At 73.0% G+C, this 56,342-nt stretch carries 52 protein-coding genes and 1 pseudogene (1 of these 53 running past the window's edge); 18 read left to right on the plus strand and 35 right to left on the minus strand.

The window, feature by feature from the left end; translation table 11 throughout:
- Positions 1 to 797 (minus strand): M23 family metallopeptidase (locus tag ACZ4XJ_RS25905; RefSeq protein ID WP_468497550.1); only part of this gene is annotated, 797 nt, incomplete at its 3' end.
- A gap of 279 nt (positions 798 to 1,076) precedes the next feature.
- Here ACZ4XJ_RS25905 and ACZ4XJ_RS25910 point away from each other — a divergent pair.
- The 6 genes from ACZ4XJ_RS25910 to ACZ4XJ_RS25935 all read left to right on the plus strand — a co-directional run bounded on the left by ACZ4XJ_RS25910 (position 1,077) and on the right by ACZ4XJ_RS25935 (position 7,050).
- Positions 1,077 to 1,670, plus strand: coding sequence for a TetR/AcrR family transcriptional regulator (locus ACZ4XJ_RS25910; protein ID WP_468497551.1), 594 nt, complete (start codon positions 1,077 to 1,079; stop codon positions 1,668 to 1,670).
- Positions 1,671 to 2,129: 459 nt separating this feature from the next.
- Positions 2,130 to 3,110, plus strand: coding sequence for an alpha/beta hydrolase (locus ACZ4XJ_RS25915; RefSeq protein ID WP_362881527.1), 981 nt, complete (start codon positions 2,130 to 2,132; stop codon positions 3,108 to 3,110).
- Positions 3,111 to 3,627: 517 nt separating this feature from the next.
- The gene (locus tag ACZ4XJ_RS25920; RefSeq protein WP_468497552.1) at positions 3,628 to 4,437 is read left to right on the plus strand and encodes a serine/threonine protein kinase; all 810 of its coding nucleotides are present in this window, start codon (positions 3,628 to 3,630) and stop codon (positions 4,435 to 4,437) included.
- On the plus strand, positions 4,434 to 5,873 hold the full coding sequence (locus ACZ4XJ_RS25925; protein WP_362881524.1) for a serine/threonine-protein kinase: 1,440 nt from the start codon (positions 4,434 to 4,436) through the stop codon (positions 5,871 to 5,873). The genes ACZ4XJ_RS25920 and ACZ4XJ_RS25925 overlap by 4 nt, the downstream gene beginning before the upstream one ends.
- Before the next feature lie 381 nt (positions 5,874 to 6,254).
- Positions 6,255 to 6,629, plus strand: coding sequence for a hypothetical protein (locus ACZ4XJ_RS25930; protein ID WP_362881522.1), 375 nt, complete (start codon positions 6,255 to 6,257; stop codon positions 6,627 to 6,629).
- An 85-nt stretch (positions 6,630 to 6,714) separates the two neighbouring features.
- A complete protein-coding gene (locus ACZ4XJ_RS25935; RefSeq protein ID WP_468497553.1) occupies positions 6,715 to 7,050 on the plus strand; it encodes a hypothetical protein in 336 nt (111 codons plus the stop codon).
- On the opposite strand, the gene ACZ4XJ_RS25940 is transcribed toward ACZ4XJ_RS25935, so the two are convergent.
- The 14 genes and pseudogenes from ACZ4XJ_RS25940 to ACZ4XJ_RS26005 form a co-directional block, all read right to left on the minus strand.
- Positions 7,044 to 11,429 (minus strand): molybdopterin-dependent oxidoreductase, encoded by a 4,386-nt coding sequence (locus ACZ4XJ_RS25940; protein ID WP_468497554.1) that lies wholly within the window; start codon positions 11,427 to 11,429, stop codon positions 7,044 to 7,046. The genes ACZ4XJ_RS25935 and ACZ4XJ_RS25940 overlap by 7 nt on opposite strands.
- Before the next feature lie 369 nt (positions 11,430 to 11,798).
- A pseudogene (locus tag ACZ4XJ_RS25945) lies at positions 11,799 to 12,538 on the minus strand (adenosylcobinamide amidohydrolase).
- 283 nt (positions 12,539 to 12,821) lie between these two features.
- Positions 12,822 to 13,535 carry a 2-phosphosulfolactate phosphatase gene (locus ACZ4XJ_RS25950; RefSeq protein ID WP_468497555.1) on the minus strand — a complete coding sequence of 238 codons (714 nt, stop codon included), beginning with the start codon at positions 13,533 to 13,535 and terminating at the stop codon, positions 12,822 to 12,824.
- A gap of 185 nt (positions 13,536 to 13,720) precedes the next feature.
- A complete protein-coding gene (locus ACZ4XJ_RS25955) occupies positions 13,721 to 14,239 on the minus strand; it encodes an NADPH-dependent FMN reductase (protein WP_362881516.1) in 519 nt (172 codons plus the stop codon).
- A 61-nt stretch (positions 14,240 to 14,300) separates the two neighbouring features.
- A complete protein-coding gene (locus tag ACZ4XJ_RS25960; protein ID WP_468497556.1) occupies positions 14,301 to 15,368 on the minus strand; it encodes an SDR family oxidoreductase in 1,068 nt (355 codons plus the stop codon).
- A gap of 17 nt (positions 15,369 to 15,385) precedes the next feature.
- Positions 15,386 to 16,651, minus strand: a complete 1,266-nt coding sequence (locus ACZ4XJ_RS25965; RefSeq protein ID WP_468497557.1) for a beta-ketoacyl-[acyl-carrier-protein] synthase family protein — start codon at positions 16,649 to 16,651, stop codon at positions 15,386 to 15,388.
- Complete coding sequence (locus tag ACZ4XJ_RS25970; protein WP_468497558.1) at positions 16,648 to 16,935, minus strand: acyl carrier protein; 288 nt, start codon at positions 16,933 to 16,935, stop codon at positions 16,648 to 16,650. The genes ACZ4XJ_RS25965 and ACZ4XJ_RS25970 overlap by 4 nt, the downstream gene beginning before the upstream one ends.
- A gap of 81 nt (positions 16,936 to 17,016) precedes the next feature.
- A complete protein-coding gene (locus ACZ4XJ_RS25975) occupies positions 17,017 to 18,291 on the minus strand; it encodes a class-III pyridoxal-phosphate-dependent aminotransferase (protein ID WP_468497559.1) in 1,275 nt (424 codons plus the stop codon).
- A 53-nt stretch (positions 18,292 to 18,344) separates the two neighbouring features.
- The gene (locus ACZ4XJ_RS25980; protein WP_362881507.1) at positions 18,345 to 18,797 is read right to left on the minus strand and encodes a type II toxin-antitoxin system RatA family toxin; all 453 of its coding nucleotides are present in this window, start codon (positions 18,795 to 18,797) and stop codon (positions 18,345 to 18,347) included.
- Positions 18,798 to 18,918: 121 nt separating this feature from the next.
- The gene (locus ACZ4XJ_RS25985; RefSeq protein WP_468497560.1) at positions 18,919 to 20,178 is read right to left on the minus strand and encodes a GNAT family N-acetyltransferase; all 1,260 of its coding nucleotides are present in this window, start codon (positions 20,176 to 20,178) and stop codon (positions 18,919 to 18,921) included.
- The gene (locus ACZ4XJ_RS25990) at positions 20,168 to 21,301 is read right to left on the minus strand and encodes an acyl-CoA dehydrogenase family protein (protein WP_468497561.1); all 1,134 of its coding nucleotides are present in this window, start codon (positions 21,299 to 21,301) and stop codon (positions 20,168 to 20,170) included. The genes ACZ4XJ_RS25985 and ACZ4XJ_RS25990 overlap by 11 nt, the downstream gene beginning before the upstream one ends.
- A 4-nt stretch (positions 21,302 to 21,305) precedes the next feature.
- The gene (locus ACZ4XJ_RS25995; protein WP_362881502.1) at positions 21,306 to 22,580 is read right to left on the minus strand and encodes a cytochrome P450; all 1,275 of its coding nucleotides are present in this window, start codon (positions 22,578 to 22,580) and stop codon (positions 21,306 to 21,308) included.
- 224 nt (positions 22,581 to 22,804) lie between these two features.
- The gene (locus ACZ4XJ_RS26000; protein ID WP_362881500.1) at positions 22,805 to 25,930 is read right to left on the minus strand and encodes an AfsR/SARP family transcriptional regulator; all 3,126 of its coding nucleotides are present in this window, start codon (positions 25,928 to 25,930) and stop codon (positions 22,805 to 22,807) included.
- A 306-nt stretch (positions 25,931 to 26,236) separates the two neighbouring features.
- Positions 26,237 to 28,375: an AfsR/SARP family transcriptional regulator gene (locus ACZ4XJ_RS26005; RefSeq protein ID WP_468497562.1), complete on the minus strand. Its 2,139-nt coding sequence runs from the start codon at positions 28,373 to 28,375 to the stop codon at positions 26,237 to 26,239.
- Between the two features lie 511 nt (positions 28,376 to 28,886).
- Between ACZ4XJ_RS26005 and ACZ4XJ_RS26010 the strand changes: the two genes are divergently transcribed.
- A complete protein-coding gene (locus tag ACZ4XJ_RS26010) occupies positions 28,887 to 29,246 on the plus strand; it encodes a hypothetical protein (protein ID WP_362881534.1) in 360 nt (119 codons plus the stop codon).
- A gap of 257 nt (positions 29,247 to 29,503) precedes the next feature.
- Here the strand turns inward: ACZ4XJ_RS26010 and ACZ4XJ_RS26015 are convergent, their stop codons facing one another.
- The 10 genes from ACZ4XJ_RS26015 to ectA form a co-directional block, all read right to left on the minus strand.
- A complete protein-coding gene (locus ACZ4XJ_RS26015) occupies positions 29,504 to 29,953 on the minus strand; it encodes an SRPBCC family protein (protein ID WP_362881497.1) in 450 nt (149 codons plus the stop codon).
- A 148-nt stretch (positions 29,954 to 30,101) separates the two neighbouring features.
- Positions 30,102 to 30,899 (minus strand): anti-sigma factor, encoded by a 798-nt coding sequence (locus ACZ4XJ_RS26020; RefSeq protein WP_468497563.1) that lies wholly within the window; start codon positions 30,897 to 30,899, stop codon positions 30,102 to 30,104.
- A complete protein-coding gene (sigK, locus tag ACZ4XJ_RS26025) occupies positions 30,896 to 31,495 on the minus strand; it encodes an ECF RNA polymerase sigma factor SigK (protein WP_362881494.1) in 600 nt (199 codons plus the stop codon). Before sigK ends, ACZ4XJ_RS26020 begins: the two co-directional genes overlap by 4 nt.
- A gap of 152 nt (positions 31,496 to 31,647) precedes the next feature.
- The gene (locus ACZ4XJ_RS26030; RefSeq protein WP_362881492.1) at positions 31,648 to 32,088 is read right to left on the minus strand and encodes a hypothetical protein; all 441 of its coding nucleotides are present in this window, start codon (positions 32,086 to 32,088) and stop codon (positions 31,648 to 31,650) included.
- Positions 32,089 to 32,256: 168 nt separating this feature from the next.
- Entirely contained in the window at positions 32,257 to 33,744 is a 1,488-nt protein-coding gene (locus ACZ4XJ_RS26035; protein ID WP_468497722.1) for a SulP family inorganic anion transporter, read from the minus strand.
- 248 nt (positions 33,745 to 33,992) lie between these two features.
- On the minus strand, positions 33,993 to 34,892 hold the full coding sequence (locus ACZ4XJ_RS26040; RefSeq protein ID WP_362881490.1) for an NAD-dependent protein deacetylase: 900 nt from the start codon (positions 34,890 to 34,892) through the stop codon (positions 33,993 to 33,995).
- 135 nt (positions 34,893 to 35,027) lie between these two features.
- Complete coding sequence (gene thpD / locus ACZ4XJ_RS26045) at positions 35,028 to 35,930, minus strand: ectoine hydroxylase (RefSeq protein ID WP_468497564.1); 903 nt, start codon at positions 35,928 to 35,930, stop codon at positions 35,028 to 35,030.
- 62 nt (positions 35,931 to 35,992) lie between these two features.
- The gene (locus tag ACZ4XJ_RS26050; protein WP_468497565.1) at positions 35,993 to 36,397 is read right to left on the minus strand and encodes an ectoine synthase; all 405 of its coding nucleotides are present in this window, start codon (positions 36,395 to 36,397) and stop codon (positions 35,993 to 35,995) included.
- A 72-nt stretch (positions 36,398 to 36,469) separates the two neighbouring features.
- Positions 36,470 to 37,738, minus strand: coding sequence for a diaminobutyrate--2-oxoglutarate transaminase (ectB, locus tag ACZ4XJ_RS26055; RefSeq protein ID WP_362881485.1), 1,269 nt, complete (start codon positions 37,736 to 37,738; stop codon positions 36,470 to 36,472).
- A 57-nt stretch (positions 37,739 to 37,795) separates the two neighbouring features.
- Positions 37,796 to 38,365, minus strand: coding sequence for a diaminobutyrate acetyltransferase (gene ectA / locus ACZ4XJ_RS26060; RefSeq protein WP_468497566.1), 570 nt, complete (start codon positions 38,363 to 38,365; stop codon positions 37,796 to 37,798).
- A gap of 366 nt (positions 38,366 to 38,731) precedes the next feature.
- Between ectA and ACZ4XJ_RS26065 the strand changes: the two genes are divergently transcribed.
- Together ACZ4XJ_RS26065 and ACZ4XJ_RS26070 are read left to right on the plus strand one after the other, a co-directional pair.
- Positions 38,732 to 39,331, plus strand: a complete 600-nt coding sequence (locus tag ACZ4XJ_RS26065) for a MarR family winged helix-turn-helix transcriptional regulator (protein WP_468497567.1) — start codon at positions 38,732 to 38,734, stop codon at positions 39,329 to 39,331.
- Positions 39,332 to 39,677: 346 nt separating this feature from the next.
- Positions 39,678 to 40,187, plus strand: coding sequence for a 2'-5' RNA ligase family protein (locus tag ACZ4XJ_RS26070; RefSeq protein WP_468497568.1), 510 nt, complete (start codon positions 39,678 to 39,680; stop codon positions 40,185 to 40,187).
- Positions 40,188 to 40,229: 42 nt separating this feature from the next.
- On the opposite strand, the gene ACZ4XJ_RS26075 is transcribed toward ACZ4XJ_RS26070, so the two are convergent.
- On the minus strand, positions 40,230 to 41,381 hold the full coding sequence (locus ACZ4XJ_RS26075) for an epoxide hydrolase family protein (RefSeq protein ID WP_468497569.1): 1,152 nt from the start codon (positions 41,379 to 41,381) through the stop codon (positions 40,230 to 40,232).
- A 63-nt stretch (positions 41,382 to 41,444) separates the two neighbouring features.
- On the opposite strand from ACZ4XJ_RS26075, the gene ACZ4XJ_RS26080 reads away from it, so the two are divergent.
- Complete coding sequence (locus ACZ4XJ_RS26080; protein ID WP_468497570.1) at positions 41,445 to 42,413, plus strand: helix-turn-helix transcriptional regulator; 969 nt, start codon at positions 41,445 to 41,447, stop codon at positions 42,411 to 42,413.
- 85 nt (positions 42,414 to 42,498) lie between these two features.
- On the opposite strand, the gene ACZ4XJ_RS26085 is transcribed toward ACZ4XJ_RS26080, so the two are convergent.
- The gene (locus tag ACZ4XJ_RS26085) at positions 42,499 to 43,047 is read right to left on the minus strand and encodes an MmcQ/YjbR family DNA-binding protein (protein ID WP_468497571.1); all 549 of its coding nucleotides are present in this window, start codon (positions 43,045 to 43,047) and stop codon (positions 42,499 to 42,501) included.
- Between the two features lie 259 nt (positions 43,048 to 43,306).
- Between ACZ4XJ_RS26085 and ACZ4XJ_RS26090 the strand changes: the two genes are divergently transcribed.
- Positions 43,307 to 44,050, plus strand: coding sequence for a carbonic anhydrase (locus tag ACZ4XJ_RS26090; protein ID WP_468497572.1), 744 nt, complete (start codon positions 43,307 to 43,309; stop codon positions 44,048 to 44,050).
- Between the two features lie 76 nt (positions 44,051 to 44,126).
- Positions 44,127 to 44,801, plus strand: a complete 675-nt coding sequence (locus ACZ4XJ_RS26095; protein ID WP_468497573.1) for a CatB-related O-acetyltransferase — start codon at positions 44,127 to 44,129, stop codon at positions 44,799 to 44,801.
- Positions 44,802 to 44,921: 120 nt separating this feature from the next.
- Here ACZ4XJ_RS26095 and ACZ4XJ_RS26100 read toward each other — a convergent pair whose 3' ends face one another.
- The 4 genes from ACZ4XJ_RS26100 to ACZ4XJ_RS26115 form a co-directional block, all read right to left on the minus strand.
- Entirely contained in the window at positions 44,922 to 45,479 is a 558-nt protein-coding gene (locus tag ACZ4XJ_RS26100) for a DinB family protein (protein WP_383987925.1), read from the minus strand.
- Positions 45,480 to 45,537: 58 nt separating this feature from the next.
- Positions 45,538 to 46,485 (minus strand): class A beta-lactamase, encoded by a 948-nt coding sequence (gene bla / locus ACZ4XJ_RS26105; protein ID WP_468497574.1) that lies wholly within the window; start codon positions 46,483 to 46,485, stop codon positions 45,538 to 45,540.
- A 309-nt stretch (positions 46,486 to 46,794) separates the two neighbouring features.
- Positions 46,795 to 47,496 carry a DUF4232 domain-containing protein gene (locus tag ACZ4XJ_RS26110; RefSeq protein ID WP_362881466.1) on the minus strand — a complete coding sequence of 234 codons (702 nt, stop codon included), beginning with the start codon at positions 47,494 to 47,496 and terminating at the stop codon, positions 46,795 to 46,797.
- 197 nt (positions 47,497 to 47,693) lie between these two features.
- Positions 47,694 to 48,425, minus strand: a complete 732-nt coding sequence (locus ACZ4XJ_RS26115; protein WP_362881464.1) for a hypothetical protein — start codon at positions 48,423 to 48,425, stop codon at positions 47,694 to 47,696.
- 365 nt (positions 48,426 to 48,790) lie between these two features.
- Here ACZ4XJ_RS26115 and ACZ4XJ_RS26120 point away from each other — a divergent pair, with 365 nt between their 5' ends.
- From ACZ4XJ_RS26120 to ACZ4XJ_RS26140, 5 genes are all read left to right on the plus strand, one after another.
- On the plus strand, positions 48,791 to 49,303 hold the full coding sequence (locus ACZ4XJ_RS26120; RefSeq protein ID WP_468497575.1) for an NUDIX hydrolase: 513 nt from the start codon (positions 48,791 to 48,793) through the stop codon (positions 49,301 to 49,303).
- Positions 49,304 to 49,417: 114 nt separating this feature from the next.
- Entirely contained in the window at positions 49,418 to 49,675 is a 258-nt protein-coding gene (locus ACZ4XJ_RS26125; RefSeq protein WP_362881460.1) for a hypothetical protein, read from the plus strand.
- Positions 49,672 to 50,415: a DUF6193 family natural product biosynthesis protein gene (locus ACZ4XJ_RS26130; RefSeq protein ID WP_362881458.1), complete on the plus strand. Its 744-nt coding sequence runs from the start codon at positions 49,672 to 49,674 to the stop codon at positions 50,413 to 50,415. The genes ACZ4XJ_RS26125 and ACZ4XJ_RS26130 overlap by 4 nt, the downstream gene beginning before the upstream one ends.
- Positions 50,416 to 50,497: 82 nt before the next feature.
- The gene (locus ACZ4XJ_RS26135; protein WP_362881456.1) at positions 50,498 to 50,866 is read left to right on the plus strand and encodes a VOC family protein; all 369 of its coding nucleotides are present in this window, start codon (positions 50,498 to 50,500) and stop codon (positions 50,864 to 50,866) included.
- A gap of 95 nt (positions 50,867 to 50,961) precedes the next feature.
- On the plus strand, positions 50,962 to 51,339 hold the full coding sequence (locus tag ACZ4XJ_RS26140; RefSeq protein WP_468497576.1) for a DUF4180 domain-containing protein: 378 nt from the start codon (positions 50,962 to 50,964) through the stop codon (positions 51,337 to 51,339).
- 51 nt (positions 51,340 to 51,390) lie between these two features.
- Here ACZ4XJ_RS26140 and ACZ4XJ_RS26145 read toward each other — a convergent pair whose 3' ends face one another.
- Entirely contained in the window at positions 51,391 to 52,212 is an 822-nt protein-coding gene (locus ACZ4XJ_RS26145) for a CAP domain-containing protein (RefSeq protein ID WP_468497577.1), read from the minus strand.
- A 443-nt stretch (positions 52,213 to 52,655) separates the two neighbouring features.
- On the minus strand, positions 52,656 to 53,069 hold the full coding sequence (locus ACZ4XJ_RS26150) for a hypothetical protein (RefSeq protein ID WP_362881451.1): 414 nt from the start codon (positions 53,067 to 53,069) through the stop codon (positions 52,656 to 52,658).
- A 170-nt stretch (positions 53,070 to 53,239) separates the two neighbouring features.
- Here ACZ4XJ_RS26150 and sigJ point away from each other — a divergent pair, with 170 nt between their 5' ends.
- Positions 53,240 to 54,193, plus strand: a complete 954-nt coding sequence (gene sigJ / locus ACZ4XJ_RS26155; RefSeq protein ID WP_468497578.1) for an RNA polymerase sigma factor SigJ — start codon at positions 53,240 to 53,242, stop codon at positions 54,191 to 54,193.
- A 198-nt stretch (positions 54,194 to 54,391) separates the two neighbouring features.
- Here the strand turns inward: sigJ and ACZ4XJ_RS26160 are convergent, their stop codons facing one another.
- Positions 54,392 to 55,954, minus strand: coding sequence for a mucoidy inhibitor MuiA family protein (locus ACZ4XJ_RS26160; RefSeq protein ID WP_468497579.1), 1,563 nt, complete (start codon positions 55,952 to 55,954; stop codon positions 54,392 to 54,394).
- Positions 55,955 to 55,962: 8 nt separating this feature from the next.
- Positions 55,963 to 56,342, minus strand: the final stretch of a protein-coding gene (locus ACZ4XJ_RS26165) for a DUF4139 domain-containing protein (protein WP_468497580.1). It continues 1,684 nt past the right edge of the window; the window shows 380 of its 2,064 coding nt (coding positions 1,685-2,064); its start codon lies beyond the right edge, outside the window; the stop codon is at positions 55,963 to 55,965.

Raw genomic sequence — 56,342 nt, forward strand, 5'->3', positions numbered from 1 at the left:
GTGACGGCGAAGGTTTTGGCGGGTCCGCCGATCTTGGCCCAGTTGTTGGGGCCGTTCATTTTGTAGAGGTCGCCGTTGGTGGGGTTGGTGGCGAAGAGGCCTGCTCCGCCGGCGAAGAGTGTTCCGGCTGCTCCGCCGACCTTGTTCCAGGTCGTCCCGTTGCCGGACCACTGGAACACGGCGGAACGGTCCGGGGACTGGGCGAACAGGCTACTGCCGGCGGACACACCGCAGTTCGTGCTCGTCATGGTGATCGGGCTGTCGGGGTTCAGGACCAGCGGCCCCTGTCCCTGAAGGACGGGGTTGACGATGTGCTGGTTGTCGGCGTCCTGGTCGCTGCTGGGGTTGTAGAGCTGCTCGTAGTGCAGGTGGGGCCTGCCTTCCGAACCGACGTCCCCCATGTAGCCGACCACGTCGCCGCGCTTGACCCACGTGCCTTCCCTCGCCACGCCGGTCATGTGCATGTACGTGGTGAACCATCCGCCGCCGTGCCGGATCTCCAGCCCGCCCGGCGAGAAGGTCTCGTGCACGTAGCCGTCGGCCGAGGCCAGGACGGGGCTGCCCTCTCGCATGCCCTGCCGGTACATGTCCATCTTCTTGTCGTCCGGGTTGTGACCTCGGTAGGTCTTCACTTCGATCACGCTGCTACAGGGGAACGGAAGTAAGAAGTCCGGCCGGTCCGCCGCCGCGTTCACCTGTCGAGCCGGGGCGGAGGCCGAGGCGGGCGTGGGCGCGATCGGTGCGAGCAGCAGCGCTGCCGCCGCCGCTGCCAGGAGGCCGACCCGTGTGATTCTCATGCGTCTCCTCGGAGTGGGATGGACCCTGAAGGCCGTACGACTCGGGGCCGCGGAACGGCGTCAGTATGGTTCCTCGGGGCCCGGATATGGAACAAGTTTCTAGAAAAGTATTTTAGTTTGGCGGGATGACGCTGCCGGAGCAACACGGCCCGACCCGTCCGAAGCGGCCGTCAGGCCGGGCGGTTCTCACTGGTCGGCCCGCCCCGGCGCGCGACCGCGGCGGGGCCCGAAATCCGTCACCCGGCGCACACTTCCGGTCGCGCACTAAACTCTCCGCCCATGGCAATGAAGCAGTCCCGTGGCGAGATCACCGTCGAACGCTTGCTGGCCGCGGCACTCCAGGTGTACGCAGCCGAGGGCCAGGCCGGCTTCACGGTCCACGCGATCACCTCGGCCAGCGGGGTCAGCCTGGGCAGCCTGTACCACCACTTCGGCAGCGTCGACGGCCTGGCCGCCGCGCTCTACTCGCGCTGTCTGGAGCGGCAGTACGGCGAGGTCCTCACCGCCTTCGGCCGGGCCAGGAGCGCCCGTACCGGAATCCGCGCACTGGTGACCGCGTACCTGCGGTTCACCAGGGAGAACCCGGAGATGGCCCGGTTCCTGCACGGCTCGGCCTACTCCAGCTACCTGGCCGTCCGCGCGGACCCGGCCCGCGGGGTCGAGCCGGACCACTTTCCGCGCGTCGCCGACCATTTGCGGCCGTGGGTCGAGGCGGGTGAGATCGCGGCGCTGCCCGATGCGCTGCTGGAGGTCCTGGTCGTCGGGCCGGTGGCGGTGGCCGCCCACCGCTGGCTGGCCACCCCGCAGGACATCGACCTCACCGAGGCCACCCGTGTCCTGTCCGACCGCATCTGGCGTTCGATCCAGCCGTAGTCCCGGGCCGGGCACGGAGAAGGATCTCGTCGCGGGTGATCGGGCCGCCCACGTCCGACGGGACGGGACGGGCGGCTCTGCGGGAGGGACGGTGTGCGCTCACAACGTGCTCCTGGTCGGTAGCGGTACGAGGCACTACGGAAAAGGGACCCGTCGCGGTCGCGCCGGGTCACAGTGTGATCGCGCTGAAAGCTACCGAGAGGGACACGGCCCGGGGATCCGGAGAATTACGGATGGTCACCCGCGGCCCCTCCCGCTAAGGCTCGCGCGCTTTGCCCGTCGGGTCCGTCGGGCAAGTTGCCCTCACGGCACCACGCAGGCCCTAGAGGACGCGAGCCGGTTCTGTCAGTCCGTAAGGTTCCGGATACTCCTCCCGGGTGGTGATCACTAGCCTCCAAACCGCCGGTGCCGCCGGGACGGCAACCGGATCCCCCGTCAGCTCGCCCACAGGAGGTCACCTTGACCACGCAGAACCCCACCCGCAGGAGCATCCTCACGTCCGCGGGCGGGCTCGCCGCCGCGGCGGCCCTGGGAGCCGGCGGCGTCCTCGCGTCGACGTCGGCGGCCTCGGCGGCCGACGACTTCCTGCGCGTCACGGAACGCAACGAGCAGGATCACCGGATGTGGTACTACCGGTTCCAAACCTCCGCCATCGGCGGCTGGACCCCGGCCGTCAACGTGCTGCTCCCCGACGGCTACCACACCAGCGGGCGCCGCTACCCCGTTCTCTACCTGCTCCACGGTGGCCTGGAGGACTTCATCACCTTCGACGCGCACCACGACATCCGGGGTCTGACGGCCTGGAAGGACCTCATCGTCGTGATGCCCGACGGCGGGCGCGCCGGCTGGTACTCCAACGCGGTGAGCTCCAACATCGGCGCCCGGAACTGGGAGTACTTCCACATCGGGCAGCTGATCCCGTGGATCGACGCGAACTTCCGCACCTACGCCGAGTACGACGGCCGCGCCGTCTCCGGGTTCTCCATGGGCGGCTTCGGCGCCCTGAAGTACGCGGCCAAGTACTACGGCCACTTCGCCTCGGTCAGCGCCCACTCCGGCCCGGCCAACCTGCGCGGGGGCAACGGTGACCTGGTGACCCACTGGGCCAACCTCTCCTCCGCCGCCGTGGAACTGAACGGCGGCAGCATCTATGGCGCGCCCTTCTGGGACCAGGCCCGGGTCAGCGCGGACAACCCGTGCGAGCGCGTCGAGAGCTACCGGCACAAGCGGGTCTTCCTGGTTGCCGGCACCAGCCCCCAGGACATCCAGGGTTACGCCAACGAGACCCTGGTGCTCGCCACCCAGCGGGAGTTCAAGTGGCACCTCGACCGCGCGGGCATCCCCTACGAGCAGCATGAGGTGGACGGCGGCCACTGGGTCCGCCGGCATCTGCTGGAGCGCGACATCAACGGCGTCATCGACCGCCTGCGCAAGGCGTGAAGGGGAGACCTCGCGTGATGTCCCCATCGACCGTCTGCGCAGGGCCCGGAGTGCGGATCGCGCCACGCTAAAGGGGTGGAAGGGCGGTTCCGCGGGGCCGTGCCCCCCTCCGGCACGGTGACCTTCCCCACCCCGGCACATCCCGTACGCGACGTCCGCGACCGGGGGCGCACGGGCCGATCCCGCACAGCCGCCCGCGGTGGCGGTATGCCGCGCCCGCTCGCCGCGGCGCGGCAACTTCCCCCGAACCGCTCGCCGGAGAGTCGAAAACGACCCCAAACCACCATCACCGCACGAGGGCCGGAGTGACCGGGGACACCGGGGGAGCCACCCGCGAGGAGAGGGCCGGCGAGCCTCCCGACAAGGGGCCCGGAGGGCCTCCCGGGGCAGCCGGTGCGGGCTGTCCGACCCGGCGGACCGCCCTGGCCGAAGTGGCTGAAGTGCGCCGATGAACTTCACTGAAAGATGAGTACTGTTCCACTCACGGTCCGGCACGACGCGTGGAACGGGGGGAGCGGTGAGCGGTGTAGTCGTCCATCTGCCGCAGGGGTGTAGTGGCGCCGACGGCGGTGAACCGTACGGCGATGCGGTGACGTTACGCCTCGGACCGGGCGAAGTCGCCCGCTTCGGACGCGGATCCGCGAAGATCCCCGTGGAGCTCCGCCTCGCCGACGCGGCGATCTCCCGGCTCGCCGGGGAGATCCGCGTGATCGACGACCACTGGCAGTTGACGAACCACAGCACCACCCACAGCTACCTCGTGGAGAACCCGGAGGGCGCCGGGGAGTACCTGAGGGTCCCGCCCCGCCGGGTCGGGGCACCCGTCCCGTTCGAGTTCTCGCGCGTCGTGCTGCCCACCCGCAGCGATGTCCCCGTCTCCTTCCAGGTGTTCGCTCCCGATCACGTCTACCTGGACCCGGAGGACATGGGCGCCCCCTGGGGCCGCCTGACCGTCACCGCCTACTCGCTGGACGAGACGGCCACCTACTTCCTGGTCCTCCTCGCGCTCTGCGAACCGCGCCTGCGCGACCAGTCCCGCATCGCGGTCCCCACCACGCCCCAGATCGTCGAACGGCTCAGGGGCCACGTCGCCTGCGCCACCCTGACCGCGCGAGCGGTCAGCTCGCACATCGACTACCTCGCCGAGGAGAAGCTGCGCATCGGCGCCTCGGACCCGCGCGAACCCGGCAAGGGCGACCGCCGCAACGGCAAGCGGGAGGAGATCGTCGGCCTCGCCCTGCGGTTCGGGCTCGTGCGCGAGGAGCACCTGCCGCTGCTGCCACCCCTGACGGGGGCCGGCGGGCGGGAGCGGCAGGCCGTGCGATGACGACGCCCGACGCCCTGCGCGACATCACGGAATGCGACGGCACGGACCTGCTCCCGCCCGGCCACCGGGTGCAGGACTGGACGATCACCGAGCTGATCGGGGCCGGAGGCTGGTCCACGGTCTACGCCGCACGGCCCGCCGACCGGTACCCGGACCGGACCGGCCGGGCCCCCGCGCACCCGTCCGCGGCACCCGCCGAGATCGCTCTCAAAATCATGCCGACCGCCGGGTATGCCCCGCGCCAGACGCGCAGGATCGTGGAGTCCGCCCGCCGGGAGGTCGAACTGGGACGCAGGGCCGGGCACGCGCGGCTGATCCGCCTCCTGGACTCCTTCGTCCTGGAGGCGCCGGACCGCCCCGCCCTGGACGGGGCGATCGTGCTGGTCATGGAGCGGGCCGCGGGCAGCCTGCGGGAACTCCTCGACGCCGGCGTGGCCGACGCCGACCGCGCCCGGCTGATCGTGGGGATCTGCGAGGGACTCGCCCACCTCCACCGGTCGGGTTGGGTCCACGCCGACCTCAAGCCGGAGAACGTCCTGCTGGACGGCAGCCGTTCCGTGAAGCTCTCGGACTTCGGGCTGGCCACCCGGATGACGGGAACGTTCGGGTACGCGCCCCCCATGGGCACCTTGGACTACCTTCCGCCCGAGCGCTGGCGGGCACCCCTCGGGGAGCTGGGCGTGAAGGTCCGGCCCAGTGCCGACATCTGGGCCCTGGGCATCATCATCCACGAGGTGTTCGGCTCCGGCGCCTCCCCGTTCTCCGGCGCCACGCCCATGGCACGGGGCGCCGCTGTCCAGGAGTACGGCGAAGGGCGCGCGCCGCTGCGTATGGACCAGGCCGTGCCGCCGTTCTGGCGCGAGCTCGCCGCCGACTGCCTCGCCCCGACCCACGCGGCGCGTGCCCCGCACACCGCCGGGAGCCTGCTCGCCCGCATCACCGCCGAACAGGAGGCGCGCGGGAGGGGCGCGGGGCGGCTGTGGGGTCGGGCCCGCGCCGCGATCCTCACCACCGCGCTCTGCGGGATCGCCGGTACGACCCTGTGGTCGGACGCGGCACGGCCGAGCTCCTCCGCACCGGACGGCCCGGAGGGCGCGGCGGCCGGCACGATCCGGGTGTTCAATGCGGAGAAGGGCTGCCAGGAGCGGGCCGACCGGGACCCGCAGTGCAGTCTGGGCCTGGCGATCGACCCGATGCGCCAGTACACCGCGGACAACGTCGTACCGTCCCGGGTGTGGCACGGCGACGTCCTCGCGGTCGACTGCCAGTTGCCCGACGGCCGGGTCGTCATCGACGAGGCGGACCTGCAGTCCACCCGCTGGTTCCACGTCCGCCTCCCGCCCGGCTCCACACCCCCGACAGCGTGGCTCCCCGCCGTCCGCACCAAGGACCGCCCGGCGCTGCAGGAGTGCGCGCACCCCGCGACCGGGCGCTGACGCTCCCGGCCGGTACGGCCGTAGCCCGACCAGCGGTGGGCGCAACGCTCTGCGCCGGGGAAGGCGTAGGTCTGAGCCCGCGTCGATGACGGACGCACCTGCCGCGCACCGTTCCAGCGCCGCCGCAGCGGCCATCCCGCGCGGGTCGACGAGGGTGCGGGAACCAGCACCTGGACACTCTCGCAGGCCATGAGCGACTGAGCGTGGCGGAGACGGATCCGAAGCGGCCGCTCCTCCCCCGGAAAGCCCGTCACCAGCGGGCTCGTGGCACGTGGCCGATCACCCCGCGGATCGTCGGGGACCCGTGTGATCAGGGCGTGAACCCACGTACATGTGATCGCAAGGGAAGGGCATCCGGTGCTGTACGGAGAGGAGTTGGGGATGAATGCGGAGTTGAAGGTGTCACTGGCTCGGGGCTCGGACGATCCGTCCGACTGGGCATGGATCGCAGCGATCTTCGCGCTCTACCTGCTGATCGGCTACGCGCTGGAGTACCGGTCGAAGAAACGCAGAGGCGACGCCCGGCCGGCGAGGGCGGCGGTGAACGGGCTGTTCTCCGAACGCGAGGGCGTGGACCCGGGCCAGCTCCTCGCCAGCCGCATGGTGATGCTGGGCGGCGCCCTGGCGGCGGGATTGGCCGGGTTCCTCACCCGGGACACACACGCAGCGGTGCAGTACCCGACCGTGGGCGTCGTGGCGCTGCTCGGGATCTTCGCGTGGGCGTACTTCGACCACCGCACGGAGCCGCGCGGCTGAACCGAGCTCGGGCAAGGACCGGCGTATCCCTCTGCGCCGCCTCGTCGAGAGACGGCGCAGGGGGACTGCGGCACGGTCGGAGCAGGTGCGGCAGCAGGGAAGGGCGGGGGAGCGGAGCCCCCGCGTCAGTGCGACCGAGGACTGGGGCAGGGCGCACGGTACGACCGTCACCGTACGGAACGTGCCGTTCGCGCCCACCCCCGCCGAAGCCGCCGACGCCACCCGGGCCCTCCTGGACGCGGCCCCCGGGACCGACGCCGCCGCGCCCGGCGTGCTCCACGCGGCCACCGCGGCCGGCCGCGCCCCGGGCCGGGAGCCCCTCGGCCGGGCGGGCCGGTCCGCCGTGCTCCACGCGGCCACCGCGGCCGGCCGCGCCCCGGGCCGGGAGCCCCTCGGCCGGGCGGGCCGGGCCGGTCAGTAGATGTCGCGGACGTAGCGCTTGTCGGTGGCCAGCCGGCGGACGTACGCGGCGGCCGATTCCTGGTCCATCGAGCCGTGGGCGGCGACGATCTCGTGCAGGGCCCGGTCCACGTCCTTGGCCATGCGACCGGCGTCCCCGCAGACGTAGAGGTGGGCGCCGTCCCGGAGCCACCGCCACAGGCGCGGGCCGTGCTCGCGCATCCGGTCCTGGACGTAGATCTTGTTGCGCTGGTCGCGGGAGAAGGCGACGTCGAGGCGGGCGAGGTGGCCGCCGGAGCGGAAGTCCTCCAGGTCCTGGCGGTAGTAGAAGTCGGTCGCCTCGTGCTGCTCGCCGAAGAACAGCCAGTTGGGGCCGGTGTGCCCCAGGGCCCGCCGCTCCTCCAGGAATCCGATGAACGGCGCGACACCGGTGCCCGGCCCGACCATGATCATCGGGGTGGTGGGGCCCGCGGGAGGGCGGAAGTGCGGCGCGCGTTGGACGAACACCTGGACCGGGCCGTCGTCGGCGGAATCCGCCAGGTAGGTGGAGCAGACACCCTTGCGGTCCCGTCCCGTGCCGTTGGTGTAGCGGACGACCGACACCGTCAGGCGGACCTCGCCCGGGTGCGCGAGCGGGCTGGAGGAGATGGAGTACAACCGGGGCCGGAGGGGCTTGAGGACTCCGGCCCATTCGGCGCCGGAGGCCCGTACGGGGAAGGCGCCTATGACGTCGGCGGCTTGCCGGCCCCAGCTCCACTTCGCCAACTCGTCCTTGTTGTCGGGCCGCAGGAGCCGTTGGAGACCGCGGTCACCGGTGCGCGCGACGACGAACTTGAGGAGGTCCGGGGTGATGCGGGCCAAGTCGAAGCGGGTCCGCAACGCCTCGACGAGGGGGGTGTCCCCGCTGTTCGGCAGGGTGATGACCTCGTCGGGGTCGAGACCGGTGAGGGCGAGCCACTCCGCCACGAGCGCGGAGCCGTTGACCGGCCACACCCCGAGGGCGTCACCGGCCTCGTAGGGGAGTTCGCCCCCGCGGGTGTCGAAGGCGAACTGCCGTACCTCCTTCTGGGCTCCGGGCAGGCTGAGCAGCCGGTTTCCGACGAGCAGGGTCGCGAAGGGAGACGCCTTCGAGTGGCCGGCGGGTGCGGGCGGTCGGACCGCCGCCGGACCGCCGGCGGACGTCACGGACGACGGATTCGCAGGGGCGGGAGGCGGGCTCGCGGACCCCGCCGTGGTGGCGGTCGGGCGAGCCCGGGGCGGCGCGGGCGGGAGGTCGGGCACGGCGGTGAGGGCGTCGGCGATCCGGTCGAGCCACTGGCCGGCGCTCTCGTCGTGGTCGGGCTCGCACTCGGTGCGCGGGTGCAGGCGGGTGGCGCCGAGTTCCGCGAGGCGTTCGTCCAAGCGGCGGCCGTGTCCGCAGAAGTCGGCGTAGCCGGAGTCGCCGAAGGCCAACACGGAGTACCGCAGCCCGTCGGGCAGGACGGTGCCGGGTGCGGCGAGGGCTTGCCAGAAGCTCGCCCCGTTGTCGGGGCTGTCACCGTCGCCGAAGGTACTGGTGACGAGGAGCAGATCGGTATCGGTCGTGAACTGTTCGGGTGCGGTTTCGGCCATGGCGAGCAGCGTCGGGCTGAGACCGGACTCGGTGAGCCGGGCGGCCGCGGCGGTCGCGAACTCCTCGGCGGTGCCGGTCTGCGATGCCCACAGCACGAGCAGTTTCCTGGGCGCGGCCGATCCGGACCCGGCGTCGCCGGACCGCGCCGGGACTGCGGGAGGCGGGGGAGCGTCGGGGCCGGCCGTACGGGAGAACATGCCGGCCAGCACACCGTCGACCCACAGCGCCGTACCGGCGGCGAAGGGCGCGCCCGCGGGCAGGACCGGGACGCCGGTGGGCGGCGCCGCGGAGAGCCCCGACAGGTAGCCGGCCAGGTAGGTGCGCTCCGTCTCCGCCAACGGTGGCCCAGTGAGTTCGGGCAGGCCGAACAGGGTGGCCAGTGCGGAGACGGCGGTGGTCGCCTCGCCGGCCCGCGCCGCGGCGGGCAGGTCGTGGGGTCGCGGCGTCGGCGTGCCGGGGCGCTGCGACGTCGGGCCGGGGTGGGTCTCCCGCGACTGCGGGGCGGCCACGACCCGCAGTGCCACGGCGCAGGCCTTGAACGCGGGCTGGAACGAGAGCGGGTCGACGGCGTCGCTGGTGACGGCGTTGATGCTGAGGTACTCCCCGAACAAGTCGTTCCAGTGGAACGGCGCGAAGCAGTTCCCGGGGCTGACCCGGTCGGTGACGACGGCGGGCAGCACCGCGCGACCGCGCCGGGAGGCGACCTCGATGTGGTCGCCCTCCTCGGCGCCCATGGCGGCGGCGTCCTCCGGGTGGAGTTCGACGAAGGGGCCGGGGTTCAGCTTGTTGAGCTTGGCGACCTTGCCGGTCTTGGTGAGGGTGTGCCACTGGTGCTGGAGGCGTCCGGTGTTCAGGACGAACGGGTGCTCACCGTCGGGGAGTTCGGCGGCCGGCAGGTGCGGGCGGGCGAAGAACCGGGCGCGGCCGGAGGGGGTGGGGAACGCGAGCCGGGGCCGGGTTCCGTCCTCGCGCACCAGGAGCGTTTGGCTGATGCCGTCGTTGAGGTAGCGGATGGGGTTGCGGTCGTCGGTACCGGTGTGGGCGACCAGGTCGGAACTGGCACCGGCGACCGTCTCGGTACCGGTACCGGCGACCGTCTCGGTACCGGTACCGCTGTCCACGGAGTGGGGAGGCGGCGGCGGGGCCGGCCACTGGACCGGGGTCTCGCGCAGACGTGGGTAGGTGACCCCCCGCAGGTCCCAACCCGTCGTCGGGTTCCAGGCGCGCTTGAGCTCCTCGAAGACGTCCTCGGCGCTCGCGTACGTGAAGGCGTCGGCGAAACCCAACGCGCACGCGACGCGGGCGATGAGTTCCCAGTCGGGCAGGGCCTGCCCGGGCGGATCGACGACGCCTCGGACCAGGGTGAGGTTCCGTTCAGAATTGATCATGACGCCATCCGATTCCGCCCACAGGGTGGCGGGGAGGGTGACGTCGGCGTAGGCGTTCGTCTCGGTCTCGGCGAACACGTCCTGCGTGATGACCAGTTCGGCGGCCTCCAGGGCGGCGATGACCGTCTTGCGGTTGGCGACGGAGGCGACCGGGTTGGTGCAGATGATCCAACAGGCCTTGATGTCCCCGGCGGCCATCCGCTCGAACATCTCCACCGTTCCGCGTCCCACGTCGGTGCGCAGGGTGCCTGCCTCGACACCCCACAACTCCTCGACGAACGCACGCTCCGCGTCCACCAGCACGGAGCGTTGGCCGGGCAGACCGGGGCCCATGTATCCCATCTCGCGACCGCCCATCGCGTTGGGCTGACCGGTCAGCGAGAACGGTCCGGAGCCGGGGCGGCAGATCGCGCCCGTCGCGAGGTGCAGGTTGACCAGGGCGTTGGTGTTCCAGGTGCCGTGGACGGACTGGTTGAGTCCCATCGTCCAGCAACTCATCCACTCACCCGCCTCGCCGATCCACTGCGCGGCCCGCCGGATGTCGGCCTCCGGAATTCCGGTGATCTCGGCGACCTTCGCGGGCGGGTACTCGGCCAGGAAGGAACGCGTCTCCTCCCAACCATCGGTGAATTCCGCGATGAACGCCTCATCGGTGTGCCCGTTCTCCACCAGGAGGTGGAGGAGGCCGTTCAACAGGGCCAGGTCCGTGCCCGGTTCGATCCGGAGGAACAGGTCGGCCTTGTCGGCCGTGGCGTTGCGCCGGGGGTCGACGACGATCAGCTTGGCGCCGGAGGTCTTGACCCGGTCCATCATGCGCAGGAACAGGATCGGGTGGCAGTCGGCCATGTTCGCGCCGATCACGAGGAACGTGTCGGCCCGGTCGAAGTCCTGGTAGGAGCCCGGGGGCCCGTCGGCGCCCAGCGAGAGCTTGTAGCCGGTGCCCGCACTGGCCATGCACAGGCGGGAGTTGGACTCGATCTGGTTCGTCCGGACGAAGCCCTTGGCGAGCTTGTTCGCCAAGTACTGTGCCTCCAGGGACATTTGCCCGGAGACGTAGAACGCGAGTGCGTCGGGACCGTACTCGTCCAGCAGCGACCGGAGTCGCCCGGCCACCGTCGTGATGGCCTCGTCGAGGTCCGCTTCGACGGCCGCGGCGCCGCGCTCGGGCCGGATCAGCGCCGTGGCCGCGCGCCCGGGGGCCGCCATCAGGTCCGCGCTCGTGGCTCCTTTGGTGCAGAGCCGTCCGAAGTTCGTCGGGTGCGACGTGTCGCCGACGACCTTCTCGACCGTACGCCGCCCGGTCGACGCGTCCCGGGTGACGTCGAGCACGACGCCGCAACCGACGCCGCAGTACGAGCAGACCGTCCGCACCCGCTCCGCCTTCGAATCCGACGTCGTCACGAAGGCTCCTCCCACCTGGGACACGGCCCTGTTCCGGTGTGCCGGTCGGCTGCGGCAGGGGTGGGACGGTTCCCACGTTCAGGACCGTAGGAAGAGCGCGTTTCCGGGCCGTCACGACCCGGGGGCACTAAGTGTAAACCGGGCCGCACAGTACGCCCGCGTCGGATGTGAGCGGCGCGCACGAGCAAGCAGAATGGGCGCCGTCCGGCCTGCGGATCGGAGCCGCCTGCGGCAGCGACGACAGTGGAGAGCGTCGGCCGTCTCCGGTGCGACCGCGAACCCGGACCGCCGCCCGTTCCGCGCCGTGCTCGCCACCGCCGACCGGAAGGGGGGGCATGAGCGCCTTCGTCGACAAGAGGTCCCCGAACGTCACCCACCGCTGAGGTCGTCCCCCGAGCGGCCCCTCGCCCGTCCCGCGGCCAGGAGCCGCCCGGGGTCCTCGCTGCGCAGACACGCCCGGTACGTCGCCTCGTGCACGGCCCGCGCCAGCCGCGCCCCCCAGACCGACCGGGGACCCGCGAAGGGTTCACCCGGCCGCCCTACGGAGGGCCGGGGCGCGGCGACGCACACGGCATCGGTCGGCGTGCCGGAGGCATCCACCCCCGCGTCGCGCAGCGCCTGGACCTTGGCCTCGGTGGCCGTGACGACCGCGTTGACCAGGGCCGCGTCGGAGAAGGCGACGGGTACCGACACGACGATGTTGATCGTCCCCGCCGGCCTCGGCCCCGGCACGCCCGGCGCCGGGTCGGCGCCCAGCCGCGTACGCCGAGTCCGGCGGACGCCACGGCCTGCACGCCCCCGTCGGAGGCGCGGCCGTGATCGGCGACCGAGGCGGCGGTCATGAGCCCCACACCCGACCCCGGGGCCCCGGCCCGCGCCGCGAGTTCGGCGAGGTGCACGTCCGGATCCATCCGGCGGTATCCGTGGGCCACTTGGGCGTTGAGCACCCATCGGCGCTCGCCGATGCCCCCGCCCAGGGGTGCGCTGGAGATCATGCGACGGCTGCGGCCGGGCACCCACAGGAGCATCGGCAGCGCCCGGCCGTCCTCCACGCGTGAGAGGAGCGGCAGGCGCTCCAGCGAGGACAGGTCGAGCGGCGCGGAGGACATGCCGCACCCTATCCCGCCGCGGATCACCGGCCGGAACCCGTCGTACCGCGGCGGTGCCGGCCGGGTCGGAGCGCCGGCGCGGGCCGGGTCGGCCCGCGCCGGTGTGCGGCCCAACCGGGGACGGACACCGCGACGGGCATCCGTCCCCGGCCGGCCACCGGGTGGGTCAGGGGCCGTCGGTCGTGAGGCCCGCGCGGACCCCGTGCGCGGCGGTGTCGATGCGACCGGCGCGCAGGTCGGCGCGGGCGACGCGCAACTTGTCGGTCCGGAGTTCCCCCCGGCCTCACCGGTCGACGACGCCACCGCTGCCGGCGGTGCCCGCCGGCACGTCGAGCGGGCGGAGGACCATGAGCGGGCCCTCCGGGGTCGCCACCATGGCGAAGGGGAAGCGGTCGAGTTCGAGGCAGAGCGCGACGTCGTCGGGATGGGCGCCCTGACGAACCCCCCGCGTCAACTCGCCGGCGGCCCGCGAGTCGGCGGCGCGGCGGAGGTACCCGGCCGCGTCCGTCGCGGCCCCGCTCGCCCGGCCGGCGATGTACTGGGCGCAGGCCAGGTCCTCCTCGGCCCGACCGTCCTCGCCGGTCACCACGAACGTGACGCTGTCGCCCCCGCGCGTCCGCAGGAGCCGGGCCGTCGCCTCCGCCACCACGAAACCGGCGCACAGCACCAGGGAGGCGTCCTTGACCGCGAGGGCGCCGACCGTGCCCGCCGTGGTCTTCTGCACGACGGTGCGCCCGCCGAGGTCGACGGAGCGCAGCAGGCCCGGCGAGTTCACGGCGTCGAAGCCGGGCGCGGGCGGACCGTCCTTGAGCGCCACCCAGTCCGGATGCCGGTCCTTGAGCGCCAGGGCCTCCTCCAGGGACTCGGCGAGGACGATCTTCTCCGCGCCGCGGGCGAACGCCCAGGCGGCCACCGTGTAGGCGCGCATGACGTCGACCACGACCGCCACGGAGGGGGTCTCGGCCAGGTCCCCGATGCCGAGGAAACGAGCGTCCATCCGGCCATGATCACGCATGCCGACCCCGGGACGGCCGGGCCGTGACGGGCCTCACACCGACCCCTTCGGGGGCGTCCGGCCGGGGCGGAGCCGCTCGGACGCCGTGCGCCCCGAGGCCCCCGGTCGGGGGCCTGGCGGGGGCGTCGGGGCGTCGGGGCTTCGTGGCGCGCACGGATGGCGTGGGGTCAGACGGGTTCCGCGACCGGTGTGCGGAGCATCGTCGCGCAGCGGTGCAGTTCCGCGGCGAGGGCCTGGCAGCGCCGCAGCAGGGGCTCGTCCGGCGCGGGGGCGGCGCCGTGCGGCCCGGGGACGAAGTCGGCGGGACACGAGGCGATCTGGGTGGGGGCCACCCACCCCCCGAGCGCCCTGGCCACCGTACGCAGGTGCTCGCACACCACGCTGCCGGTCCGCGGGCCCGCGCCGTGCGCGAGGACGCCGACGGCCGTGTCGGCCAGCCAGTCGCCCGGCACCTCGTCCAACGCCACCTTGAGCAGGCCCGAGTAGCTGCCGTGGTGGACGGGGCTGGCCAGCACGACGGCGTCGTAGGTCCGGGGCAGGTCCCGCGGGCGCGGCCCCGCCGCCCGCGCCAGTTCGAGGGACGTGACGGTGGCTCCCCGGGTGCGCAGGGCGTCGCCCACCAACGCGGCCAGCGCGGTGGTGCCGGAGCCCACCCGGGGGCTTCCGCTGATCAGCAGGGCGTGCACGGTCGGTCGTCCTTTCCTCGGGCGGGTGGCGGCAGGGACGCCGGCGGCGGGCCCCCGTCCCTCATGCGGCGTCGATCAACGTCCACGGCACGGTACGGCCGAGGGCCTGACGGGGCTTGCTCCGCGCCCAGTGCAGCACCGACGCCGCCATCACCCCGCCCGGGTCGAGGACCTTGTGGGTGGGTTCGAACGGCTCGCTCATGCTGGTGTAGCTCTGGAACATCGCCAGCAGCCTCACGGCCTCCTGCTGGACGGGGGAGAGCCACTGCGCGGCCAACGGCAGGAAGAAACGGTTCCAGCTGTCCGTGGACACGGTCGGCGGCTGCGCGATCGGATCCACGCCGTGCTCGGCCCGGAACGCGTTGAGCGTGTCGCAGGTGATGCGGACCAGGTCGGCGAGGCGCATGCTGTCCTGCCCGGACGAGATCACCTCGGTGCGCGGCGACCCGGGCGGGGCGCCGAGGGCGGCGCCCGCGACCACCTCGGCGACCTCGTCGACGGGAGCGATCTCGGCGTAGCCGTCCGGGTCGCCGACGACGACCGCCGCGAGGCCGGAGACCAGCGCCGGGAAGAGGCTGTACGGGCCGGAGAAGCGGCCGATGGCGCCGTCGCCGCGCCGGCCCAGGACCAGCGGCGGGCGGACGATCGTCGCCGGTCCGCGGTGCTCGCCGGTCACGATCTCCTCGCAGGCGGCCTTCGACCACTCGTAGCCGTTGCGGTAGCCCTCGAACTCCTCCCCCCTGAGGTCCTCGGGGGCGCGTACGCCGCCGACGTACGCGGTGGAGACGTGGACGACGTGGGTGTCCGGTCCGGCGAGCGCGAGCACCGACCGCAGCGTCCGTATGTTGGCGTCGGTGGCCTCCTGACGGGTCATGGTCCACCGGGTCGACGCCGCGGTGTGCACGATGACGTCCCAGGGCCGGTCGGTGAGCGGGTCCGGGGCGGGTGCGGCGCCGATGTCCCACGGGACGGGCGCGGTCAGCGGATCGGTGGCGCCGCCGGCCGCACGGCGCGCGGTACGGACGATGGCGGGTCCGGCGCGGCCCGAGGTGGAGGCGGTCTCCGCGACGAGGCGCTCGGCCACTTCGGTGCCGACGACACCCGAGGCGCCGGTGACGAGGATGCGCATGGCAAGGCTCCTGGGGTTCAGGTGGCGGGCTGCAGGACCAGGCAGACGTTCTGTCCGCCGAAGCCGAAGGAGTTGGAGAGCACCGGGGCGGCGTCGACCCGGCGCGGCGCTCCGGCGACCACGTCGATCCGGTCCGCCTCCGACGCGGTGGTGAGGTTGGCGACCGGAGGTACGAGCCGCCGCTCGGCGCAGACCAGGGCGATCGCGGCCTCCAACGCTCCCGAGCCGCCGATGAGGTGCCCGGTGACGCCCTTCACGGCGGTCACCGGCGGTGCCTGGCCGTTGAAGCACCGGTGGATGGCGGCGGCCTCGGCCCGGTCGTTGGCCTGCGTGGACGTACCGTGCGCGCTGATCTGGCCGATGTCGGACGGCAGCAGTCCGGCGTCCGCGATGGCTTGCGCCATGCACGCCGCCGCGACCGCGCCGTCCGCGTGCGGGGCCACGATGTGGTGGGCGTCGGCGTTGGTGGCGTAGCCGGCGATCTCGCCCAGGATGGTCGCTCCGCGCCGCAGCGCCGACTCGCGCCGCTCCAGTACGAGCACGGCCGCGCCCTCGCCCATGACGAACCCGTCGCGCTCGGCGTCGAACGGGCGGCTCGCCCGGTCCGGGTCGTCGTTGCGGGTGGACAGGGCCTGCATCCGCGAGAAGCCGCTGAGCATGAAGGTGGTCACCGCCGAGTCGAAGCCGCCGGCCACGGCGACGTCGAGCTCCCCGTACTGGATCCGGCGGGCGGCCTCCCCGATGGCGGTGGCGCCGCTCGCGCAGGCGGTGGCGTAGGTGACGCAGGAGCCCTGGAAGCCGAAGCGCATCGCGACGCGGGCCGCCGCCGAGTTGGCCATGGTCCGGGGCACGGAGTGCACCGGCATGGACGTGGGCTTCGCGTCGTTGTCCCGGACCAGCCCCTCCATGGTGGGGAGTCCGCCGATGCCGGTACCGAGGTGGACGCCCACCCGGGAGGGCGGCAGGTCGGGCAGCGCGGCCTGCCGCACGGCGTCCGCGGCGGCGCACAGGGCCAGTTCCGTCGGCCGGTCGATCTGCCGGCGCTCGCGGTGCGCGATGTACGAGGTGACGTCGAACTCGGGTACCCGGCAGGCGATGTGCACGGGCGAACCGGACTCGATCAGGTCCTTGTGCACCGCGGCGGTGGGGCGCGCCGCGAGGACGGTGTCCATGACCTCGTCCAGGGTGAGGCCCGCCGGGGACTTCACGCCGATCCCGGTGACGACCACGCGCGGGCGTCCGCCCGCCGGGCCGGGGGCGGGCTCGGGGTGCTGCCGGGTCATGAACGGCCCGCCCGACGCTCCGCGAGGAAGGCGACGGCCTGGCCGACGGTCTCGGCGCGCATCAGGTCCTCGGCCTTGATCCGCACGTTGAGCGCGCGTTCGAGCTGGGCGCCGATCGACATCATCTCCAGGCTGTCGATGCCGTACTCGGTTCGCAGGTCGGTGCTCTCCACGATGACGTCGGGACTGGTGCCGAGGACGTCGGCGATGGTTTCGCGGACGAGGTCGAACAGGTCCTCGGGGGAGACGACGGGGGCTTCGGTGGTGGGTTCGGTGGGGTTCACCTGGGTCCTCCGATGGGTGGTGGATGGGTGGGGAACGGTCGTGCTCGCGCCGTGGTCGACGGGGGACCGCGGCGGTGGGGGTCAGCCGGGCAGGCCCGCCGGGGCGGCCGCGGCCAGTGCGGTGTCGAGGATGTCGAGCGCCTCGTCGAGTTCCGCCTCGGTCGTGACGAGCGGCGGCAGCAGCCGCACCGTGGTGGGGCGGCCCAGGCAGGGCGAGACGAGCAGCCCGTTGTTGGCCAGGGAGACCACGGCCTCGCCCGCCGCCGCGGGGGTGGTGAAGTCGATGCCCCACAGCAGCCCCCGGCCGTGGTGGCCGGCCATCACCCGCGGGTGGCGTTCGCCGAGGTCCCGCAGGCCGTCCGCGAGCCGGGCCGACAACTTGGCCCCGTGTTCGGCGAGTTCCTCGACGGCCTCCAGGGCCGCGGGCAGCGCGGCGCAGCTCAACGGGTGGCCGCCGAAGGTCGCCGAGTGCAGGAACGGGTCCTGGGCCAGCGGGGCGTACAACTCCTCGGTGCACACCACCGCGGACAGCGGCACCACGCCGCCGCCGAGCGGCTTGCCCACGAGCACGGCGTCGACGGGCAGGCCGTCGGCGAGGGCGACCGAACGCTCGCCGCAGCGGCGCAGCCCGCACTGGATCTCGTCGGCGATGGCGAACGCGCCGTCAGCGTGGGCGTCCTCGCACCACTGGCGCAGGACGTCGGTGGGCAGCGGCGCCGCGCCGTTCTCCCCCTGAACGGGTTCGAACACCACGGCGGCCACCGGAGCCGCCGCCAGTTGCGCGCGGACGGCGTACGGGTCCTGCGGGTCGATGTGGACCACGTCGACGACGGCGCCCCGCAGCCCGGCGCGGAACAGCGGGCTGTGCGTCAGGGACAGGGCGCCCAGCGTCTTGCCGTGGTAGCCGCCGGTCACCGCGAGCACCCGGTCCCGGCCGGTCGCGAGCCGGGCGAGCTTGACCGACACCTCGACGGCGTCGGCACCGTTCAGGCCGAAGTACACCTTGGGGAGCCGGTCGCCGAGGTAGGCGGAGAGCAGCGCCGCCGCCCGGGCCGCCACCGGGTTGGCGAGGCTGCGCGTCGACGTCGGCATCACCTCCAGCTGCCGGGCCACGGCAGCCACCACACCGGGGTGGCGGTGGCCGAGCAGGGCGACGGCGTAGGAACCGAAGTCGAGTGCCGCACGGCCGTCGGAGAGGGTGACGCGGGAGCCCAGAGCACTGGCCTCCACGGCGCCCTGACCGGCGAACTTGCCGGTCAGCGCCAGTTTCGGGGACTGGTGCCGGCGGAGCTGGTCGAAGACCTCGGCGGCGGTGGCGGTGGCGGTGGGCGGGACGGTCGTGGACGGGTCGGCCACGGGGGACCTCCTGGGGAGCGGCGGAACGGTGGACGCGGTGGGCGGGGACCCCATCAGCGGGCGGCGCCGCCGATGAGCCGCCGCTCAAGGGCCTGGAGCATCTGCTCGGCGTTCTCCCGCAGGGCGGTGGCGGCGACGGGGTTGAGCATGTCGGCGAGCAGCGGGATGCCGATCTCGAACTCGACGGTCAGGGAGACGTGGCTCCCGCCGTCCTCGGAGGGACGCACGGCCCAGTGGCCCACGAAGTGCGCGAGGTCGCCGCTGACCTGGTGGAAGTCGAAGCGCCGGGCGACGTGGTCGAGCTTCTCCGCCTCCACCCACTCCAGGACGGAACCCTTCAGGTGGACGGACCAGGCCGTCGTGCGCTCGTCCGGGCCGGCGCGGTCGACGATGGTGACGGACTGGACGCTGTCCATGCAGGAGGAGTAGCTCTCGACGTCGATGACGGCGTTCCAACTGTCCTCGGGGCGGGCGGCGATGGGGATCTCGACCTGGACGAGGGGCATGGTGGATCTCACTTTCCGGTGGGGGAGCCCGTGGGGCTCGTCGATGACGTGCGGGAGGTCTGCGCGGTCGGGACGGTTTCGGCGCGGTCGGGGCGGTTCCGGCACGGCCGCCGGCGGCCCGTCAGGACTTGGGCGCCAGGGCCTGTTCGCGGGCCGCTTCCAGGGCGGGCGGCAGCAGGAGCCGCAGAACGGCGCGGAGCAGCCGTCCGGTGTGGTTCAGCGCGTACGACTGCTCGACCAGCTCGCAGCCGAACTCGCGCTTGGGTTCGTACGCGGTCTGCGCGAAGCGGATGTGGCGGCAACCCCGCGCGAGGGCCAGTTCGATCGCCGCGTAGTGCAGGTTGTGGTAGAGGCCGGCCCGGTGCGCCAGCCCGTAGTCCAGGCCGATCCGGGCGCCGACGGCGCCGTTGCCGCGGAACAGGCAGTGCAGGTAGCCCACGAGGCGGTCGCCCTCGAAGCAGGCGACGAGCCGCTGATCGGTACGGGCGTCCTCGTCCTCGCCCGGGTCGCCGCCGGACAGGGCGCGGACGAACTCCTCGTCGAGGACGTCGAGGGTCTGGTCGGCCCGGTCCATGACCTGCCGGTACAGCTCCATCATGGCCGGGACGAGGTGCCCGAAGTCGTCGAGCACCTCCATCCGCAGGTCCTCCTGCCGGCGGAACTTCCGTATCTTGTTGCGGGCGTTGCGCCGGGGCTTGGCCGACAGTGAATTCAGGAACGCCTCGAAGTCGGCGTGTTCCAGCGAGAGTTCGGTGTCCGGCAGGGAGGCGACGGTGAAGAAGCCCGCCTCCTCCAGACCCGGGCCCAGCGCTTCGAGGTCGTGCGGGACGAAGTCCTTGAAGACGACGGTGCCCAGCCGCTGTTCGCGGGCGTAGTCCATGACCTCCCGCACCAGCAGCCGGGCCGCCCGGGCGGGGAGCGGGCCCCGGCCCATGACGTGGCCCTGCCCGAGGAAGTTGCCGCAGAACAGCATCGACACCCGTACGAGCCTCGGGAAGGTCCGGGCCACCGGCGCCATCAGGCGGCGTTCGCGCGGCCCCACGACCTGGTCGAGCCGCAGTCCCCGTACCCCGCTGAGCGGCAGCACCGCGAACGGCAGGCCGTCCCGGCGCACCAGCAGGTAGGCGTACAGGTCCGGGCCGATCCGCGCGCCCTGCATGGCGCTGAACACGTCCTGACCCCACATGGGGTCGTCGGACGGGGCCAGTTCGTCCCACACCGGGCGGGGCAGGTCCTCGGCGCGGTCCAACCGCTCGACCGTGTAGACCGCATCCGCATCCCCCGGATCCGCCTCGGCCGCGACCGAGGTCGGGGTCGGGGTCGGGGAGGAGGGGGCCCGACCCGAAGCGCCGGGCGCCGCGCTCCCGCGGTCAGCCGACACGGAGCGGCTCGCCGTCGAGCACCGCGCACAGCGGCTCGGCCATCCGCGCCCGGGACGGCGGGTGGAAGTTCAGGCCCGCGGCGGCCGAGGCCAGGTAGGTGCCCTCGTCTGAGCCGATGAACGACATGCCGCCGAGCGCCTCCAGCGCGGTCGCCGTGGTCCGTGCGATGGCGTCCTGCGCGGCGTAGCGCGCGGTGAGCGCGGAGACCAGCAGGGGTTCGCCCCATTGCGGGGACTCGCCCATCGTCCGCGCCACCGCCTCCACCGCGAGCATCGCCGCGTCGACCTCGGTCACCAGCGCCGCACGCACCGAGGCCGGCGCGCGGCCGTGCAGCAGGACGCGTTCCACCAAGGCGCTCGCCGTACCCAAGTAGCCCGCCGACATCAGCAGTTCGAACCAGAGGAAGCCCGCGACGTTCAGGGGGTCCAGCACCGAATCGGCGGTGACCTCGGTGAGCACGACCATCTGCGGGTCGAGCGCGACGTCCTCCAGGACGACCTCGTCGCTCTCCGCGCCCGCCAGTACGGAGCTGCGCCAGAAGGGCCGCACGGACACCCCGGGGGTGTCGGCGGGGACGATCGCGACCCCGAGCCGCTCGGCGCCGTCCTCGTCCGTCATCACCACCGAGGCCGTCAGCAGGTCCATGGAGTGCGCGAGGCTGCACGGCTTCTTGCTGCCGTTCAGCACGACCTCGCCGCCGCGACGCTCGGCCCGGATGGCGGGCCGCAGGATGGACTGGCCGGTGCGGCCCTCCGAGAACCCGGAGGCCAGCAGCATCTTCTTGCCGACGATGGCCTCCAGCAGCATCCATTCGAAGCCGGCCCCGTTCTTCGCGGCCTCCACCAGGCTCGCCACGGAGAAGTGGTGCATCGTCGTGGCGACCGCCAGCGACGGGCAGCGCGCGCCGACGGCGCGTTGCAGCCGCACGGCCTGCAACGGATCTGCGCCGAGGCCGGTGTTCGCCCGCGGCACCAGCAGCGCCGCGCCGCCCGCCGCGCGGAACGCGGCGACGGCCGGGCTGCCCGGCCGCTCCAGCTCGGCCAGCGGATGGCGGGCCAGCTCGGCGTCGAGGCCGGGGAGCAGTGCTTCGAGCACCGCGCGTTCGGTGTCCAGGAATGCCATGGGTTCAGTCCTTCGCCGTCGTCGTCGCGCCGACCGCGGCCCGCGGACGGGTCGCCGCCGATCCGGCCGTGGTGGTCAGGGGCAGGTCCTCGTACATGCGCAGGCTGAAGGACTCGCGCCGTACCGGTGTCCCCGCCAGGGCCAGGTCGGGGAAGCGGGCGAACAGCCGACGGACGGCGATGGAACCCTCCAGCCGGGCCAGGGCCGCGCCGAGGCAGTAGTGCGGACCGGCGCTGAAGCTCAGCACCCTGCTCCCGGTCCGGCGCACGTCGAACCGGTGCGGGTCGGGGAACTGCGCCGGGTCGCGGTTGGCGGCGGCCAGCACGGTGGTCACGTTGGCGCCGACCGGTACGGTCACCCCGCGGATCTCCGTCTCCTCGGAGGCGATCCGCTCGGTCATCTGGACGGGCGTGTCCCAGCGGAGCGCCTCGTCGACCGCCTGCGCCGCGAGCGCGGGGTCGGCGGTCAGCGCGGCCAACTGCTCGGGGTGGGTGAGCAGGGCGTGGGTGGCGATCCCCAGCATGGCGGCGGTCGTCTCGAAACCGGCGACGAAGGTGAGGATCAGGGTGTCGATGACCTCCTTCCGGCTGAGCCGCTCCTGGCCCTGGCCGGTCTCCAGCAGCACCGTGGCGAGGTCCTCGCGCGGCTCGACGGCCCGGCGCCGGAGCAGGTCCTCGAAGTAGGCGCGCAGTTCGGTCACCGCGGCATCGGCGCGGGCCCAGTCCTCCTCGGTGCGCACCGGCTCCAGCAGTCGACTGGCGTCGCCGCCCAGCCGCTGGAACCGCAGCCGGTCCTCGGCCGGTACGCCGATCAGCTCGCCGACGACCGCCACGGGCAGCGGATACCCGACCAGCTCCTGGAAGTTGGCCGCGGCGCCGTCCGTCGTGGCCGCCGCGAACTCGTCGAGGAGGGAGTCGGTGAGCTGCTCGACCGCCGTACTCAGCGCGGCCACCCGGCGCGGGGTGAACCCCGCACCGATCAGCCGGCGCAGCCGGGTGTGGTCGGGCTGGTTGGCGCGGAGCATCGAGGCGTAGAAGAAGTCGGCGGCCGGGTGTTCGCGCCAGTCCGGCAGGTTGTCCTCGCACCAACTCAGGTCGGGCGTACGGAACGAGGTGTCCGTCAGCACGCCCTGGCAATCGGCGTACGTGGTCAGGAAGTAGGTGTCGAGGTCCTTGTCGTAGTAGACCGGAAAGTTCTCGCGGAGCGCCTCCAGCGCCGGGAACGGGTTTTCCCGACCTTCCGGTGTGAACAAGGAGAAGAGCAGAGCCTGGGGGTCCAAAGGGGAGTCCTCAGCAGATCGGCGTGCGGTCCCGGGATGCCGCGGTGTGCCCGGGCCGCCCCCCGGCAGGGACCTCCGAAGGGGAGAGGACATCCGTGCGGGGGGCGGTGACAAGAGCCTGTCACCGCCCTGCTCGCGCGACGTCAACAGCGCATCAACCGGACGTCAACGCCGCCGGCGCCGCGCCCTGTTCCAAGCGGACGCGCGGCACGCTGCCGCGCCGGTCAGCCGGTACCGAGGCGCGCCTCGACGTCCGCCGCGTCCGGCATGCCGAGGTCCCGGAAGAGCTGCAACGCCTGCCGGCGGTAGTACGCCGCCTGCCCCGCCCGACCCAACGCCGCGACCGCGTCCCCCAGTTGCGTCAGCGCTCGACCGAGCAGGTACGCGTCCCCGTGCAGCGTGGCGACGTCGCGCGCTTCCGTGGCATGGGCCACGGCTTCCTCGTACCGGCCCAGCAGGTTGAACGCCTCGGCGAGCCCGCCCAACACCAGCGCCTCCCGGAACGCCGAGCCCGTCGTACGCCACAGCCGCAGGCTGGTGCGCATGCACGCCAACGCCTCGTGCCGCTGCCCCGTGTACAGCAGGACCTGTCCGAGCGAGCGCAACGCGTTCGCCTCACCGGGGGCGTCGCCGCAGGACCGCGCCAACGCGACCGCGGTGCGGCCCGACCGTACGGCCTCCTCGGCGCGCCCGGTGGCCAGTTGGGCCAGGGCGAGGAAGCCGAGGGTGACGGACTCGCAGGCCGGGCTGGGCGGTTCCAGGCTGAGCGGAAGCGCCTCGGTGAGGAGGCGCACGGCGGTCGGGAAGTCCCGTTGGGCGAGGGCGCAGCCACCCAGGGCGTTCAACGCGTGGGCGAGCAGCGGCCACCGCTCCTCACGACGGAAGACGTCGGCCGCCGTACGCAGGTGCGGAAGCGCCCGACCCATCGCGAAGCGGATGGCGAAGGAACCTCCCAGCATGAAGTGCGCGATGCCCCCGGCCACCGCGTCGTCCGACCGTTCCGCCGCCGCCAGCACGGCGCGAGCGGCCCGCTCCAGGTGCCGCTTGCCCGTGCTGTCGCGCCCCAACGGGTCCGTGGCCAGCAGCAGGTGCGCGCAGACCGACGCCGGGACCTCCGCGAAACCGGCGGCCTGCTCGACGAGCGCGAGCAGGTGCAGCCGTTCGTCGAACAGCCAGGTGGTGGCTTCCGCCGGGGAGGTGAACCGGCGATCGGGCCGCCCACCGCCGCCCGGACGGCCCGTGGGCGCCCCCGCCGGGGAGAGCGCCTGCGGGGTCGGCGGTTCGTCGGCCGGGAACGGGTCGCCCGCGGTCGCGGTCCGGTAGGCCTCGCGGGCCATGCCGGTGTACGCGTCCAGCAACCGCAGCATCGCCGACCCCCGGTCGAAGGCGGGCAGTTCCTCGGCCCCGGACGTCCGGGCGAACAGGCGCAGCAGGTCGTGGTAGCGGTAGCGGCCCGGCGCCGGGGACTGGAGCAGACTGGCGTCGACGAGGGCCTCGCACAGGGCCTCCGCCTCCGCCCGGGGTCGGTCCAGCAGCGCGGCGGCGCTCATCGCGCCCAGTTCCGGCAGGTCGGGCAGGGCCAGCAACCGGAACGCCCGCAGCTGGTGCGGGGTGAGCAGCGCCGTACCGAGCCGGAAGGTGGCCTCCACGGCGCCCCCGTCGCCGCTGAGCTCCGCCAACCTCCGCCGCTCGTCCGCGAGTCGACGGCCCGTCTCCGCGACGGACAGGGTCGGGCAGCCGACCATCCGGGCGGCGACGACGCGCAGGGCGAGCGGCAGCCGTCCGCAGTCGGCGACCAGGGCCAGCGCGGCCTCCTCCTCCCGTCGTACCCGTTGCTCCCCGACGAGTCGGACCAGCAGGTCCAGGGCCACCCCGTCGGCCAGTTCCTCCAGGTGCACCAGGGTCGCCCCACCGAGGTTGCCGAACCCGGTGAGCCACGTCCGGCTGGTCACCAGGAGGGCGCAGCCCGGCGCGGTCGGCAGCAGATCGCGTATCTGGTCCAGGTCACGGGCGTTGTCGAGGACGAGGAGCACGCGCCGGTCGGTGAGCAGCGCACGATGGAGCGCGACCCGCTCGACGGTCTCCGCCGGCAACTGCGCCGGGGCCACCCCGAGGGCGCGCAGCAGGTCGCCCAGGACCTCGTGGGGGTCGGCCGGCCGGTCGTCCATGCCGCAGAGGTCGACGAAGAACACCCCGTCGGGGAAGCTCGCCGCCGCCTCGTGCGCGACGCGCACGGCCAGGGCCGTCTTGCCGACGCCGCCCATGCCGCTGATCGCGCCGGACGCCGCCACCGAGCCGCCTTCCAGGACCTGCCGCAACCGCACGACCTCCGCGTCGCGCCCGACGAGGTCCGCGGGGTCGGGCGGCAGGCTCAGCGCCGGTGACATCGAACGTGCGGCGGCCGGTACGGGCAAGGGCGCGGCCGGCCGGCCGGCCCCCGAACCCCGCTCCCGTGCCGCCGGGTCGACCGTGACGATCGCCGGATGCTCGTTGCTCGACGGCCCGCCCCGGCCCGGGCCGTCGTCGTCGGTGGCGCCCGGGCCGGCCAGGATGCGCCGGCGCATCCGGTCGAGTCCCGCCCCGGCCCCCGGCCCGTCCGCGCCGCGCAGGGCTTCGTGGGCGCGGGCGTGCACGTCCAGGGCCTCGGTCTGCCGGCCCGACTCGTACAGGGCGGTCATCAGCAGTTCCTGGAGCCGTACGCGCCGCGGATGGGCCTGCGCGGCCCCGCGCAGCTCTTCCACGGCCCGGGCGTGACCGCCGAGCAGCAGTACCACCTCCCACCGGTCCTCCAGGACCGCCAGCCGCCGTTCCCGCAGCGCGGAACGCTGCGCCGCCGCGAACGGACCGGGCACGCCGGGCAGGGGATCGTCCCCGTCCCACAGCGCCAGCGCCGAGTCGTACAGCTTGAGGGCGTCCCCGGGCCGACCCGCGAGCACCGCCCGGGCGGCGCTGCCGGCCCTCCGGTCGAAGACGGTCAGGTCCAGGGCGTCGGGCAGCAGGTGGAGGGCGTAGCCGTTCGGGCGGGAGACGAGCACCCGCGCCGGGGTACGCGGCGCCCGCCCGGGCTCGACCACCCGGCGCAGGGCCGCGACGTGGCCGCGCAGGGCCCCGGGTGCCCCGCCGGGGGCGCCGTCGCCCCACACGGCGTCGATGAGGGCCTGCGTACTGCCCCGGCGGCCGTGCCGCAGCAGCAGGGTGCTGAGCAGGGCCGCCGCCAGGGGCGGCCGTACGTCGGTCTCGACCCCGTCGGTCCGCACACGCAGCGGGCCGAGCACCCGGAAGGACAGGGCGGGCGGCGCCGGGTCGGAGGCGTGGAACGGAGCGGCGGTCGGACGGTGAGCGGCAGGCACGGGGGAGGTTCTCCAACGGGGTTGCGGGAGGGGCCGCGACGGGCGTGCCGTCGAGGCGTGCGGGCCCCGGGGCCGGGGATCCGGGTGGCCGGACCGGGTCCCCGGGGATCCGGGTGGCCGGACCGGGTCGGTGTCGGGGTCCGCGCTCGGGATCGGGAGCACGGTTGCCTTCGCGGCGCGGGCCGCGGCGGCGTACGGGTGACCACGAAGGACACGGGCCCGGCGGACGCGGCGTTCAACGGCACGCGGGGGTGAGGTGGGCGCGTACGGGGCGCCCGGGCGGGCGGGAAGGGCCACCCGCCCGGGTCAGGAGGCCAAACCCTCCCGCAGGCCGCGCGGGGGCCGCGACGACCGGCTGCCGAGGCGGGTGTCGGCCCCGTCGGGGGCGAAGAGCATCGCCACGGGCCGGTCCCCGTCGGCGCGGGGCGCCAGTTCGTCCCGGTGGACGGACACGGCGAACTCCCGCAGCAGGCCGTGCACGTGGTAGCGGCCGGGCAGCGCGGACTCCAGCCAGCTGCGGTCCACCAACTCCTCGCACAGGGCGCGGGCCTCGGCCGGCGGAACCCCCAGGGCCGGCGCCACCGCGCCCGGCCCGAACCGCCCGTCCGGCTCCCGCAGCAGCGCCACCCGGGCGAACACCGACCGCAGGGGAGCGGGCAGGCACCCGTATTCCCGCCGGAACGCCTCCCGCACGGAGAGGTCGGCGATCCCGAGCACGGCCAACCGGTGACGGCCGCGCAGCGCGCCCACCACCGAGGCGACGGCCCAGGCCGGCCGGGTGGCGAGCCGCATCGCCACGATCCGCAGCGCCAACGGCAACCCCCCGCAGAGTTCGACCAGTTCGGAGCAGGCTTGGGGTTCCGCCGCCACGCGGGCCGCGCCGATCGCCGCCTCCAACCAGGTCAACGCCTCGGCACGGGAGAGCACGTCCAGATGGGTGTGACGGGCCCCGGCCAGCCCGGAGGGCCGGGTGGTGCTGGTGATGAGCGCGGAGCAGCCCGGACCGCCGGGGACCAGGTCGTCGACCGCCGCCGGGTCCTCGACGTTGTCGAGGACCACCAGGACGCGGCGCTCGGCGAGGTCCGACCGGTAGAGCGCCACCCGGTCGGTCTGCCGCTCGGGCAACGCCCGGCCGGCGCCCCCGAGCGCGCGGAGGAAGGACTCCAGGACCGTCGCCGGCGCCACCGCAGTGCCGTCCGGGGCGCGCAGGTCGGCGTGGAGCTGGCCGTCGGGGAAGTGGCCGCGGACCCGGTGGGCGGCGTGCACGGCGAGCGCGCTCTTGCCCATGCCGGTGGAGCCGGACACCACGACGACCGGAGCCGGCCGGGCCGCGCCCGGCTCCGCTGGGTCGCTCCGCGCACCGGTCAGCTCGCCGATCACCCGCGCGAGCGTCTCCTCGCGGCCCGTGAAGTCGGCCAGGGCGCGCGGCAGTTGAGCCGGCCGTCGGAAATCTTCCGGCGCCGATCGCCGTCCGGAGCGCGGGGTGTCCGCCGGTCCGGTCCCGACGGCGGCCCCCTCGCACGGCCCCTCGCACCCCGAGGCCCCCGCAGCCGGGCCCTTCCCGCTGGTGCCCGCGTCCGATCGGCCCGCACTGCCCGTACCGCCCGTGTCACCCGGTCCGCCGGTACCGTCCGAGCCGGCAGTACCGCCCGCGCCGCCCGCACCATGCGTCCCGCCCGCGCCGAGCGCGATGCCCTCGGCCATCGCGGCCATCTCGCGCCCCGGGTCGATCCCGAACTCCGCCGCCAGCAGCCGACGCGTCCGGTCGTGGACGGCCAGTGCCTCCCCGTCCTGGCCGCTCAGCAGGTACGCCCGCATCAGCAGGGCGCCCAGTCGCTCCCGCAGGGGATGTTGCTCCGTCAACGCGCGTAGCTCGGCCAACGCCCTTATGTGGTGCCCCAGTTCCACGTCCAGGGTGAGCCGTGTCTCCAGGGCGGCGAGCCGCAGACCGGCCAACCTGCTCCGCTCGGCCTCGACACCCGGACCTCCCAACCCGGCCAGGGGTTCCTCCCCCCACAGGGTGAGGGCGCCGTGCAACAGGACGCGTGCCTCCTCGGGCCTGCGCGCCGCACGGGCGAGTTCGGCGGCGGTCACGTCCCGCTGGAACAGCCCGAGGTCCACCGCCTCCGGGGCCACCCGCAGGGCGTACGCGCCGTGTTCGGAGACCAGCACCCGCCGCCCCTCGCCCGTCGGGTCCGGCGTCTCGATCTCCTTGCGCAGCCGAGAGACGTACGTGCGCAGCGACCCCACGGCACGGGCCGGCGGCAGGTCGCCCCAGATGTCGGTCACCAAGGTGTCGACGGGCGCGGGTCGACCCTGCCGCAACAACAGCAGGGCCAGCAGGGTCCGCTGCTGGCGCGAACCCAACTCCAGTTCCCGCGGGCCGCGCCAGGCCCGCAGGCGGCCCAGCAGCGTGAACCGCAGGGATATCGCGTCGGTGTTCATGTCGTGCCCCATGCCCTCGTACTGGTCCGGCCCGGCCCCGGCGGGCCTGCTCCTGTGCCCTGCCGGGAAGGAGTGCGAAGTGCCGCGGGAGGTCAACCCCGCGCACACCCGGTCGGCTGCGCCGCATGCGGCCAGGACATCCGTCCCGGCTGCGGGAAACCCCCCTGAACAGGAGTTTCTCCCATGTCCCGATGCGGACGGCCTAGTTCGGCCACCGGCGCACCGCCCGGCGGCGCAGGCGCTCGGGCAGCGCGGTTCCCCGCCCCGCGGGCGCCCGGGCGGGGTTGCCGTACCCCGCCGGGCCGGCGTGGCGTTCCGTGACCGTAGCCCCGGCGGCCGTACTCGTCCCGGGGGCGCGCCGCGGGACGCGGAGGTCGGCCGGATTCTTGCCTCCGGCCGTCCAGTTACCCACAGTAAGGAACGCGGGACGCGTTCCGGCCGTCCGTTCGGTCCCACGACCGGTGCTCGGTACAGGCCCTCAGGACCGTCCCCGTGTCACGATGGACGGGTGATCGAACCGCGTACGTTGACGAAGTCGTGCCGCCGGGGTGACGGCTCCTTCCTCTCCCTCTGGTCCAAGGACTCGGTGCTCTCGATCGGCTCGGTGGGCTCCGTCCTGTCGATCGGTTCCGTGGGCTCGGTGCTGTCCGTCGGCTCGGTGGGCTCCGCCCTGTCCGCCGCCTCCATCGGGTCCTCGCTCTCCCTGCTCTCCACCGCTTCCTGGCTCAGTACGGGCTCGCTGCTGTCCGCGCGGTCCCGCTGGTCCGTCCTGTCCTGGCGCTCCCGTGACGGGTTCCTGGAGGCGGGCGTCCTCACCGTGACGGCCGTCGCCGCGCTCGCCGTGCACGCGGGCCGCCGGCGCGGCGCGTAGCGGAGCCGGCGCGCGCAGGGGGTGACCGTCGGGTGCGGCCCGACGGCGGACGCCGCGCACGAGGTGCTCCGTCGCAACGGCGTGGGAAATCCACGGGGAACAACAAGCAAGAACAAGAACAAGAACAACAGGACCGGCCCGGTGCGACCGAAGTCGCCCGGGCCGGGTCCTGGTGCGGGGCTCGCCACGACGTGGCGGGGGGCTCGGCGTGCGCGTGTGCGGCGCCCGTGGTGTCCGGCTGTCCGCTGTCCGGCTGCTCAGATCCGGCCGCGCCAGGCTCCGGTCGCCTCACCGCGGTTCTCGATGAAGTGCTTGAACCGCTGCAGATCGCTCTTGACCTGACGGTCGACGAACCCGAGCTTGTCGCCGAGGTTCTCCGCCATACCCTCGGGGTCGAAGTCCATGCGCAGCGTGACCTCGGTGTGCGAGGGGTCGAGCGGGCGGAAGGTCACCAGTCCGGCCTGCTCCGTGTCGCCGCCGACGGAGACCCAGGCGACCTTCGTGTCGGGGATCTGCTCCGTGATCTCCGCGTCGAACTCCCGCTCCACGCCGGAGATCCGCGTCTTCCAGTGGGTCAGGGTCTCGCTCCGCTGCTCGATCGTCACCACACCGTCCATGAACTGCGGGAACGATTCGAACTGCGTCCACTGGTCGTACGCGGTACCGACCGGGACGTCGACGGCGATGGATTCCTTGACCTGCGACATGGTGGACCCTCCTGGTCACGGCTGTGGGGTAAGGGCGCGGGCAGCACCGCTGCTGCCCGCTTTCGGCGCGCCTGCCCAGAACCGGCGGCCGGCACTCCCCGAACCCGCGGACTTCAGGCCGGCCGCCCGGCCCGCCGCGTGCGGCAGGTCAGGCGGGAATGTCCACGACTCCGACCGGCGCGGTGGTGGGCCCGGTGGACCCCGCTGCCGATTCGACGGTCACGCCGACGGCCGTCGCCCGGTCGACCGGCCCGTCCAGGAGTTGGATGTGCCAGCTTCCGCCACCGGCCAGGGTGCCCGCCGAACGGGTGGTGCCGTCGTCGTCGTACCAGAGCGCGTACACCTGGTCGGCGGGCAGTTTCGGCAGGCCCGTCGCGATGAAGGCGGCCCGGCTCTCGCTGCGGGAGACGATGACGCAACCGGTGGCCCCGTCCTCGAAGCGCGCGGCGTTGACCTGGGCGTCCGGAGCCGCCAGTACCTCCGCCAGTTCCCGGGCGGGGCCTGCGGGTCTGGACGCGGACAAGCCGGTGCGGGCCTGCTCGGCCTCCTGGTGTTGCCAGAGGGCGATGCCGCCGAAGGCCGCCGCCGCGACGGCGCAGCAGGCCAGGGCCCAGCGCAGGCGCCGCACCCGGCCGGGGACCCGGGCCACCGGCGCACCGGCCCGGCCGATGGGTGCACCCGGAGCGTGGGACGGCGGCGTGGGGGAGTCGGCGCCCTCCTGAGGAGTCCGGGCGATCCGCTCCAGCACGAGGGCCCGTGACTCCGCGGGCGGCGCCACCGGCGGGGTGGCGCACAGGTCCGCGACGACGGGAGCCAACGCGGCGGCCTCGCGGCGGCAGGACACGCAGCCCGCGAGGTGCCGGGCGAAGGCGGCTTCCTCGTCGGCCGGCATCGCGTGGAGCAGGTACGCCCCGAGGGACGCGTGGGGGTCGGGCGCGATGCTCATCGGGACGCCTCCAGACAGCCGCGCAACCGGTGCAGGCCGTCGCGCAGCCGGGATTTGACCGTCCCCTCGGGCGCCTCCAGGGAGCGGGCCACCTCCCGGTAGGTCATCCCCTCGTAGAAGGCCATCCGTACGGCCTCCTGCTGGGGCCCGCTGAGCGCGTCCAGGCAGCGCCGGACCCGGGCGTACTCGTCCCGTCCCTCGACCTCGTCCGCGACCTCGTCGAAGGGAGGCAGCAGGTTCAGGAGGGCCGCCTTCTCCTCCCGCACCACGCGCGCCTCCGCCGAACGCACGCGGTCCACGGCCCGCCGGTGGGCCAGTACCAGCACCCAGGCCTTCGCCGTCCCGATCTCCGGGCGGAACCGGGCCGCGGTCCTCCACACCTCGACCATCACCTCCTGGGTGACCTCCGCGGCCTGGTCCTCGTCCCGCAGGACCCGGCACACCACGCCCGTCACGGAGGCGACCAGCGCGTCGTAGAAGGGGGCGAAGGCTTCCGCGTCGCCCTGGGCGACCCGGAGCAGCAAGGCGTCCGGCCCGTCGTCGGGGTCGGCGCTCACACCGTCCGCGCTCACCGCCCTGTTCGTGCTGTCCGCCATCTGAGGCCCCGTGCTCCTCGGGTGCGTGCGTCGGTTTCCGATCCCATCACCGTTGTGGACCGGGCGCATCCGGAGCGGACGGGTACCACGGCGACGAGGGCCCGCGGTGCGGGCCCTCGTCGAACCGTGTGTGCTGCGGGTGGGAGCAGCCGCTACCAGCGGTGCTTGTACGAGCAGTCCCAGTGGCCCTTGACCCACTGCTTGTCCCACTGGCCGGGCACGTACACCCACTTCCAGTGACCCTTGTTGCCCCACTGGGAGTCGCCGTGGCCGCGACCGCGGTCACGGTCACGGTCACGGTCCCCGCTTCCGTCCCCGTTCCCGTATCCGCTCCAGTTCCCGTTGCCGTGGTTGTCCCAGTGGTTCTTGACCCAGCGCTTCTCCCAGTGGCCCTTGACCCACCGCTTGTCCCAATGGCCCTTCTTCCAGACGCACCGCTCGCCGCGGTCGCCCGTGACGGACGCGGACGCGGTCTGCGTCGCGGCGGGCGCCGCCATGGCGGGGGCCGCGGCGCCGAGTGCCGCGCCGCCCACCAGGATGCCGGTCGAGGCGACGGCCACCGCCATGTGTCTGACACGGATGGGAACGGACATGGATCCCACCTCCTCGCCCTCACCGTGGTGAGAGCAGTGGTTGATGTGACACAAGTAATTCGAAGCCGCCGGGGGGCGTGGATGGGATGGATCGATCCGTTTTTATGTGGTTCGTCCGTGAGTGCGGTGGGCGGACCGCGGGAGGGTGCCGGGGCCCGGATCCCGGTGTCAGGGGCGGGTGAGCTGCCCGGAGAGCCTGCTGTGGAGGTCGGCACTGGGGGCGTTCAAGCCGGTGACCTCGACGGTTTTGCCGCGCTGCGCGTACTTCGTCCCGATCGCGTCGAGCGTGGCGACGGACGAGGCGTCCCAGATGTGGGCGGCGCTCAGGTCGATGACCACCCTGCTCGCGTCGGTGGCGTAGTCGAAGCGGCCGACGAGGTCGTTGGAGGAGGCGAAGAACAACGCGCCGGTCACCCGGTAGACGAGGGTGTCGTCGTCGGGGCCGGCGACGGCGGTGACGTCGGCGAGGTGGGCGACGCGCTTGGCGAAGACGACCATGGCGGTCACGGACCCGAGCACCACACCCACGGCCAGGTTGTGGGTGGCCACCACGGCCGCGACGGTGATGACCATGACCGCGATCTCGCCCGCGGGCATCCGGGCCAGGGTCTTCGGGGCGATGGAGTGCCAGTCGAAGGTCGCGAACGAGACCATGATCATGACGGCGACCAGGGCGGCCATCGGAATCTCGGAGACGACCGGGCCGAACACGATGCACAACACCATGAGGAACGCGCCCGCGAGGAAGGTCGACAACCGGGTGCGGGCGCCGGAGACCTTCACGTTGATCATCGTCTGACCGATCATGGCGCAACCGCCCATGCCGCCGAAGAAGCCGGTGACGATGTTGGCGATGCCCTGGCCGATGGACTCCCGGGTCTTGCCGGAGTGCGTGTTGGTGATGTCGTCGACGAGCTTCGCCGTCATCAGCGACTCCATCAGCCCGACGAGCGCCATGGCGAAGGCGTACGGGGCGATGGTGGTCAGGGTGTCCAGCGAGAACGGTACGTCGGGGAGGCCGGGCACCGGGAGCGAGGTGGGCAGGGCGCCCTTGTCCCCGACGGTGGGCACCGCGATGGCCGCGCCGACCGTGAGGGCGGTGAGGACGGCGATGGACACCAGCGGCGCCGGCACGGCGGTGGTGATCCGCGGGAGGAACACCAACAGCGCCAAGCCGCCCGCGAGGAGCGGATACACCGGCCAGGGCACGTCGCGCAGTTCGGGGATCTGCGTCATGAAGATCAGGATGGCCAGGGAGTTGACGAACCCGACCATCACCGAACGGGGGATGAACCGCATCAACTTCGCCACGCCCAGCGCCCCGAGGGCGACCTGGAGGACGCCGGCGAGGATGACCGCGGCGATCAGGTGACCGAGACCGTGTTCCCGGTTCAGCGGCGCGATCACCAGGGCGACGGCCCCGGTCGCGGCGGAGATCATCGCCCGCCGTCCGCCGACGACGGAGATCACCACGGCCATCGTGAACGAGCTGAACAGCCCGATCGCGGGGTCGACCCCGGCAATGATCGAGAAGGAGATCGCCTCGGGTATCAGCGCGAGCGCGACGACCAGGCCGGCCAGCACCTCGGTGCGCCACACCCGTGGGTCGGACAGCCAGTCGGGCCTCAGCCCGCGCAGGCGCGCGGCGGGGGACACGACCGCATCAGCGAAAGACAAGGAAGGGGACCTGTCGTGCTCGGGCACACCCCGTCGACAGGCCGGGTCGTGCGGATGGAAGCGGAGGGTCGGATCGGCCCCCTGAGTCGGTGGGCGTGGGGCGACGAGCCGCTCACGCCGACCATGAACCGTACCTCGGCGGGCACGGGGGGCGTGGTGGCGCCGGCCCCCGTTCGCGGGCCGGCCTTGATCGGACCGTTGCCGACGGGGTCGGGGCCGGGCCGTGGTCAGGGCGCGGACGGGCCGTCGAGAGGGAGGTCGAGGCGTTCGGCCAGCGTGGTCAGGGCCGCCCCCAGGGGAAGCTCGACCCGGGCGGCGGCGTACCGGTCCCCCCGGGTCGGATCCCGGTTGACGATCACCACCGGCTTACCCGCCCCAGCCGCCTGCCGGACGAACCGCAGCCCGGACATCACCGTCAGCGAGGATCCCAGTACCACCAGCGAGGACGCCCCGTCTACCAGGGCCCGGCATCGCTCGACCCGCTCCGGGGGGACGGCCTCGCCGAAGAACACGACGTCCGGCTTGAGGACGCCGCCGCACCGCGCGCAGGGCACCACGCGGAAGTCCCCGACCTGCTCCTCGGTGAGGTCGGCGTCACCGTCCGGGTTCATCGCGGCGGCCACGGGCTCGTAGCCCGCGTTGACCTCCTCCAGCCGTCGGGCGAGGTCGCCGCGCGAGCTGAGTTCGCCGCAGGACAGGCAGATGACCCGGCCGAGGCTCCCGTGCAGTTCCACCACGTCCCGGCTCCCGCCGGCCTGGTGCAGACCGTCCACGTTCTGCGTGATCACACCCGAGAGCAGCCCGTGCCGCCCGAACGCGGCGACGCCGCGGTGACCCGCGTTGGGCCGGGCGCGGCCGAAGGTGCGCCAGCCGAGGTGACCGCGCGCCCAGTACCGGCGTCGGGCCCGGGCGCTCGCGGTGAACTCCTGGTACGTCATCGGGGTGTGCCGGCGCAGGCTCCCGCCCTCCCCCCGGTAGTCGGGGATGCCCGACTCCGTGGAGATGCCCGCCCCGGTGAGCACCAGCACCCCGCCGGCGCGCAGCAGGTCGGAGACCGGCTCCAGATCCGTGGTGCCTGGCTCCGGGTCCTCGGTGGGGGTCCAGCTCAGGGTGGGGCGCATGCGCATGCCGCCAGGGTACGGAACGGGCCGGACCCGTGCACGGGCCTGGGGGGACCGGGCCCCGCGCCCGGACCGGAGCCCGGGCACGACGGGTGCGGCGTGCCCGCCCGGCGGCTCAGGCCGGCGGGTTGGGCCGGCGGCTCAGGCCGGCGGGGTGAAGTCCCGCGAGGCGATGAAGGACGGCCGCCGGATCGGCGCCGCGAACGGCTCCATCGGCAGGTTCTCCACGCTGTTGAACACCAGGAAGACGTTGCTGCGCGGGTAGGGGGTGATGTTGTCCCCGGAACCGTGCATCGCGTTGCAGTCGAACCAGGTCGCCGTCCCGGCCGCCCCGGTGAACTGTTGGATGCCGCAGGCGGACGCGAACCGCGTCAGGGCCTCGGGGGAGGGCGTTCCGGCGTCCTGCATCTGCAGGGACTTCTTGTAGTTGTCCTTCGGCGTCGCACCCGCGCAGCCGAGGAACGTCCGGTGCGACCCCGGCATGATCATCAAACTGCCGTTGGTCGGGTGGTTCGGCGTCAGGGCGATGGACACCGAGACCGTACGCATCCGGGGCAGGCCGTCCTCCGCGTGCCAGGTCTCGAAGTCGGAGTGCCAGTAGAAGCCGCTCGCGCCGAAACCGGGCTTGGCGTTGATGCGGGACTGGTGGACGTACACGTCGGAACCGAGGATCTGCCGCGCCCGGTCCACCAGCCGGGGATCGGCGGCCAGGCGTGCGAACACCTCGCTGACGCGGTGGACCTCGAATACCGAGCGGACCTCGCCCGAACCGGGCTCCACGATGGACCGTTCGTCGGAGCGCACGTCGGGGTCCGACACCAGTCGGTCCATCTCGGCGCGGTACTCCTCGACCTCCTGCGGGCTGATCAACCGCTCCGCGGTGACGAATCCGTCGCGTTCGAAACCTTCCAACTCGCGGGCCCAGAAGGGCCCGGGAGTGCCGGGTTCGGACCATACGACGGGGTCCTTGCGTCCGATGAGGACTTCTTCGGAGCCCCGGGTGGGGTACAGGTCGGCGAGGGTGCGTTCGGTTGCGGTGAGCATGGCGTTGCTTGCCTCTCCTCTCGGTTTCGGTGGGTGCGGACCGGGTCGGACCGGGGGAAACGTCAGACCGGATCCGGTTCGTTGAGCAGCGGGTACACGCCGTTCTCGTCGTGGTCCTCACGTCCGGTCACCGGCGGGTTGAAGACGCACAGGCAGCGGAACTCGCTGATGACGCGCAGGGTGTGCCGCTCGTGCTCGTCGAGGACGTACACGGTGCCCGGCGTGATGCGGTGCTTCTCGCCGGTCTCCTCGTCGGTGAGCTCGGCCTCGCCCTCGACGCACACCACCGCCTCGATGTGGTTCGCGTACCACATGGACGTCTCGGTGCCGGTGTACAGGACGGTTTCGTGGAGCGAGAAACCGACGCGTTCCTTCGCCAGGATGAGGCGCTTGCTCTCCCAGGTACCGGACGCGGCCTTGACGTGCCGGTCGGTGCCCTCGATGTCACGGAAGGATCGGACGATCACGGTGGGGCTGCCTTTCGTGGTGTCGGGTGTGGTGGGGTGGGGTGGGGTGGGGTGGGGTCTGGTGTGGTGCGGTCAGGCCGTCTCGCGGACGGACCGCGCGAGGATGTCGAGGCCCTCGTCGAGCTCGTCCGCCGACACGGTGAGCGCGGGCAGCAGCTTGACCACCTCGCTCTCCGGGCCGGAGGTCTCGATGAGCAGGCCGTTCTCGAAGGCCCTGCGGCACACCTCCCCGGCGCGCTCCTTGCGGGTGAACTCCAGGCCCCACACCATGCCGCGACCGCGGTACGAAGCACCGTCCCGCTCGTGTTCCGCGCACAGGTCCGTCAGGGCCCGCTCGATGCGGTCGCCCTGCACCCGGGTGCGCTCGCGCAGCACGCCGTCGCGCCAGTAGGTCTCCAAGGCGGCGGTCGCCGTGACGAAGGCCGGGTTGTTCCCGCGGAACGTCCCGTTGTGCTCGCCCGGCTCCCAGATGTCGAGCTCGGGCTTGAACAGGCACAGCGCCATGGGCAGCCCGTAGCCGCTGATGGACTTGGAGACGGTGACGATGTCGGGCGTGATGCCCGCCTCCTCGAAGGAGAAGAACTCACCGGTGCGACCGCAACCCATCTGCACGTCGTCGACGATCAGCAGCATGTCCCGTCGCCGGCACAGGTCGGCGAGGGCGCGCAGCCACTCGGCGCGCGCCACGTTGACGCCGCCCTCGCCCTGCACGGTCTCGACGATCACGGCGGCCGGGTTGTTGAGACCGGAACCCTGGTCCTCCAACAACCGCTCGAACCAGAGGAAGTCCGGCGTCCGGCCCCCGAGGTAGTTGTCGAAGGGCATCGGCGTGCTGTGGACCAGCGGAACACCCGCGCCGGCGCGTTTGAAGGCGTTGCCCGTCACGGCGAGCGAGCCCAGGGACATGCCGTGGAAGGCGTTGGTGAACGAGACGACCGCCTCACGCCCCTTGGCCTTGCGCGCCAACTTCAGCGCCGCCTCGACCGCGTTGGTCCCGGTGGGTCCCGGGAACATCACCTTGTAGGGCAGAGCGCGGGGGGCGAGGACGGTGGACTGGAAGGTTTCCAGGAAGGTCCGTTTGGCGGTCGTCGACATGTCCAGGGCGTGCGTGATGCCATCGCGCTCGATGTAGTCGAGCAGCGCCCGCTTCAACACGGGGTTGTTGTGTCCGTAGTTGAGCGAGCCGGCGCCGGCGAAGAAGTCCAGGTAGCTGCGGCCGCTCTCGTCGTGGAGGCGGCTGCCCTGCGCCCGGTCGAAGACGACGGGCCAGGCGCGGCAGTAGCTGCGCACCTCCGATTCGACGGTTTCGAAGACGGTGGGGACCGGTGCTGTCGTGGTCAAGCGGCACTCTCCTGTGGTGTGGGATGTGTGTGATGACGGCTGGACGAGCGGGCCGAGCTACGTGGTCAGTGGCTCGCCGGGGGTACCGATGCGGTGGAGCACCTCCGCGTCGTGGTGCCCGGCGCCACCGGGGAAGTGCTCCTCGGCGAAGAGGACCTTCCGGGTGACGCGCGCACCGTGACGTTCGGCGTAGGACGCGAACAGCCGCTCCGACGCGGTGTTTCCCGGGCTGATGGTGGTCTCCAGAACATCGAGCGCGTGCTCGGCGGCGACGCGCGCGGTGAGGTGGTCGAGCAGGTACCCGGCGACGCCCTTCCCGCGGGCCGCGGCGTCCACGCCGACCTGCCAGATCAGCAGGGTGGCCGGCGCGTCGGGGCGCAGGTACCCGGTGACGAAGCCGGCCGGCCGGCCGTCGCGGTCGCGTGCGACGGCCGAGGTGGCGGCGAAGTCGCGGCACCACAGCAGGTAGCTGTAGGGCGAGTTGACGTCCAACGTCCGCGTCTCGCGGGCGATGCGCCAGAGGTCGGGGCCGTCGGAGACGTCGGGCCGGTCGGCCCGGATCCCGGGTGGGGGAGTGGGGACGGAGGGTCGAGGACGGGTGGCCGGATCTGGATGGGCGGCGGTCATGCGGGCCGAAGCTACCGACCATCTCCCCAAAAAACATGCCCGTACGGGGTTCCGTACGCCGTACGTCCGTGTTATCCGGTGCCGTCCAGGATGCGGACGAGCCCCTCAGGGGCTTGCCTGGAATGCCTATCCATCGGCATAAACCACCCCAAAATTTCCAAAGATCACGAGATCGTAACGTCTTTGCCCTGTGCCACATTTGCCGTGTGAAGCCACGACATTGGGCCGTCCCCCCGTTTCGACTCGAGGGAACGGGACATGTGAAACGACCCCCTCGGTCGCACGGTCGTCCCGCGCCCACATCGGAGTCCCCTCCGGGGCACCGGGCCACTGGGTATCCCGAACTGTCAGGCGGTACAAAGAGGTATGACCGAGGAAACGCGCCCCGCGGATCCCCCACGCGCCGCGAACGACGCCGCAGACGCCCACACCGTCCAGGCCATCCGTGCCGTCCTCGGCGCCGACGAGGTCGCCGAGGTCGACGACGTGACGCACGCGGTCCTGGCCGCCTCCGACCTGTTGGCCTCGATCTCCGCCCGAGCCCTGGCGGCAGCTGGAGACGGAGTCACGCCCGCGCAGTTCCGGATGCTCGATGTCCTGGTGGCACGCCGGCACGTGAAACTGGTTTCCCTCGCGGGTCTGATGGAGGTCAACCCGTCCACCGCCATGCGCATGGTCGACCGACTGATCGCCGCGGGCCTGGCGGACCGCAGGCCCAACCGGGAGAACCGGAGGGAGACGGTGCTCACCGCCACGGACTCCGGCTCCCGCCTGGTGAAAGCCGTAACGGCCCGCCGGCGGGCGGAGACCTCGGCGGTCCTCGCGCGACTCGGCCCCGTCGAACGCACCGCCTTGGTGGGCACCCTCGCCGCCTTCGCCGCCGCGGCCGGCCTCCCCACCGCGCCCGCTCCCCACGCCCTCCCGCCCCTCGCCGTCGGACGGCCGGAAGACGCCTTCCCGGGCTGAGCGGGCAGGGCGACCCGACGGGGTCGCCGAAACCGTCGACGGCCTTGCGGGCCCGCCGCGGCAAGGGGCCCGTCGCCCGTGCGCGCCTGCGCCCAAGGCCGCTCACCGACCTCAGCGCTCCGCGGACACGCCACGCCCTGGGCGGTGGCCCGCTGGACCCGGTAGTTCCAGCGGGAGAGCGATCGGACCATGGTCGCGGCGCCGAGGCTCCATATCCTGTGGCGCCTTGGAAGTGGTCCGGGCAGGGTGGCGGTATGAGAGACCGTTCCGGACCTGTTCCCGTGGTCCGGCCGCCCTGGTCCGTTCACGGTGTCAGGACCTGGAGGGCGCGTGGAAGGATGGGTTCGTGCCGCCCATCGGAACGACCGCCGTGGTGATCGAACTGCCGCCCGCAGAGGTGTTGTTGCGGGCGGCCGCCAGTGTGAGGGCGAGCCTCGTGCGGACGGGGCTGCCCGCCCACGTGACGGTGATGTACCCGTTCGTGCCCGTCGCGGACCTCGGCGACGACACGGAGCGTGAGTTCCACCGGCTCGCCGGGTCGATCCCGGCGGCGGACCTGCTGCTGCGCCGGTTGGTGACCGCGCCCGGGTTCGTCGCGGTCGGGGCTGGCGAACTCGACCCGGCCATCGCGGCGTTCCGCGATGTCTGGCCGGACCTGCGCCCGTACGGCGGTCGCTTCGGCGAGTCGCCCACCGCCCACGTCACCGTCGCGCTGGGCTGCGACGGGACGGAGGCCCGTCGCGTGGGCGAGCGGGTACGGGAACTCCTGCCGCTCCCGGCCCGCGCGGAAGCGGCCCATCTGGTGGCCCTGACGGACCGGGGATGGCAGCGGAGAACGTCGGCGCGGTTCGCCTGACCTCTCGCCGGGCCGGCGCGCGGTGGGGGCGGCTGCGGGGGCTTACGCGTCAGGGCCGAGGGTGGTGAAGAAGGCGCGTACGTCGGTCACGAAGGCCTCGGGCTGTTCCAGGGCGAGGAAGTTGCCGCCCCGTTCCAGTTCCGTCCAGTGGGTGATGTGGTGGTCCCGCTCCGCGAAACGCCGAATGGCGACGTCGGTGCCGAGTGCGACGGCCACGCCGGTCGGGACGGTGCCGCGCGGTTTCGGGGCCCAGGCGCTCGCGTCGTGGCCGGCCTCGTAGTAGAGGTTCGCCGAGGAGCCGGCCGTGCCGCTGAACCAGTAGACGCTGATGTTCGTCAGCAGCCGGTCCCGGCCGACGGCGTCCTCGGGAAGCTCGGCCGCGGGATCCGTCCACTCCTTGAACTTCTCCACGATCCAGGCCAGTTGACCGACGGGCGAATCGTGCAGCCCGTAGGCGAGGGTCTGCGGGCGGGTGGACTGGATGGCGTTGAAGCCCATCCTCTCCTGCTGGAACGCCTCCAGCCGGGCCAGCCGCTCCTGCTCGGGCCCGGTCAGCCCCTCGAACTCGGCCGGGTCCCCGGAGGGGAAGGTGATCAGACCGTTGACGTGCACGCCGATCACCCGGTCGGGCACCCGGCGCCCCATCTCCGCGACGATCCACGCCCCGCCGCCGGTGCCCTGAACCCCGTACGCGTCGTAGTCGAGCCGGTCCATCAACTCGACGAACGCGCCGGCGATCCGCCCGGTGTTCCAACCGGCCTCGCCGAGCGGGCCGGAGAAGCCGGTGCCGGGCGTGGAGGTGACGATGACGTGGAAGTCCCGGGCCAGCGGCCCGATGGCGTCCGCGAACTGGACGAACGAGCAGGGCCAGTCGTGCACCAGGAGCAGCGGGACGGCCGCCGGGTTCTGCGAACGGACGTGCAGGAAGTGGATGTTCTGGCCGTCGATCTCGGTGGTGAACTGCGGGAACGCATTCAGCTCCGCCTCCGCCCCGCGCCAGTCGAAGCCGTCCGCCCAGTACGCGGCCAGGTCCTTCAGGTAGGCGGTGGGCACGCCCCGGCTCCAGCCCACACCGGGGATCTCGCTGCCCCAGCGGGTGCACGCCAGCCGGTCCCGCAGGTCGTCGAGTTCCTCCTGCGCGATGTCGATGCGGTACGGGTGGATCCGGACGTCGATGTCGCTGCTGTTCTCCATGGGCAAGACGTTAGTCTCGATATAGGCACGTTGCCTTCCTAATGACCTCACAGGCTTGGTCCCATGCTCGATACCTCCGCACGCCTCCTGAAACTGCTCTCCCTCCTCCAGACCCCGCGCTCCTGGCCGGGCTCCGAGCTGGCCGAACGCCTGGGGGTGAGCGGACGTACGGTCCGCAACGACATCGACCGCCTGCGCGAACTCGGCTACCCCGTGGACGCCGCACGCGGGGCTACCGGCGGCTACCGGCTGGGTGCGGGGGCCGCGATGCCCCCGCTGCTGCTCGACGACGAGGAGGCCGTCGCGGTGACGATCGCCCTGCGGACCGCCGCGCGGGGCGCCGTTCCCGGCACCGAGGAAACCTCCCTGCGGGCACTGGCGAAACTCGAACAGGTACTGCCGTCGCGGCTGCGTCGGCGGGTACGGACGCTCCAGGCGTACACCGTGGCCGTGCCGGCGGACCGCCCGGCGCCGACTGTCTCCGCGGAGGTGCTGACCACCCTGGTCTCCGCCTGCCGGGACCGGGAACGCCTGCGCTTCGACTACCTGGACCACGCCGGCTCATCGACCCGACGCGTCGTGGAGCCGTACCGGGCGGTGAACTGGGGGCGGCGCTGGTACCTCGTGGCGTGGGACGTCGAACGGGAGGACTGGCGGACCTTCAGGATCGACCGGATGCGACCCCGCACCCCGACCGGCCCGCGTTTCGTCCCGCGCGAGGGGCCCGACGCCGACCTCGCGGCCTACGTCTCCGGACGGGTGTCGAGTGCGGCCTGGCGCCACCACGCCCGCGTGAGCGTCCACGCGCCGGCGGCGGAGGTGGTCGAGCGGATCAACCCCGCGGTCGGCACGGTGGAAGCCGTCGACGCCGACAACTGCACCCTGATCACGGGCGCCGACACCCTGCAGACCCTGGCCGTCCACCTGGGCATGCTCGACTTCGACTTCGACGTCATCGAGCCGCCGGAACTGGTCGCCCACCTGCGCCGGCTCGCCGACCGCTACGCCCGCTCGACACCCCCGACGGACTGAGGCGGGCGGGCTGGGCGGCGGGCGGGCCGGGTGAGGGCGGCCCGGGAACGCGCCCGGCCCCACGCCGCACGGAACGCCCCCGGCCCTACGCCACCCGGAACGCCCGACCGGTGGCGGCCAGCGCCTCCTCCAGGATCCGGACCGCCTTCGGGCCGACGCCGTGCAGCGCCGCCAGTTCGGCCCGCCGCAGGCCGGCGACCCCGTCCAGGGTGGTGATACCGGCGGCGGCGAGCGCCCGGGTCGCGGGATTGCCGATGCCCCGCGGCAGGTCGCCGAGCTCCCCGGCCGTGACGGTCGCGGCGGCCGACCGGGCTGTCGCGAGCGCCTTGGGGGCCCGCCCGAGCCAGGCCCGGCGTACCCAGTGGTTCAGCTGTTGGCCGTCCAGGTCCCCGAGCGGGATCCGGACGCCGATCGCCGCGGTGCCGCGGCTGACCGTACGGGCCGTCGGGTGGGCGTCGAGCACCCGACGGGCCTCGGCTTCGGGCAGGTGGAGGCCGAGTTCCCCGTCCGCGTCGGTCCGGGCGAACCACCGGTCCCGTACGCGGAACACGACCCCGGCGCCGCCGGCGGCGGGCTGTTCCACGGCCTCGGGGAGGGCGAGCGCGGTCCGGCGGAGTTGGGCGAGAGTCGTCACGGGTCCACCCTCGCACGCGGTCATGGGGAGAGTGCCCCGCCGCCCCCGCCGCCCCCGCCGCCCCCGCCGCCCCGGCCCCCTCCCCGCGAACGCCGTCCGCGCCGACGGTGGACGACGTCATCGGAGGTCGTGTCCTGCCGACGGTCCAGGCGCTTCACGAAGACGCTTCGTCGAAATTCATCCAAAGCTCGATCAAGGCCGATCAAAGAAGAGCGCCGAACACCGTATCGGAGCGCATATGCGCCTACTTTGGTCCGCTATGACTCCCGATGTCGAACGTCATGAGGACAGGGGCCGGCGCCGGTTCGTGCGGGCCGCGCTGACGGGAACGGTCGCCGTCGGCGCCGGGCTCATCGCGGGCCTTCCCGACGTCAGGCCCTCCCCGACGCAAGGCCTGAACGGGCCGCGCCCGACGACGCCCGTGTCCGCGCTGCGGGCGCTCGACGCGGGGAACCTGCGCTGGAGGACGTTGCACGAGCGCCACCCGGACGCGACGAAGGCGGTGCGCAGGACCGTCGTCACCGGCCAGCACCCCTTCGCCGTCATCCTCGGCTGCGTCGACTCCAGGGTGCCGCCGGAGCTGGTCTTCGACCAAGGCCTCGGCGACCTGCTGACCGTACGGTCGGCGGGCGAAGTCCTCGACGAAGCCGTGCTGGCCAGCATCGCGTACGGGGTCGTGGAGCTGGCCATTCCGCTCGTCGTGATCCTGGGGCACCAGTCGTGCGGGGCGGTCGCCGCGGCCGTGCACGCGGACGAGAGCGGTGGAGGGCTGCCGGGCCACATGCAGTACCTGGTCGATCAGATCCGTCCGGCGATCGACCGTACGCTGACGGGTGACGCGCGGGTGGACGCCGCAGTCGACGCCAACGTACGGCTGGTGGCCGCGCGCCTGCTCGCCGAGCCCGTCCTGGCCGCCCGGATCGAGGCCGGCGGGTTGGCCGTCGTTCCGGCCCGGTACGAACTGACCGACCAGCGGGTCCACCTGATCGGCGACGCCCCCTGACGGACCCGCCGGCGCCGGGTCCGGGATCATGGACGCACTGTCCGCGCCCGCACAGACCGTTCGGAGTGGTGCCACCATGAATCCCGATCCGCGCGACGACCGACCCGACGGTCCGCCCGACCCCGCGACTCTCCACCCGATGCCCGGACAGCCGCGCGTCGTGCTCCTGAAGCCGTTGGTGACGTCGCCGCTCATCGAGGTCGGCGCGTACACGTACTACGACGACCCGGACGATCCCACCGCCTTCGAAACCCGCAACGTGCTCCACCACTACGGGCCGGAGAAGCTCGTCATCGGGAAGTACTGCGCGCTGGGCACCGGTGTCCGGTTCATCATGAACGGCGCCAACCACCGGATGGACGGCCCCTCGACCTTCCCGTTCCCCATCATGGGCGGCGGCTGGGCCGAGCACTTCGACCTCATCACCGGTCTGCCCGGACGCGGGGACACCGTCGTCGGCAACGACGTCTGGTTCGGCCACGGCGTCACGATCATGCCCGGAGTACGCATCGGACACGGCGCGATCGTCGCCTCCGGCGCCGTCGTCGTGGCGGACGTACCCGACTACGGCATCGTCGGCGGCAACCCGGCCGAACTGATCCGTACCCGCTACGGAGCGGCGGACGTGGCCCGCCTGCTCGCCGTGGCCTGGTGGGACTGGCCGGTCGAGCACCTCACCCGGCACGTGCGCACCGTCATGTCCGGCAGCGTCGACGACCTGGAGGCCGCCGCCCCGGCCGGCGCCGGGTGAGCACGGTCATCGGGCGGGCACGGTCATCGGGCGGGCACGGTCATCGAGCGGACGAGGCCGCCCGGGAGCCCCGCCGAAGCCCCGTAGGGCTCGGCCGGGCTCCCGAGCGACCCCCGTGTCCTACTGGCCCACCCGACCGTCGACGCACTCGCGCAACAGGTCGGCGTGTCCGCAGTGGCGGGCGTACTCCTCGATCCGGTGGACCAACAGCTCCCGCACCGCGATGTCGTCCTTCCCCAGCCGCTCGCCCAGGTCCGGATGGCCGGCCAACACCGCGTCGGTCGCGGCCTGTTCGCGCTCCAGATCGACGTACGCGGCGTCGACCTGGGCCTGGTCGGCAACGGCCTCGTCGAAGTCCGCGTCGCGCTTCCCGTACAGCTTCGGCAGCGGATCACCCTCGGTGATCCAGTTGCGCCAGTCGCGTTCCCCTTCGGCGAGGTGCCGCAGCAGACCGAGCAGTGACATCGTCGACGGTGGTACCGAACGACGGGCCAGTTGTTCCGGGGTCAGGCCCTCGCACTTCATCCGCAGGGTCAGCCGGTAGCCCGACAGGAAGTCGCCCAGCGTCGCGAGCTCGCCTTCCGGACTGGGCCCCGTGTCACGGGGGTCGTCGGCGGGGTCGACCCACATGTCTGCGTACACGGTCGCCTGGGTCCATCGCGCGGGTTGGTCACTCATGCGGCGAATGATCCTCCACGAGCACCCCGGACCGCGAACGCATTTGTGGGCCGGGCCCTCATGCGAACGTGTCCGCCAGCAGTTTCGCGGTCTTGGCGATCAGGGTGTTGTCGCGGACGGCGTCAACGTCCGGCATGGTGCTGAGGATGGACAGGACCACCGGCGGTCGCCCGGGCGGCCAGGCGACGCCCACGTTGTTGTTGGTCCCGTACGAACCGGCGCCGGTCTTGTCCGCGACGGCCCAGTCGCGCGGCAGCCCCGCCCGCAGCCGGTCGGCGCTGGTGGTGTTGGCCAGCAACCAGCCGGTCAGTCGCTCCCGGTCCTGCGGCACCAGCAACCGGCCGAGGGTGAGCCGCGCGTACGTCTGCCCGATCGCCCGGGGCGTGGTGGTGTCGGTCACCCGCTCCGGCTCGGCCGAGTTCAGTGCGGGCTCCCACCGGTCGAGCCGGGTCGTACGGTCCCCCACCGAGCGGCAGAAGCGGGTGACCGCGGTGGGGCCGCCCAGCTCGCGGAGCAGCAGGTTGGCGGCGGCGTTGTCGCTCTGGGCGATGGCCGCCGAGCAGAGCTGGGCCACGGTGAGACCGCCCGCGATGTTCTCGGGGAGCTTCGTGATCTCGCCGCCGCCCGCGTCCGTGACGTCCTGCTGCGTGTAGTGGATGCGCTTGGCCAGGAACGTGCCGTCCCGGTCCAGGTCGCGCAGGACGGCCGCCGCGGCGACGGTCTTGAAGACTGAGCACATGGGGAACAGCTCGTCGGAGCGGTGGAGCACGGTCCGGCCCGTCGCCGTGTCCCGCGCGTACACGCCCAGCCGCGCCCCGTACGCGCGTTCCAGTTCGCGCAACCGCGGCACGACATCGGTCGGACCGGGCGACGAGGCCGCACGGGCCGTGCCCGCCGGCAGCGCCACGGCCAGGGCCGCCCCCGCTCCCGCGGTCAGCAGTGAGCGACGGGACGGGATGGTACCCGGGGTCTTCACGTCAGCTTCTCCTCTTCCGTCAGTTTCCATCAGGGTTCGTCAGTTCTGTGCGGTCAGGTGAGTCGGGAGACGTCAAAAGTGATCAATTCGGTTCCCCCCTGTTGCTGGCGTGGTCTCCCTTGGTGCCGGACGGCTCGTCAGTTGACTTTCGCATCAGCGCAGTTGTCGGTCGAGGAGCCACGACGGCGTCGGCCGGGAGAGGCGCGGGAAGGGGTGCGGCCGGAGGGCGACCCACGGGATCGGCCGAAGACCGACTGGTGCCCGGGAGGGGCCTAAGGGTGGAAGGACACCGATGCCGCCTATCGGGCGGTACGCACAGTCCGGCCCGGGCGCGGGGAATCAGGACGGTTTGGTGGCGGAGAACGCCGTGACCGTCACCTTGTCGTCGCACTCGGCGAACACCCCGTCGTCCATGGCGATCTGGTGCGCGCCCGCGCCCGGCACGCCCAGGACCAGCGTGGGGAAGCTGGATGGGGTGGCTCCGGACACGCAGTACCCGTCCGCCTCGCCCTGCACCTGGACGAAGGTGAGCTTCGTCCAGGCGCGGGCCCCCGGGGCCAGGGTGACCGGGGCCGCGGCGCCGGCGCGGGTGACCGTGAGCGGTCGGTTCTTGTCGGGGGAGCCGTTGCCCGCCCCCGCGACGGTGGGGAAGCCGGTCAACGCGCAGGGCTGCGACGAGGTGTTCGTGACGGAGACGACGACGGCCCCCGTGCCCGTGCCGGGCGGCCTGACGTCCGCCTGGTGGCCCTCCGACACCTTGACGTGCCCACTCGTGCAGGGTTTCGCCCCGGCTGCCGGAGTGGAGCCCGACGCGCTCGGCGTCCCCTTGCCGCCTCCGCCGGAGGCGGCCCCACCGGCCCCCGGACCCGTCGGTGTGGCGGCTGCGGTGGGCTTCGCCGGGCCGGATGCCGTCGGAGGCGTCGACGGGCCGGTGGCCGCGCCGTCCTCGCCCGTCGGCGTACAACCGGTGACCAGGGCCGCGGCCACCGCCGCCGTCGCCAGGACCAACGTGCCGCGTCGTACGGCCACTGTGCAGCGCATGGGAGCTCCCCGAGGTTCGCGACCGGTCCCGTACCGGCTCTCGCGCCGACGGACACGACCCCGCGCCCCACCCGGTTCGCGCCACGACCGCGCTGTGGCGCATTCGTGACACCACCGGGATGAAGGGATTCTCCTTCCCCCTCGTCGTTGGCGGTGGCCCGATCACCGCCAGCCCGTCGCGGGGCCGACCCCGCCGGTCAGGCCGAGGAGTCCCACGCCGTCAGCAGGCCGTCCAGCCACGCGGGCGGCAGTTCGGCCGCGTCCCATTCCTCGCGCAGCGCGGCCGGGGCCGTCGCGAGCCGCTCCAGCACGGCGAGGCTGGTGGGGGAGTGGATCAGCGAGTAGCGGCCGTGGATCGCGATGGCGCTGCCGGGCCCGTACTGCGCGTACAGCCGTTCCAGGCGGGCCCGGTGGGCCGTGCCGAACTCCGTGAGCTGCCCGGCGTACATGGCCCGCTGTCTGTAGCCCATCGTGCCGAGGACAGCGGAGAGCACCTCCGTGGTGACCTCCGGGTCGAAGTCGGACACGGAGGTGAGGGACAGGTACAGCGGACTGACCGCCACCTGCGCCCGCTCCACCTCCATCCGCCGCACCCGCGGACGCTCCTCGGGCGAGGAGACCGACGCGTCGGAGCCGACGGCGCGGCGCAGGGCCCGCTCGGCGATGCCCCCGAGCTCGTGGACGACGTCGCCGACGCCGGCCCGGCCCGAGCCGTCCGGGGCGCCCCCGGTCCCGCCCGCAGCACCCGCCGGCCCGCCGGTGATCTCCTCGTACGCGCGGGCGATGGCGCCGGCCTCGACGACCCCGATCAGCTCCTCCGCGTCGCCGGTGAAGACGCCCGCCCGGGCCAGGAGCTGGAGGAGCGTCGTCTTCGCATTGGCGACGCTGGCCGCGTCCGGCAGCTGCGGACCTGCTCCGGCGGTGTTCATCGGCTGCTCCTCTTCGCTCGGGTGCGTCGCGCGGGTACGCGAGGTCGTTCGGTCCAAGGATGCGACCTCCGATGATCGCGCTGCGACCCACCCCTCCGGCGCGGCGCGAGCGCACTGTCACCCGACCGGTGAACGGTCGCGTACGGCCGGCGCTGCCGGCAGCGGTTCCGGGCGGCTTCCCACGTCCGGGTGACGGGCGGGAACGCGCCGGTGCCGTGGGCGTGGATCCATGATCCGACTACGCTTCGGTGGACTGACGGGTGCACGGATACCCGCCTGTCCCTCCGTCGACCGTTCCATGCGCGACGGGAGTTCGTCCGGTCGACGTCGCGGGGACGTGGAGCGCATCAGGGGAGTGGAGTCGGATGTCGGGAACGTCCAGGACCATAGTGTCGGCCCTCGTCGAACAGGATGGCTGCCTGCTGATGGTGCGCGAGCGCCTGGGGGACGAGCAGGAGCAGTGGGTGCTCCCCGGCGGGGTCGTCGAACCGGGCGAGCTCGCGCACGACGCCCTGGTACGTGAGGTTCACGAGGAGACCGGACTGACCCTCACCGGGCCGACGAGCCTGGCCTGCGTCTCGCAGCACGCGGTCACCGGGGATCCGGGCTGGGACGGCACCTGGACCGTCATCACCTTCCGCGCGGAGCGACCGACGGGCACGCTCGCCCCCCTCGACCCCGATGAGCAGGTGTTGGAGGCCGCCTGGGTCCCGCTGGACGAGGCCCGGGCGCGGATCACCGCCCACCCGTCCCGCCGGCGTCGGGAACCCGTCCTGGCCTCTCTGACCGGCAGCGCGCCGCCCGGAAGCCTGTGGCTCTGGCCCGACGGGCCGCAGGAGTCACCGGTCGTCATCCCGGTCGCGGCGGCCGGGCCGTAGCGGGCGCCGCCGCCGCGCGAGCTCCACCTGATCCACCGACTGCACATCACCCCGCAGGTCCGTGCCGGCTTCGCCGAGCGGGAGTGCGACGAACTTCCCGACGGCAGCCAGGAGGTGGGGATCGTCGAACGGGTCGACTACCGGGAGAGCGCCGCCCTGCCGATCTTCCCGCCGATCGGACCCGCCCTCGCGGCGTTGGCCGACCCCCGCGCGAACGTCACCGACGCCGCAACGGAACCCGTCACCGACGAGAACCGGACCTGGCCGCGACCCGTACCGCCCGCCGCGGCAGCCGGGCCCACCCACGGCCGACCCGAGCCCCCCCACGCGCCGCACCGCCCCGGGCGGTTCGGGCAGAATCGAGAGCCGTGACGACACCCCCCGACCCGGCCGTCCTGTATCCCGACATAGCCGCGCACGGAACCCTGGCCGCAGCCCTCCGGGCCGCGGCGGGCGGTCGTCTCGACTCCGTACGGCTCACCTCCCGCCAATTCGCCCCGCTGCGCGGTGTCACGGTCGGCTGCCCGCTGCCGCACCGCAGACCCCTTCGGATCAGCGCGGGACACCACGCGCGGCAGTGGTCGATCCGCGGCGGCGACGGTTTCGAGGACATGACGCTCATCGACGGCACGACGGACGACCTCGCGGCGGTCGCCGAAGCCGCGTCGGCCTGGCACGACGGGGTGGAACTGGGCGACATCCGACGCGCGACTCCCTTCGTCCACCTCACCGGCCGCTTCGAGGTCCCCGACCTCGACCCGGCGGGCCTGGTGGCCAGTGCCTGGCAGCACCTGCGCACCGAGGCGCGAGAGCTGGAGTACGCCTGGCGGCCCCTCTACCAGGCCCTGATCGAGGCCGCCCACGCCGAACCGGCACTGCGCCGGCTCTACCCGTTCACCAGTCACTGGTCCCTGCGCTTCTCCACGAGGACGCGCCCTCGCCTGAGGCCCGTCGGAGCATCGCTGGTGGTCGACACGCCGCCAGTCCGGTACTCGGTGGCCGAAGGCTTTCCGAACGAGGACGATCCGGTGTTCCCCACGCCGGCGGAGGCGGTGTCCGCGGCCGTACGCCGTCTCCCGCCGTACCTTCCCCCGGTCGCACTCGGCTGCTGACGTACGTTCCGCCACCGCCGGTCACGGCCCTCGCCCCCGGTATTCGGCGGTGACCGGTCGCCGTTTCCCGCATGCTGCCCTCATGCCCGTCACGATGAAGTTGTGCGCCATCACCCTCGACTGCCCGGATCCGCAGGCTTTGGCCGCGTTCTACGAGCAGGCCACCGGCCTCCCACCGCATCCGCGATCCGATGCCGATTTCGCGGGGCTGGGCGGTGAGGGCGGCCTCTTCATCGGTTTCCAGCGGGTGGCCGGCTACCGGGCGCCCCGCTGGCCGGACCAGAGCGTTCCGCAACAGTTCCACTTCGACTTCGCGGTCCACGACCTGGACGAAGCCGAAACGCGGTTGCTCGCACTGGGGGCGGGCAAGCCGGTCCACCAGCCGGACGAGAAGAGGTGGAGGGTCCTCACCGATCCGGCGGGGCATCCGTTCTGCCTGGTCAGAGAGTAGGAGCGTGGGCCGGGTGGGAGGCTCCCGTACCCGTCGGGCGGTCCCGGTGAGAATCGGTGGGCATACGGCGCGGGACGGAACTACCCTCGGAGTCCATGAGTACCTTGCTGACCATCCATGACGTCCCCGTGTTCACCTGTGCCCCCGACGGCGACGCCATCCGCTGCGAAGCCGATGCCCTCGACCTCATCGGCAATGCCGGTTACCAGGGCGCCCGCTGGGTCGTCATCCCCGCCGAACGTCTCGACGACACGTTCTTCCGACTGAGCAGCCGCGTCGCGGGGGACATCGTCCAGAAGTTCGCCACCTACGGCATGGGCCTCGTCGTGCTCGGCGACATCACCCCCCACACCGAGGCCAGTTCGGCGTTGCGCGACTTCGTCCGCGAGTGCAACCGGGGCCGTCAGACCTGGTTCCTCGCCGACATCGAGGAGCTGCGGGACCGCCTGCGGAGCGGGACCGGCACCAACTGATCGGGCAGGGGCGGGACACCCGTCGGCATCCCGCCCCGGTGGTGGGGCGGGTCAGCGCGTGGCGCCGAAGGCCTGCGTCCAGTAGGAGTTCGGCCGGGCCAGGCCGACGCCGATCTCCTTGAACGAGCAGTTCAGAATGTTCTTCTTGTGGCCCGGACTGTTCATCCAGCCGTTCATGACCTGCTCGGGCGAGCCGTATCCGTAGGCGACGTTCTCGCCGTACGTGCTCCAGGCGTAGCCGGCGCGCGTGATGCGTTGGCCCGGGTCGGAGCCGTCGGATCCGGTGTGCGACATGTTGCTGTGGGAGGCCATGTCCTGGCTGTGGTTCTGCGCGGCCGCCGTCAGCTTGTCGTTGACCGTCAGCGCCGAACATCCGGCCTTGGCGCGCTCCTGGTTGACGAGGGCCACCACCTGCGCCGTCGGCCCGGAACCCGGGACGGTGGGCGGGGTCTGCCCGCCGGCGGGCTTCGTCGGCTCGGCCGGCGCCGGCTTCGACGGTTCGGCCGGTGCCGGGGGCTTCGTCGCCGTCGGGGTCGAAGCGGGCGGGCTGCTCGGCCGCGCCGGCGGCGTGGCCGGGGAGGTCCGGGCGACGGGCACGGTCGACCCGTTGCCGCCCTCACCTACGGGGGCCGTCGGGCTCGTGCCCGGACCCTGGGTCCGGGTCGACGGGGTGGGCGAGGCGATCCCGGGGAGGGGCACGTCGGGGACCGAAGCGCTGGAGGAGGGGCGCGCGGAGGGCTTCCGGGAGGCGTCGGACGAGCTGCCGCCCGTGTCCAGGCACGCCATCGCGGCGGTGGGTATGCCCACGACGCCCAGCGTCACTGCGGCGATCGATATCTTCCGGTAGCGCGTCGTCTTGCGGTGCCTCTGCATACGTGACCTGACCTCACTCGGTTTCTGCGAAGCGTCCTGCGTCCCCTGCCGCCGGAGCGCCGGACGGGCCGCCATTCTTAGAAGCCCCCCAACGGGCCGGCAAGTCTCGCCGCCGGCCCGAGCGGTGGCGGTGCGCGCCGGGCTTGTCATGGCCGGGAGATCGTGCCGGCCGCGCGGGCCGGGGCCGGGGTGAGACGGGTGACGTACCTTCAGAAATCGCGCTGACGAGGAGCATTGCTCGGTTGCGTCCCAGCATGCGAGATGCCCATTTCGCCGGAGAGGGGAATGTCGACCGCGGACGGGAAAATGGTGACATGTCACGGACCAGCATGCGGCCGTAATGGTTCCGTGACCCGGGCGTCCCGTGTGGCGCATGTCACCGTTTCGCCGCCCGCACCGGAGGGCGACCGTCCGGGACTTCCCGGACGGTCGTCCTCCGGCGACTACGCCCGGGCTTCGACGGAGCGTCGCGGCAGGAGGGGGGCCACCACCGCGCCCAGCGCCAGCACGCTGAGGCCGAACATCAGGACGCCCAGGGGGACGTGGGCCGCAGGTATGTGGGCGATGCCCAGCACCACCTGGACCGAGGCGAGCACCAGGAAGCCGGACGCGTACAGGATGGGACGCGGCGATCTGCCGCCCGGCCGCCAGGCGAGGACCGCCGCGAGCACGTACAACATCGAGGCGCCGTACATCACGCGTGAGCCGACATCGTGCAACACCCCACCGACGGACGAGGACAGCAACATTCCGGCGGTGACGGCCTGGAAGAACAGGGCCGCGGTCTGCAGGACGACGGAGACGCGCAGGAACGTGGTGAGGCGCTGATGTGTCGTCGTCGTCCGGGTGATGGCCATGATGGGGTCCCCTCTTCTGCCTCGCGGCGGTGGATCTGTACTGTCCTGCTGGCCCGACGAGATGGGCCCGCGACATGTGAGGCGCCCCGACGGCCTCACGATCCGATGCGCTGTTTCGTCGAACCGCCGAGAACGGAACCGGACGAGAGAACCGAGGAGAGGCCGCCACCATGAGCACCCCATCCGAGGCAGCACCCGAGCGGCCCGAGCCGGACCTGAGCGCGGTCGTCGGCGAGCGGCGCCAGCTCATCAACCTCGCCTACCGGCTGCTCGGTTCGCTGGCCGAGGCCGAGGACGCCGTACAGGAGACCTACGCCCGTTGGTACGCGATGTCACGCGAGCAGCAGGAAGCCATCGCCGCGCCCGGCGCCTGGCTGACCACGGTCGCCGGCCGCATCTGCCTGGACCTGCTCCGCTCGGCGCGGGTGCGGCGCGAGCGCTACGTCGGCGCGTGGATACCGGAGCCGCTGCCCGACCGCAGGGAGTGGATCAGCGGATCCACCGGTGGCGGCACGGGCCAACCGGTGGACCCCGCGGACCGGGTCACCCTGGACGAGTCCGTGAACATGGCCTTTCTCGTCGTACTGGAGGCCATGACTCCCGCCGAACGCGTGGCGTTCGTCCTGCACGACGTGTTCCGGTACCCGTTCGCCGAGGTCGCCGCCATCGTCGGCCGGACACCGGCGGCCTGTCGGCAGCTGGCCACCTCGGCCCGCCGCCGCATTCGCGCCGCGCAGGCGCCGGCGGCCGCGACGGCCGGGCAGGCCGCTCTGGTGCGCGACTTCAAGGAGGCCTGGGAGGCCAAGGACATCGAGGCCCTCGTCGGCCTTCTGGATCCCGCAGCGGTGATGACCGCCGACGGCGGGGGAATGGTCGGCACCGTCCTGCACCCGGTCGAGGGCAGCGAGAACATCGCCGCCTACCTGATCCACATCGCCGGCAAGGCCCCCGGGCTCACGCTGCTGGAACGCACGGTCAACGGCCGGCCCGGCCTGGTCGCCCAACACGCCGGAACCACGGTCACCGTGGCCGCCTTCAACCTCGCCGACGGCCTGATCACCCACATCTGGGCGATCCGCAACCCGGAGAAACTCCGCCCGTGGACCGACAGCGGCCGGAACTGACCCCCTTCCCGGACCGGCCGTCACCCTGGAACGGGCGCCGGTCCCGGCCAAGCCGGAGGACTCGTTCTTCTGCGTCACGTCGATCACCGGCGCCACCCGCTCGGCCCGCCACGCCGTCCACGACACGACCGACCCGAGCCGCGTTGGCACCGTCGACCCGGCCTGACGGGCCCGCCTCATGGCCCGCGCGGCCCGGCCTCAGAGCCCGACGACCTTCGCGCTCGCCGACAGCTCGTAGGCCAGGGTGACCGTACGGCGACCGCCGGGCGGAAGCGTCACGTCCCAGCGGACGATGCCCTCGGCATCGACCGCGTCGGGCGCCGGGGAGCACGCTTCCCGGCGCAGGCGCACCTCCACCGCCGAGACCTCCGACACCGGGATCCGCTCCCGCACGGTGACGACCCGGTCGTCCTGGTCGCCGGGCGCCGAGAACCTGGACAGGTGCAGCCGCACCGTGCGCGTGACCACCGTCCGTTGGGAGATGCCGACGGAGTCCCGGGACTCCTCGGCGTACCGGACCACCCTGTGGTCGTCCCGGCTGCCGAAGGCCAACTCCAGCGGGGCGCCGGGAGCGGTGAAGTCCAGCGTGCCGCGGCCGCTGGACCCGCTGCCGCGCACCAGGTCCACCGGGCCCGCGAGCAGCGCGTGCCCCGACCGGTTGTCGCACCGCACCACCTGCGTCACCAGCGGGGACAACTCGGGCGAGCAGGCGTACTCGCTGCTCGCCGCCACCGTGAAGGCGGAGACCGGCACCCGGTGGGCGCGGCCGTCCGCCGGTACCGACACCGGTACGGGGGCGTTCAGTACGCGGGGCTCACCGCCGTCGTCCACCCCCGGCAGCCCGAGCACGGGGGCCGGACCGAGGTCGCCGATCTCCTCCTCGCGCAGCTCCACGTCCACGACGCGGCGCTCGGCCGCGGAGCGGTCCTTGAGCGTCAGCCGGTCCTCGGCCAGCCGCGGCGGATCGGTGGCGAGCGCCGACCGGGCCGTCGACAACGTCAGTCGTACGTCGGACCAGTCCTCCCCGGTGCGCTGCCAGACCATCGCGTCCGTCTCCAGGGTCAGGGAGTCCCCGTCGAGCACCGCCCGGTAGGCGGGCCGCCACAACGCGCACGGAACGAGGTGGGTCAGGCGCAGCCGGACCGGCCCGGCGACCGCGGCGTCCACGGTCAGCTCCACGTGCGCGACCAGCTCGGCGGGCTGTTCCTCGGATAGGTCCAAGGCCGTGCGGAAGGAACGGAGTTCGACGGACAGCGTGTCCAGTCGTGTCTCGACCGCGCGGAGTTGTTCCCCGTACGCGTCGCGTTCCGCGTCGACGCGGTCCAGTTCGCGGTGCCAGCGCTCCCCTTCGCTCTCCCCGGAGCCGGCGCCCTCGCCGATCTCCCGCAGCAGGTCCGTCGCGAGCCGGCCGAGGACGGCGAGCCGGGTCCCCAGCCGGTCGCGGCGCTGCTCCAGGGCGGTCCGCTCCTGCTCCATGGCGTGCACGCGGTGCCGCACGGCGGAATCGTCCGCGGCGGGCGGCAGCGGTCCGCGCGGCGTCCAGGCACGCACGATCCGTACGTCGAGCACGGCGGCGTCGTGCGCGGCGATCAACTCGGCGTGCAGGGTCCGGTCGACGGCCAGCGCGGTGACCGGTCCCAGGCGCAGCCGCTGGGTCCCGCCCTCCAGATCGAGGACGGCGGTGCGCTCGACGTGGGCGCGGTCCTCCAGACAGGTGACGGCGGTGACGGGCAGGGCGATCGGCTTCGGGTCCGTGGACATGGTGTGCTTCAGCTCCTGCGGTTGCCGTCGACCAGGGCCTTGCCGGCCGGGATGCGGATCTCGTAGCCGCCTTCGAGGGCGGTGGTGGCGCCGGCGGGGAGTTCCACCCGCCAGACCCGGGTGCCCGGAGCATGGTGCTCCGGAGCGCCTTCCTCGGGGGCGGTCCAGTCGGCCCGCTCCTCGATGCGGACGTCCGGTTCGGAGGTGACGGGCACCCGCTCGCGGACCTCGACGGTGACGGCTCCCGGAAGCCGGTTCGCCACCTCCACGTGCACCCGGTGGTCCAGGACGGTGGTGTTGTTGCGCAGCCCGGCCGTCGACTCGCGCAGGTTCGTCCGCCGGGTGACGCGGATCCCCTCGGCCGCGCCGAGCCCCACCCGGCGGGTGG

The sequence above is a fragment of the Streptomyces sp. NPDC029836 genome, assembly GCF_055574495.1.

What these genes read in the sequence shown, in the direction of transcription:
- ACZ4XJ_RS25910 (WP_468497551.1), top strand. Translation starts at nt 1,077, where the DNA reads ATGGCAATGAAGCAGTCCCGTGGCGAGATCACCGTCGAACGCTTGCTG.
- ACZ4XJ_RS25925 (WP_362881524.1), top strand. Translation starts at nt 4,434, where the DNA reads ATGACGACGCCCGACGCCCTGCGCGACATCACGGAATGCGACGGCACG.
- ACZ4XJ_RS25930 (WP_362881522.1), top strand. Translation starts at nt 6,255, where the DNA reads ATGAATGCGGAGTTGAAGGTGTCACTGGCTCGGGGCTCGGACGATCCG.
- ACZ4XJ_RS25950 (WP_468497555.1), bottom strand. Translation starts at nt 13,535, where the DNA reads ATGGACGCTCGTTTCCTCGGCATCGGGGACCTGGCCGAGACCCCCTCC.
- ACZ4XJ_RS25960 (WP_468497556.1), bottom strand. Translation starts at nt 15,368, where the DNA reads ATGCGCATCCTCGTCACCGGCGCCTCGGGTGTCGTCGGCACCGAAGTG.
- ACZ4XJ_RS25965 (WP_468497557.1), bottom strand. Translation starts at nt 16,651, where the DNA reads ATGACCCGGCAGCACCCCGAGCCCGCCCCCGGCCCGGCGGGCGGACGC.
- ACZ4XJ_RS25980 (WP_362881507.1), bottom strand. Translation starts at nt 18,797, where the DNA reads ATGCCCCTCGTCCAGGTCGAGATCCCCATCGCCGCCCGCCCCGAGGAC.
- ACZ4XJ_RS25990 (WP_468497561.1), bottom strand. Translation starts at nt 21,301, where the DNA reads ATGGCATTCCTGGACACCGAACGCGCGGTGCTCGAAGCACTGCTCCCC.
- ACZ4XJ_RS26005 (WP_468497562.1), bottom strand. Translation starts at nt 28,375, where the DNA reads ATGAACACCGACGCGATATCCCTGCGGTTCACGCTGCTGGGCCGCCTG.
- ACZ4XJ_RS26015 (WP_362881497.1), bottom strand. Translation starts at nt 29,953, where the DNA reads ATGTCGCAGGTCAAGGAATCCATCGCCGTCGACGTCCCGGTCGGTACC.
- ACZ4XJ_RS26020 (WP_468497563.1), bottom strand. Translation starts at nt 30,899, where the DNA reads ATGAGCATCGCGCCCGACCCCCACGCGTCCCTCGGGGCGTACCTGCTC.
- sigK (WP_362881494.1), bottom strand. Translation starts at nt 31,495, where the DNA reads ATGGCGGACAGCACGAACAGGGCGGTGAGCGCGGACGGTGTGAGCGCC.
- ACZ4XJ_RS26030 (WP_362881492.1), bottom strand. Translation starts at nt 32,088, where the DNA reads ATGTCCGTTCCCATCCGTGTCAGACACATGGCGGTGGCCGTCGCCTCG.
- ACZ4XJ_RS26040 (WP_362881490.1), bottom strand. Translation starts at nt 34,892, where the DNA reads ATGCGCATGCGCCCCACCCTGAGCTGGACCCCCACCGAGGACCCGGAG.
- thpD (WP_468497564.1), bottom strand. Translation starts at nt 35,930, where the DNA reads ATGCTCACCGCAACCGAACGCACCCTCGCCGACCTGTACCCCACCCGG.
- ectA (WP_468497566.1), bottom strand. Translation starts at nt 38,365, where the DNA reads ATGACCGCCGCCCATCCAGATCCGGCCACCCGTCCTCGACCCTCCGTC.
- ACZ4XJ_RS26065 (WP_468497567.1), top strand. Translation starts at nt 38,732, where the DNA reads ATGACCGAGGAAACGCGCCCCGCGGATCCCCCACGCGCCGCGAACGAC.
- ACZ4XJ_RS26075 (WP_468497569.1), bottom strand. Translation starts at nt 41,381, where the DNA reads ATGGAGAACAGCAGCGACATCGACGTCCGGATCCACCCGTACCGCATC.
- ACZ4XJ_RS26080 (WP_468497570.1), top strand. Translation starts at nt 41,445, where the DNA reads ATGCTCGATACCTCCGCACGCCTCCTGAAACTGCTCTCCCTCCTCCAG.
- ACZ4XJ_RS26090 (WP_468497572.1), top strand. Translation starts at nt 43,307, where the DNA reads ATGACTCCCGATGTCGAACGTCATGAGGACAGGGGCCGGCGCCGGTTC.
- ACZ4XJ_RS26095 (WP_468497573.1), top strand. Translation starts at nt 44,127, where the DNA reads ATGAATCCCGATCCGCGCGACGACCGACCCGACGGTCCGCCCGACCCC.
- ACZ4XJ_RS26100 (WP_383987925.1), bottom strand. Translation starts at nt 45,479, where the DNA reads ATGAGTGACCAACCCGCGCGATGGACCCAGGCGACCGTGTACGCAGAC.
- bla (WP_468497574.1), bottom strand. Translation starts at nt 46,485, where the DNA reads ATGGAAACTGACGGAAGAGGAGAAGCTGACGTGAAGACCCCGGGTACC.
- ACZ4XJ_RS26110 (WP_362881466.1), bottom strand. Translation starts at nt 47,496, where the DNA reads ATGCGCTGCACAGTGGCCGTACGACGCGGCACGTTGGTCCTGGCGACG.
- ACZ4XJ_RS26115 (WP_362881464.1), bottom strand. Translation starts at nt 48,425, where the DNA reads ATGAACACCGCCGGAGCAGGTCCGCAGCTGCCGGACGCGGCCAGCGTC.
- ACZ4XJ_RS26120 (WP_468497575.1), top strand. Translation starts at nt 48,791, where the DNA reads ATGTCGGGAACGTCCAGGACCATAGTGTCGGCCCTCGTCGAACAGGAT.
- ACZ4XJ_RS26135 (WP_362881456.1), top strand. Translation starts at nt 50,498, where the DNA reads ATGCCCGTCACGATGAAGTTGTGCGCCATCACCCTCGACTGCCCGGAT.
- ACZ4XJ_RS26140 (WP_468497576.1), top strand. Translation starts at nt 50,962, where the DNA reads ATGAGTACCTTGCTGACCATCCATGACGTCCCCGTGTTCACCTGTGCC.
- ACZ4XJ_RS26145 (WP_468497577.1), bottom strand. Translation starts at nt 52,212, where the DNA reads ATGCAGAGGCACCGCAAGACGACGCGCTACCGGAAGATATCGATCGCC.
- ACZ4XJ_RS26150 (WP_362881451.1), bottom strand. Translation starts at nt 53,069, where the DNA reads ATGGCCATCACCCGGACGACGACGACACATCAGCGCCTCACCACGTTC.
- sigJ (WP_468497578.1), top strand. Translation starts at nt 53,240, where the DNA reads ATGAGCACCCCATCCGAGGCAGCACCCGAGCGGCCCGAGCCGGACCTG.
- ACZ4XJ_RS26160 (WP_468497579.1), bottom strand. Translation starts at nt 55,954, where the DNA reads ATGTCCACGGACCCGAAGCCGATCGCCCTGCCCGTCACCGCCGTCACC.